General features: G+C 72.3%; 51 protein-coding genes (1 of these 51 running past the window's edge). 23 read left to right on the top strand and 28 right to left on the bottom strand.

Annotation, left to right across the window (positions count from 1 at the left end; all coding sequences use genetic code 11):
• The 4 genes from pepN to B4E97_RS06400 all read left to right on the top strand — a co-directional run.
• Window positions 1-290, top strand: the 3' end of a protein-coding gene (gene pepN, locus B4E97_RS06415) for an aminopeptidase N (protein WP_286959115.1). 2,341 nt of this gene lie to the left of the window's left edge; only the last 290 of its 2,631 coding nucleotides appear in the window; the start codon falls outside the window, past its left edge; the stop codon is at window positions 288-290.
• Window positions 291-350: 60 nt separating this feature from the next.
• Window positions 351-2,696, top strand: coding sequence for a TIM-barrel domain-containing protein (locus B4E97_RS06410; protein ID WP_029211515.1), 2,346 nt, complete (start codon window positions 351-353; stop codon window positions 2,694-2,696).
• Window positions 2,697-2,819: 123 nt separating this feature from the next.
• Window positions 2,820-4,754, top strand: a complete 1,935-nt coding sequence (locus tag B4E97_RS06405; RefSeq protein ID WP_286959114.1) for a penicillin-binding transpeptidase domain-containing protein — start codon at window positions 2,820-2,822, stop codon at window positions 4,752-4,754.
• A gap of 8 nt (window positions 4,755-4,762) precedes the next feature.
• On the top strand, window positions 4,763-5,539 hold the full coding sequence (locus B4E97_RS06400) for a Rossmann-like domain-containing protein (protein WP_286959113.1): 777 nt from the start codon (window positions 4,763-4,765) through the stop codon (window positions 5,537-5,539).
• 165 nt (window positions 5,540-5,704) lie between these two features.
• Here the strand turns inward: B4E97_RS06400 and B4E97_RS06395 are convergent, their stop codons facing one another.
• A complete protein-coding gene (locus B4E97_RS06395; RefSeq protein ID WP_286959112.1) occupies window positions 5,705-6,646 on the bottom strand; it encodes a beta-ketoacyl-ACP synthase III in 942 nt (313 codons plus the stop codon).
• 218 nt (window positions 6,647-6,864) lie between these two features.
• On the opposite strand from B4E97_RS06395, the gene B4E97_RS06390 reads away from it, so the two are divergent.
• On the top strand, window positions 6,865-9,864 hold the full coding sequence (locus tag B4E97_RS06390) for a S8 family peptidase (protein WP_286959110.1): 3,000 nt from the start codon (window positions 6,865-6,867) through the stop codon (window positions 9,862-9,864).
• A gap of 83 nt (window positions 9,865-9,947) precedes the next feature.
• Here B4E97_RS06390 and B4E97_RS06385 read toward each other — a convergent pair whose 3' ends face one another.
• From B4E97_RS06385 to B4E97_RS06370, 4 genes are read right to left on the bottom strand one after another with little or no spacing between them, the layout of a single operon-like run.
• Window positions 9,948-10,610: an HAD family hydrolase gene (locus tag B4E97_RS06385; protein ID WP_286959109.1), complete on the bottom strand. Its 663-nt coding sequence runs from the start codon at window positions 10,608-10,610 to the stop codon at window positions 9,948-9,950.
• Window positions 10,601-11,059 carry a PTS sugar transporter subunit IIA gene (locus tag B4E97_RS06380; RefSeq protein WP_286959108.1) on the bottom strand — a complete coding sequence of 153 codons (459 nt, stop codon included), beginning with the start codon at window positions 11,057-11,059 and terminating at the stop codon, window positions 10,601-10,603. The genes B4E97_RS06385 and B4E97_RS06380 overlap by 10 nt, the downstream gene beginning before the upstream one ends.
• A complete protein-coding gene (locus B4E97_RS06375) occupies window positions 11,056-11,286 on the bottom strand; it encodes a glucose PTS transporter subunit EIIB (protein WP_019285096.1) in 231 nt (76 codons plus the stop codon). Before B4E97_RS06375 ends, B4E97_RS06380 begins: the two co-directional genes overlap by 4 nt.
• A gap of 19 nt (window positions 11,287-11,305) precedes the next feature.
• Complete coding sequence (locus B4E97_RS06370) at window positions 11,306-12,376, bottom strand: SIS domain-containing protein (protein WP_286959107.1); 1,071 nt, start codon at window positions 12,374-12,376, stop codon at window positions 11,306-11,308.
• Between the two features lie 132 nt (window positions 12,377-12,508).
• Here B4E97_RS06370 and B4E97_RS06365 point away from each other — a divergent pair, with 132 nt between their 5' ends.
• Genes B4E97_RS06365 through nagA form a run of 3 tightly spaced genes read left to right on the top strand, consistent with a single transcriptional unit; the run spans window position 12,509 to window position 15,686 of the window.
• Entirely contained in the window at window positions 12,509-13,240 is a 732-nt protein-coding gene (locus B4E97_RS06365) for a GntR family transcriptional regulator (protein ID WP_029211508.1), read from the top strand.
• Window positions 13,241-13,284: 44 nt separating this feature from the next.
• Window positions 13,285-14,544, top strand: a complete 1,260-nt coding sequence (locus B4E97_RS06360; protein WP_019285093.1) for a PTS transporter subunit EIIC — start codon at window positions 13,285-13,287, stop codon at window positions 14,542-14,544.
• The gene (nagA, locus tag B4E97_RS06355) at window positions 14,541-15,686 is read left to right on the top strand and encodes an N-acetylglucosamine-6-phosphate deacetylase (RefSeq protein WP_029211506.1); all 1,146 of its coding nucleotides are present in this window, start codon (window positions 14,541-14,543) and stop codon (window positions 15,684-15,686) included. The genes B4E97_RS06360 and nagA overlap by 4 nt, the downstream gene beginning before the upstream one ends.
• Window positions 15,687-15,807: 121 nt before the next feature.
• Here nagA and B4E97_RS06350 read toward each other — a convergent pair whose 3' ends face one another.
• Both B4E97_RS06350 and B4E97_RS06345 read right to left on the bottom strand, forming a co-directional pair.
• Window positions 15,808-16,116, bottom strand: coding sequence for a hypothetical protein (locus B4E97_RS06350; RefSeq protein ID WP_019285091.1), 309 nt, complete (start codon window positions 16,114-16,116; stop codon window positions 15,808-15,810).
• 10 nt (window positions 16,117-16,126) lie between these two features.
• On the bottom strand, window positions 16,127-17,824 hold the full coding sequence (locus tag B4E97_RS06345; RefSeq protein WP_286959106.1) for a sodium:solute symporter family protein: 1,698 nt from the start codon (window positions 17,822-17,824) through the stop codon (window positions 16,127-16,129).
• Window positions 17,825-17,943: 119 nt separating this feature from the next.
• Here B4E97_RS06345 and B4E97_RS06340 point away from each other — a divergent pair, with 119 nt between their 5' ends.
• Complete coding sequence (locus B4E97_RS06340; protein WP_286959105.1) at window positions 17,944-19,146, top strand: MFS transporter; 1,203 nt, start codon at window positions 17,944-17,946, stop codon at window positions 19,144-19,146.
• A gap of 1,222 nt (window positions 19,147-20,368) precedes the next feature.
• Here the strand turns inward: B4E97_RS06340 and B4E97_RS06335 are convergent.
• Window positions 20,369-21,439 (bottom strand): glycerophosphodiester phosphodiesterase family protein, encoded by a 1,071-nt coding sequence (locus tag B4E97_RS06335; RefSeq protein ID WP_286959104.1) that lies wholly within the window; start codon window positions 21,437-21,439, stop codon window positions 20,369-20,371.
• Window positions 21,440-21,566: 127 nt separating this feature from the next.
• On the opposite strand from B4E97_RS06335, the gene B4E97_RS06330 reads away from it, so the two are divergent.
• The 5 genes from B4E97_RS06330 (at window position 21,567) to B4E97_RS06310 (ending at window position 28,787) form a co-directional block, all read left to right on the top strand.
• Window positions 21,567-22,373 (top strand): SIR2 family NAD-dependent protein deacylase, encoded by an 807-nt coding sequence (locus B4E97_RS06330; RefSeq protein ID WP_286959103.1) that lies wholly within the window; start codon window positions 21,567-21,569, stop codon window positions 22,371-22,373.
• A gap of 42 nt (window positions 22,374-22,415) precedes the next feature.
• Window positions 22,416-24,551 carry a calcineurin-like phosphoesterase family protein gene (locus B4E97_RS06325; protein WP_286959102.1) on the top strand — a complete coding sequence of 712 codons (2,136 nt, stop codon included), beginning with the start codon at window positions 22,416-22,418 and terminating at the stop codon, window positions 24,549-24,551.
• A 118-nt stretch (window positions 24,552-24,669) separates the two neighbouring features.
• The gene (gene gdhA / locus B4E97_RS06320) at window positions 24,670-26,022 is read left to right on the top strand and encodes an NADP-specific glutamate dehydrogenase (protein WP_019285082.1); all 1,353 of its coding nucleotides are present in this window, start codon (window positions 24,670-24,672) and stop codon (window positions 26,020-26,022) included.
• 79 nt (window positions 26,023-26,101) lie between these two features.
• Complete coding sequence (locus tag B4E97_RS06315) at window positions 26,102-27,937, top strand: AMP-dependent synthetase/ligase (protein ID WP_286959100.1); 1,836 nt, start codon at window positions 26,102-26,104, stop codon at window positions 27,935-27,937.
• Between the two features lie 181 nt (window positions 27,938-28,118).
• The gene (locus tag B4E97_RS06310) at window positions 28,119-28,787 is read left to right on the top strand and encodes a serine O-acetyltransferase (RefSeq protein WP_029211496.1); all 669 of its coding nucleotides are present in this window, start codon (window positions 28,119-28,121) and stop codon (window positions 28,785-28,787) included.
• Between the two features lie 30 nt (window positions 28,788-28,817).
• On the opposite strand, the gene B4E97_RS06305 is transcribed toward B4E97_RS06310, so the two are convergent.
• The 6 genes from B4E97_RS06305 to B4E97_RS06280 form a co-directional block, all read right to left on the bottom strand.
• Complete coding sequence (locus B4E97_RS06305; protein WP_286959099.1) at window positions 28,818-29,231, bottom strand: MerR family transcriptional regulator; 414 nt, start codon at window positions 29,229-29,231, stop codon at window positions 28,818-28,820.
• 54 nt (window positions 29,232-29,285) lie between these two features.
• Complete coding sequence (locus tag B4E97_RS06300; RefSeq protein ID WP_286959098.1) at window positions 29,286-29,876, bottom strand: DNA-3-methyladenine glycosylase I; 591 nt, start codon at window positions 29,874-29,876, stop codon at window positions 29,286-29,288.
• Window positions 29,877-29,885: 9 nt separating this feature from the next.
• Entirely contained in the window at window positions 29,886-30,536 is a 651-nt protein-coding gene (locus tag B4E97_RS06295; protein ID WP_286959097.1) for a methylated-DNA--[protein]-cysteine S-methyltransferase, read from the bottom strand.
• Window positions 30,533-31,036: an RNA polymerase sigma factor gene (locus B4E97_RS06290; protein ID WP_019285075.1), complete on the bottom strand. Its 504-nt coding sequence runs from the start codon at window positions 31,034-31,036 to the stop codon at window positions 30,533-30,535. Before B4E97_RS06290 ends, B4E97_RS06295 begins: the two co-directional genes overlap by 4 nt.
• Before the next feature lie 17 nt (window positions 31,037-31,053).
• Window positions 31,054-31,557: a methylated-DNA--[protein]-cysteine S-methyltransferase gene (locus B4E97_RS06285; RefSeq protein WP_239263759.1), complete on the bottom strand. Its 504-nt coding sequence runs from the start codon at window positions 31,555-31,557 to the stop codon at window positions 31,054-31,056.
• 64 nt (window positions 31,558-31,621) lie between these two features.
• On the bottom strand, window positions 31,622-32,266 hold the full coding sequence (locus B4E97_RS06280) for a TetR/AcrR family transcriptional regulator (RefSeq protein WP_286959096.1): 645 nt from the start codon (window positions 32,264-32,266) through the stop codon (window positions 31,622-31,624).
• Window positions 32,267-32,359: 93 nt separating this feature from the next.
• Between B4E97_RS06280 and B4E97_RS06275 the strand changes: the two genes are divergently transcribed.
• From B4E97_RS06275 to B4E97_RS06265, 3 genes are read left to right on the top strand one after another with little or no spacing between them, the layout of a single operon-like run.
• Complete coding sequence (locus tag B4E97_RS06275; protein WP_286959094.1) at window positions 32,360-33,637, top strand: acetyl-CoA C-acetyltransferase; 1,278 nt, start codon at window positions 32,360-32,362, stop codon at window positions 33,635-33,637.
• A gap of 1 nt (window position 33,638) precedes the next feature.
• Window positions 33,639-34,997, top strand: coding sequence for a 3-oxoacyl-ACP reductase (locus tag B4E97_RS06270; RefSeq protein ID WP_286959093.1), 1,359 nt, complete (start codon window positions 33,639-33,641; stop codon window positions 34,995-34,997).
• A 7-nt stretch (window positions 34,998-35,004) separates the two neighbouring features.
• A complete protein-coding gene (locus B4E97_RS06265; protein ID WP_286959092.1) occupies window positions 35,005-35,874 on the top strand; it encodes a MaoC family dehydratase in 870 nt (289 codons plus the stop codon).
• 12 nt (window positions 35,875-35,886) lie between these two features.
• On the opposite strand, the gene B4E97_RS06260 is transcribed toward B4E97_RS06265, so the two are convergent.
• On the bottom strand, window positions 35,887-36,516 hold the full coding sequence (locus B4E97_RS06260) for a flavin reductase family protein (RefSeq protein WP_239263747.1): 630 nt from the start codon (window positions 36,514-36,516) through the stop codon (window positions 35,887-35,889).
• 61 nt (window positions 36,517-36,577) lie between these two features.
• Here B4E97_RS06260 and B4E97_RS06255 point away from each other — a divergent pair, with 61 nt between their 5' ends.
• Window positions 36,578-37,066 carry a hypothetical protein gene (locus tag B4E97_RS06255; RefSeq protein ID WP_239263744.1) on the top strand — a complete coding sequence of 163 codons (489 nt, stop codon included), beginning with the start codon at window positions 36,578-36,580 and terminating at the stop codon, window positions 37,064-37,066.
• 66 nt (window positions 37,067-37,132) lie between these two features.
• Here B4E97_RS06255 and B4E97_RS06250 read toward each other — a convergent pair whose 3' ends face one another.
• The 3 genes from B4E97_RS06250 to B4E97_RS06240 all read right to left on the bottom strand — a co-directional run bounded on the left by B4E97_RS06250 (window position 37,133) and on the right by B4E97_RS06240 (window position 41,101).
• Window positions 37,133-37,825 (bottom strand): DNA alkylation repair protein, encoded by a 693-nt coding sequence (locus B4E97_RS06250; RefSeq protein WP_286959091.1) that lies wholly within the window; start codon window positions 37,823-37,825, stop codon window positions 37,133-37,135.
• Between the two features lie 64 nt (window positions 37,826-37,889).
• On the bottom strand, window positions 37,890-40,391 hold the full coding sequence (locus B4E97_RS06245) for a glycoside hydrolase family 65 protein (protein ID WP_286959090.1): 2,502 nt from the start codon (window positions 40,389-40,391) through the stop codon (window positions 37,890-37,892).
• Entirely contained in the window at window positions 40,388-41,101 is a 714-nt protein-coding gene (locus B4E97_RS06240; RefSeq protein WP_286959089.1) for an HAD family hydrolase, read from the bottom strand. Before B4E97_RS06240 ends, B4E97_RS06245 begins: the two co-directional genes overlap by 4 nt.
• Before the next feature lie 113 nt (window positions 41,102-41,214).
• On the opposite strand from B4E97_RS06240, the gene B4E97_RS06235 reads away from it, so the two are divergent.
• Together B4E97_RS06235 and B4E97_RS06230 are read left to right on the top strand one after the other, a co-directional pair.
• Window positions 41,215-42,135 carry an ROK family protein gene (locus tag B4E97_RS06235; protein WP_286959088.1) on the top strand — a complete coding sequence of 307 codons (921 nt, stop codon included), beginning with the start codon at window positions 41,215-41,217 and terminating at the stop codon, window positions 42,133-42,135.
• A gap of 97 nt (window positions 42,136-42,232) precedes the next feature.
• Window positions 42,233-42,691 carry a DUF3817 domain-containing protein gene (locus tag B4E97_RS06230; RefSeq protein ID WP_029211477.1) on the top strand — a complete coding sequence of 153 codons (459 nt, stop codon included), beginning with the start codon at window positions 42,233-42,235 and terminating at the stop codon, window positions 42,689-42,691.
• Window positions 42,692-42,695: 4 nt separating this feature from the next.
• Here the strand turns inward: B4E97_RS06230 and B4E97_RS06225 are convergent, their stop codons facing one another.
• Both B4E97_RS06225 and B4E97_RS06220 read right to left on the bottom strand, forming a co-directional pair.
• On the bottom strand, window positions 42,696-44,063 hold the full coding sequence (locus B4E97_RS06225; protein ID WP_286959087.1) for an MFS transporter: 1,368 nt from the start codon (window positions 44,061-44,063) through the stop codon (window positions 42,696-42,698).
• Between the two features lie 223 nt (window positions 44,064-44,286).
• A complete protein-coding gene (locus tag B4E97_RS06220) occupies window positions 44,287-45,336 on the bottom strand; it encodes an SGNH/GDSL hydrolase family protein (RefSeq protein ID WP_286959086.1) in 1,050 nt (349 codons plus the stop codon).
• Between the two features lie 90 nt (window positions 45,337-45,426).
• Here B4E97_RS06220 and B4E97_RS06215 point away from each other — a divergent pair, with 90 nt between their 5' ends.
• Window positions 45,427-46,065 (top strand): hypothetical protein, encoded by a 639-nt coding sequence (locus B4E97_RS06215; protein WP_286959085.1) that lies wholly within the window; start codon window positions 45,427-45,429, stop codon window positions 46,063-46,065.
• A 100-nt stretch (window positions 46,066-46,165) separates the two neighbouring features.
• Window positions 46,166-46,411 (top strand): hypothetical protein, encoded by a 246-nt coding sequence (locus B4E97_RS06210; protein ID WP_286959084.1) that lies wholly within the window; start codon window positions 46,166-46,168, stop codon window positions 46,409-46,411.
• Here B4E97_RS06210 and B4E97_RS06205 read toward each other — a convergent pair.
• A complete protein-coding gene (locus tag B4E97_RS06205; RefSeq protein ID WP_286959083.1) occupies window positions 46,402-46,563 on the bottom strand; it encodes a hypothetical protein in 162 nt (53 codons plus the stop codon). The genes B4E97_RS06210 and B4E97_RS06205 overlap by 10 nt on opposite strands.
• A 43-nt stretch (window positions 46,564-46,606) precedes the next feature.
• Window positions 46,607-49,270 carry an ATP-dependent helicase HrpB gene (gene hrpB, locus B4E97_RS06200; RefSeq protein ID WP_286959082.1) on the bottom strand — a complete coding sequence of 888 codons (2,664 nt, stop codon included), beginning with the start codon at window positions 49,268-49,270 and terminating at the stop codon, window positions 46,607-46,609.
• 85 nt (window positions 49,271-49,355) lie between these two features.
• On the opposite strand from hrpB, the gene B4E97_RS06195 reads away from it, so the two are divergent.
• Window positions 49,356-51,761 (top strand): nitric-oxide reductase large subunit, encoded by a 2,406-nt coding sequence (locus B4E97_RS06195; RefSeq protein WP_286959081.1) that lies wholly within the window; start codon window positions 49,356-49,358, stop codon window positions 51,759-51,761.
• A gap of 67 nt (window positions 51,762-51,828) precedes the next feature.
• On the opposite strand, the gene B4E97_RS06190 is transcribed toward B4E97_RS06195, so the two are convergent.
• The 6 genes from B4E97_RS06190 to B4E97_RS06165 all read right to left on the bottom strand — a co-directional run bounded on the left by B4E97_RS06190 (window position 51,829) and on the right by B4E97_RS06165 (window position 56,381).
• Window positions 51,829-52,893, bottom strand: coding sequence for a glutathione S-transferase family protein (locus B4E97_RS06190; protein ID WP_286959080.1), 1,065 nt, complete (start codon window positions 52,891-52,893; stop codon window positions 51,829-51,831).
• 49 nt (window positions 52,894-52,942) lie between these two features.
• Complete coding sequence (locus B4E97_RS06185) at window positions 52,943-53,824, bottom strand: dioxygenase (RefSeq protein WP_286959079.1); 882 nt, start codon at window positions 53,822-53,824, stop codon at window positions 52,943-52,945.
• Between the two features lie 25 nt (window positions 53,825-53,849).
• On the bottom strand, window positions 53,850-54,401 hold the full coding sequence (locus tag B4E97_RS06180; RefSeq protein WP_029211469.1) for a DUF4334 domain-containing protein: 552 nt from the start codon (window positions 54,399-54,401) through the stop codon (window positions 53,850-53,852).
• Window positions 54,398-54,628 carry a hypothetical protein gene (locus tag B4E97_RS06175; protein WP_286959076.1) on the bottom strand — a complete coding sequence of 77 codons (231 nt, stop codon included), beginning with the start codon at window positions 54,626-54,628 and terminating at the stop codon, window positions 54,398-54,400. Before B4E97_RS06175 ends, B4E97_RS06180 begins: the two co-directional genes overlap by 4 nt.
• Window positions 54,629-54,868: 240 nt before the next feature.
• Window positions 54,869-55,546 carry a hypothetical protein gene (locus B4E97_RS06170; RefSeq protein WP_286959074.1) on the bottom strand — a complete coding sequence of 226 codons (678 nt, stop codon included), beginning with the start codon at window positions 55,544-55,546 and terminating at the stop codon, window positions 54,869-54,871.
• Between the two features lie 124 nt (window positions 55,547-55,670).
• Window positions 55,671-56,381, bottom strand: coding sequence for a hypothetical protein (locus tag B4E97_RS06165; protein ID WP_286959073.1), 711 nt, complete (start codon window positions 56,379-56,381; stop codon window positions 55,671-55,673).
• Window positions 56,382-56,543: the final 162 nt, after the last annotated feature.

Raw genomic sequence — 56,543 nt, 5'->3', positions numbered from 1 at the left:
AGCCGGGCCAGGCGGCGCTGACGGCAGACCTCGTCCCCGCGTACTTCGCTGCGCTGGAGGGCATCTGGGACTCCCGCAGCCAGGAGCTCGCGTCCCGAGCCGTGCTCGGGCTGTTCCCACGTGGCGCCGACCTGGAGCCGGGGCAGGAGCCCGAGGCGCACCCCGTCCCGGTTGCCGCGCAGGCCTGGCTCGACGAGCACCCCTCGGCGCCGGGCGGGCTGCGGCGGCTGGTGATCGAGCAGCGCGACCACGTCCTGCGCGCGCTCCGCGCCCAGACCCGCCGGGGGTAGAGGCATCAGCCTGCGGTGCGAAGGCCGGTCGATGCCCTCGCCGCCGGTAGGTTCGAGGGCATGACGACCGTCACCGGCGACACCTACCGGATCACCGTCCTCACCCCGCAGCTCGTGCGTCTCGAGCAGTCCCTCGACGGGAGGTTCGAGGACCGCCCGACCCAGGTCGTGCTGCACCGTGATCTCGGAGAGGTGCAGACCGAGGTCACCCGCACCACCCAGGGGGTCGAGGTGGTCACCGACGGCTTCCACCTCAGCTACGACGAGGGGCCGTTCAGCCCCGAGGGGCTCTCGCTCCAGGTGCGCGGGGGCGTGTCCAGCTACCACTCCGTATGGCGGTTCGCCGAGCCCTTCGAGACGCTCGGGGGCACGGCGCGGACCCTCGACAAGGCCGACGGTGAGATCCCCTTGGAGCCAGGTGTCCTGTCCCGCAACGGTTTCGCCGTCCTCGACGACTCCCGGTCGCTCGTGCAGGGCGAGGACGGGCTCGAGCCCCGCCCTGCCGGCGCCATCGACCTCTACGTCTTCGCCCACGGCCGCGACTACCGCGCCGCGCTGCGCGACTACTACGCCCTCACCGGGCCGACGCCGCTCGTGCCGCGCTACGCCCTGGGCAACTGGTGGAGCCGCTACCACCGCTACTCCGACGACGAGTACCGCCGTCTGGTCGAGCGATTCGCGAGCGAGCGGCTGCCCTTCTCGGTCGCCGTCCTCGACATGGACTGGCATATCACGGACCCGGACCCGCGGTTCGGCAGCGGGTGGACGGGCTACACCTTCGACCGCGAGCTGTTCCCCGACCCGGCGGGCTTCCTTGACTGGCTTCATGATCGGGGGATGCGGGTCACGCTCAACGACCACCCGGCGGACGGGGTGCGGGCGTTCGAGGAGGCCTATCCGCGCATGGCGCGGTCGCTGGGCGTCGACCCCGCGACGGAGGCGCCGCTGTCCTTCGACGTCACCGACGAGCGTTATCTCGCAGCGTTCTTCGAGCACGTCGCGCACCCGCTGGAGCGTCTCGGCGTCGACTTCTGGTGGATCGACTGGCAGTCGGGGCCCTACTCGCGGCTCCCCGGCCTGGACCCGCTGTGGGCGCTCAACGACCGCCACTTCCACGAGCTGGCCTCGACGGGCGTGCGGCCCATGATCTTCAGCCGCTACGCCGGTCCGGGCTCGCACCGCTACCCGGTGGGATTCTCCGGCGACGCGGTCATCTCGTGGGCGTCGCTGGCCTTCCAGCCGTACTTCACCGCGACGGCGTCCAACATCGGCTACGGCTGGTGGAGCCACGACATCGGTGGCCACATGTGGGGCGTCAAGGACGACGAGCTGGCCGTGCGCTGGGTCCAGCTCGGGGTCATGTCGCCGATCACGCGCCTGCACAGCGCGGCGAACCCGTTCAGCGGCAAGGAGCCCTGGCGCTACGGCCCGCTCGCCGAGCGGGTCATGGGCGAGTGGCTTCGGTTCCGGCACCGCCTCGTGCCCTACCTCTACACGATGGCCGAGCGGGCGAGCGTCCAGGGCCGGCCGCTCGTGGAGCCGCTCTACCACGAGCTCCCTTGGCGCGAGGAGGCCTACGAGGCGCGCAACACCTACCTCTACGGCTCCGAGCTGCTCGTCGCGCCGATCACCGAGCCCGGCGACGCGCGCTGCGGTCTCGGGCGCGTCCAGACGTGGCTGCCGCCGGGTGACTGGTGGGACGTCACCACCGGCTGGAGGTATGCCGGCGACCGCCGCCTGGTCGCCTACCGCGACCTGTCGACGATCCCCGTGCTCGCGCGCGCCGGCGCCATCCTCCCGCTGGCCGCGGACGGCGGGGACGACTTCTCCGTCGACGAGGCCGACGACCTCGAGATCCGTTGCTACGCGGGCGCGGACGGCTCGTTCACGCTCTACGAGGACGACGGGGCACCCGAGGCGACGCTGCGGGCTGCGCGGACGCCGATCCGCCTCGGGTGGGAGGCGCGCACCGTCGTGGTCGGACCCACCGAGGGCGCGAGCGACGTCGTGCCCGCCTCGCGCACCTGGCGGCTCGCGGTGGTGGGGGTGCCCGCGGGCACCAGCCTCGCGATCACGGTGGACGGGGACCCGGTGGACTGCGACACGGTGCTCGACGAGGGACGGCATACGGTCGTCGCCGTCGTCACCGGGGTGACGCCTGCCCAGCGGGTCGAGGGTCGGATCCTTGGCGCAGATCGGCTGGCGGACAACGACATCCACGCCGCGGCCTATGCCGTCCTCGACGCCGCGCAGGTGGAGTTCGAGGCGAAGTCCGCTGCGCTGCAGGTGATCACGTCCGGTGCCGCCAGCGCGCACGTGGTCTCGCAGCTGATGGCCCTCTCCCTGGACGAGTCCCTGCTCGGTCGCCTGGTCGAGCTCGTCACGGCCTCGGAGCCCGTCACCTGACGGCAGCTCCTGCCCAAGCCCCCACTCACGATCCTGGAGGAGGGAGGTCCGTCCGGGCCGGAGATCGGCGGACCACGCGGGCCGACCCGCTAGGTTGGGTCCGACGAGCAGAGGGAGGGTGCCGTGCGCCGCACGACGACGAGCCTGGCCGGTGCGGGGGCGATCGCGCTCGCCCTAGCCCTGGGGGTGGCGGGCTGCACCTCGGACACCCCGGCCCCGCAGGACGTGGCCAGGCAGTATGCCGAGGGCCTGGCCCGCCTCGACCTGGCCGGGGTGCCCCTCGACGGCGTCGACGCCGCCACCGCCACGACCCGCCTGGCCGCCCTGGCCGGGCCCCTGGCCGGCACGAAGCCGCAGGTGAGCGTGCGGCAGGCCGGACCCGACGAGGGGGAGTCCACGACGGCCCGCCTCGCGGTGACCTGGCCCGGGACGGGGGCGAAGCCCTGGAGCTACGAGACGACCCTCCCCCTGGTCAAGCGGGACGGGACCTGGCGCGCGCAGTGGAGCCCCGCGACGGTCGTGGCGGGTGCGGCGGAGGGTGACACGATCCGCGCGGAGCGCACCGCCGCCCGCCGGGGTCGGGTCCTCGGTGCCGGCGGCGCAGCCATCGTCCAGCCCCGGCCGGTGCGTCGCGTCGGCGTCGACAAGGCGACCGTCACGCCCGAGCAGGCCCTGGCGGCAGCGCCCAAGGTCGCGGCCTTCGCCGGGCTCACCGACGCCGCTGCCTACGCCGCGCGGGTCAAGGCGGCCGGGCCCAAGGCCTTCGTCGAGGCGATCGTCCTGCGCCAGGGCGACCCCACCCTGGCCCGGCTCGACGCCCTCACCACCTCGACGCCGGGGGTGGGCGTCGTGGACGCCGAGCTCCCGCTCGCGCCCACCCGCACCTTCGCCAAGCCCATCCTCGGGACCGTGGGGGAGGCCACCGCCGAGATCGTCGAGCGGTCCAAGGGTGCGGTCGCGGCCGGCGACGTCGTCGGCCTCTCCGGCCTGCAGCAGGCTCAGGACGCGACGCTGCGCGGCACCCCCGGGCTCACGGTCTCGCTCGTGCACGCCGGCACGGCCAAGCCGGTGCACAGCACGGAGCCGGTCCCCGGCCGGGACGTCACGACGACGCTGGACGTCGCCCGGCAGACCCGCGCCGAGCAGCTGCTCGCGGGGATCAAGCCTGCTAGCGCCCTCGTGGCCGTCCGCCCCTCCACCGGTGAGGTCGTCGCTGCCGCGAGCGGCCCTGGGGGACAGGGATACTCGACCGCCACGCTCGGCAAGTACGCCCCCGGCTCGACCTTCAAGATCGTCAGTGCGCTGGCCCTCCTGCGCGGCGGCGTGACCCCCACGACGCCCGTGCCGTGCACCCCGACCCTCACGGTCGACGGCAAGCCCTTCGAGAACTACGACGCCTATCCCGCCGACGGCCTCGGCCAGGTGCCGCTGTCCACGGCCTTCGCCAAGTCCTGCAACACGGCGTTCATCGCCTCGCGCGACAAGGCGTCCGGCGACGCGCTGCCGCGGGCCGCCGCGTCGCTGGGCCTGACCGCGACCCCGTCCGCCGGCGTCCCCGCCTATCTCGGCGGCGTGCCGGCGCCGGGCAGTCAGGTCGAGGCCGGCTCCGAGATGATCGGCCAGGGCGAGATCACGGCGAGCCCGCTCGGGATGGCCACGGTGGTCGCCAGCGTGGTCAAGGGCGGCCCGGTGACCCCGCGGATCGTCATACCCACCAACGAGACCGGCGCCACGACGCCCTCTGCCAGCGCGACGCCCCCGACCACGGCGACGCCCTCGGCGGCGACGGCTCAGCCGGTCACGGCCGCCGAGGCCGCCACCCTGCGCACCCTCATGCGCGGGGTCGTCACGGGCGGCAGCGGCGCGTCGCTCGAGGACCTGCCCGGCGATGTGATCGCCAAGACGGGCACCGCGGAGTTCGGCACGACGACCCCGCCCAAGCTCCACGCCTGGATGGTCGCGGCCCGAGGCGATCTCGCCGTCGCGGTCTTCGTCGACGAGGGGGAGGGCGGGTCGCGCACGGCCGGCCCGATCCTCAGGGCCTACCTGCAGGGATGAGGAGCGAGATGACGACCACCTCTGGAGCGCGGTCACACACCTCCCCCTGGGAGCTGTATGACGGCCTGACGGCGCTGGTGCCTCGCGGCGTCACCGTCACCACCTGCGTGGTGTCGCGGTGGGCGCTCGTCGAGACCGACGCCGGCGGGGCGGGGCTGTCGAGCGTGCCCGACGACGGCCGCGACGACCCGCACGGGCCGCAGGACGTGGTCGGTCAGGACCTCGCCGACGTGGCCGCGCTGGTGCGCTCGTGGGACCGACGCCTCGCCGCGATCGGGCTCGCCGCCATCAACGCCTGGTGCAACACCCAGGAGCGGCTCGAGGCGCACGCCGGTGACGTGATCGACTGGGACGCCTCGGCGTTTGAGCGGTCGGGGGAGCTCGTGCAGGGGCGCCGGGTGGCCGTCGTGGGGCGCTTCCGCCACCTCGACCAGCTCGCGTCCCGCTGCGACCTGACGGTCCTCGAGCGCCGCCCCCAAGGTCGTGACCTGCCCGACGCCGCAGCGGAGTTCGTGCTGCCGGAGGTCGACCACGCGTTCATCACGAGCATGACGCTGGCCAACAAGACGCTGCCGCGGCTGCTCGAGCTGAGCGGCGGCGCCCGCACCACGCTGGTGGGGCCGAGCACGCCGCTGGCGCCCGAGGCGTTCGCGGGGCGGGTCGACGAGATCAGCGGGTCGCTGGTCTACGACGCGCCCTGGTGCCGCCGCGCCCTGATGCAGGGGCAGGGGATGGCCTCGATGCGGGGCGCCCTGACGCTCTTCAACCTCCGCGTCCCCGCCTGACCGCCCGCCCCAGACCACCCGCCATTGGTCACCAATGACGTGTCGAGGGGTGTTATGAACGATCCAAAACGTCATTGGTGACCAATGGCGCGAGCCGGGTGAGCCGCGCGAGCCGCGCGAACCACGCGAGCCGGGGGAGGACGCGGCAGGTCAGATCAGGTCAGGTCAGGGGCAGCGGACGACCTGGCCGGCATAGGCCAGCCCGCCGCCGAAGCCGAACAGAAGGATCGGGGCGCCGCTCGCGACCCGTCCGCTGCGCACGAGCTTGGACAGGGCGAGGGGCACGCTCGCCGCCGACGTGTTGCCGGACTCGACGACGTCGGTGGACACGACCGCGTCGGTGGCCCCGATCTTGGCCGCGAGCGGCTCGATGATCCGCAGGTTGGCCTGGTGCAGCACGATCCCGGCGAGGTCGCTCGGCGCGACGTCGGCCCGCTCGCAGATCTGTCGGGCGATGGCCGGCAGCTGCGTCGTCGTCCAGCGAAAGACGGCCTGGCCCTGCTGGCTGAACCCGTCGGGCAGCTCCTTGATGACGACGGCGTCGCCCATCTCCGGCGCCGACCCCCACACCACGGGGCTGACCCCCCGCTCCGACGATGCCTCGAGCACCACGGCACCGGCGCCGTCGCCCACGAGGATGCACGTCGTGCGGTCGTTCCAGTCGATGAAGTCCGTGAACTTGTCGACACCCACGACGACCGCGCGCGTGGCGCTGCCCGTGGCGATCGCCTGTTCCGCGAGCGCCAGCGCGTGGCAGAAGCCCGAGCAGACGGCATTGACGTCCATGACCGCGGGCGCCGAGCCGAGCCCGAGCCGGCGGGCCACCTGGGCGGCGGTGCTGGGGGAGCGGTCGTGGTTGGTGCAGGTCGCGACGATCACGAGGTCGATGCCCGCGGGGTCGATCCCCTTGTCCTGCAGGGCGTCCCGTGCGGCCTCGGTGGCCATGTCGGCGACCGTCTCGTCCGGGGCGGCCACCCGGCGCTGCGCGATGCCGACCCGGCGGGTGATCCACTCGTCGCTGGTGTCGACCAGGCGGGACAGCTCGTCGTTGTCCAGGATGCGCGCGGGCTGGTAGTGGCCCACGGACACGATGGTCGAACCGATCACGGGTGGGCTCCTCGGGCAACGGTGGACGGGATGCGTCGGTTCGCCCCAGCATGCGCGTTACCCCTGGGTACGCAGAATCGGCGTCGTCTCGCCGGAGGTTGACGGATTGTGGCGACGCGTGGTCACGGATGCCGCTCCCCCCTATGGCGTAACGGGCGGGGGCGTCATACGCTCGCGAAGCGACCAACGTCGGTCGCACGCCATCTCTGGGAGGAACCGTGCACAAGCACCCATGGACCGGTCGAGGGAGACCGGTCATCGTCTCGGCGGCTGCTGCAGCCGTCGCGTTCGGCCCGCTGGCGATCGCCGGCGCGCCGGCCAACGCCGCAGGCCAGGGTTCTGCAGAGCTCTACATCGTCCAGGTCGCGGGCGCGCCGCTCGCCACCTACACCGGTGGGGTCGAGGGGATCCCCGCCACCAAGCCCGGCAAGGGCAAGAAGGTCAAGGTCCGGTCCAGCGCGGGGCAGCGCTACGCTCAGCACCTCAAGGCCGACCACACCGACACGCTCAAGGCCGCGGGGGTCCCCGCCTCGGCCAAGACGCGCGACTACACCACGTCCTTCAACGGCATGGCCGTGCGCCTCACGCCGGCTCAGGCGGCCAAGCTGGAGAAGTCCGGCGACGTCGTGCGCGTGTGGAAGAACGAGATCCGCACGATGGACACCAACACCACGCCGCAGTTCCTGGGCCTCGACGGCCCGAACGGCGTGTGGCAGAAGCAGTTCGGCGGCAACGCCAACTCCGGCTCCGGCATGATCATCGGCGTCATCGACTCGGGCATCTGGCCCGAGAACCCGTCCTTCGCCCCGCTCGCCAACCCGACCGACCAGTGGCGCATCGACCAGAACTGGAACGGCGTCTGCGACGGCGGCACCGGACCCAACAAGGTCACCTGCAACAACAAGCTCATCGGCGCGCGTGCCTACTACAGCGCCTCGACGGTCGAGCCCTTCGAGTTCAAGACCCCGCGCGGCTACAACGACCACGGCACCCACACCGCGGGGACCGCCGCCGGCAACTACGGGGTCCCGGCCTCGATCAACGGCATCTCGGTCGGCAAGATCTCCGGTATGGCGCCCGCCGCCCGCATCGCGGCGTACAAGGCCCTGTGGGCGACCCCTGACGGCCGCGCGAGCGGCGCCACGGTCGACCTCGTGGCCGCCATCGACCAGGCGGTCGCGGACGGCGTCGACGTCATCAACTACTCGGTGTCGGGCTCCAGCGTCTACTCCGTGACGCCGGACGAGATCGCGTTCTTCAACGCCGCCGACGCCGGCGTCTTCGTCTCCGCGTCGGCCGGCAACTCCGGTGACACAGTGGGCGAGTCGTCGGTCGCGCACAACTCCCCGTGGGAGATGACGGTCGCCGCCAGCACGGCGCCCAAGGCCGTCAGCAAGAAGGTCACGCTCGGCAACGGCCAGACCTACACCGGTGTCGGCACCGGCGGCAAGATCGGCCCCGCGGCCGTCATCGACTCCGAGAAGGCCGGCCTGCCGGGCGCGGACGCGACCAAGGTCAAGTACTGCTACTCCGACGTCGACGACAACCACGGCAACGGCATCACGCCCGTCCTCGACCCCGCCAAGATCAAGGGCAAGATCGTCCTGTGCACGCGCGGCGGCAACGCCCGCGTCGACAAGGGTGAGGCGGTCAAGGCCGCCGGCGGCATCGGCATGATCCAGGTCAACACCGCGGACAACCAGTCGCTCAACGCCGACTTCACGCCGGTGCCGATGATCCACCTGTCGGCCACGGACGGCGCCAAGGTCAAGACCTACGTCAACGCCGACGCCAACCCCACCGCGACGCTGGGCGACCCCTACCTCGACCCCGCCGCGCGCAACCCCGAGATGGCGGGCTTCTCGTCATACGGCCCGTCCCTGGCCGGTGGTGGTGACTTGCTCAAGCCCGACATCACCGCCCCGGGCGTCGACATCATCGCCGCCGTCTCGCCCAAGGCCGACGGTCACAACAACTTCAACTCGATGTCCGGCACCTCGATGTCGGCCCCGCACATCGCCGGCATCGCCGCGCTCATCAAGCAGGCCCACCCCGAGTGGACCTGGTCCCCGATGGCCGTGAAGTCCGCGATGATGACGACCGCGTCCCCGCTCGACGACAAGGGTCAGCCGATCCAGCGCTCGGGCGAGAACGCCACCCCGCTCGACATGGGCTCCGGTCACGTCCGTCCGGCCCAGGCCCTCAACCCGGGCCTGGTCTACGACTCCTACTCGCCCGACTGGCTGATGTACCTCTGCGGGATCAAGCAGCTCGAGCTCGTGCAGGCGCCCGGCACCTGCGCCCGGGTCGGCACCATCGACCCGAGCGACCTCAACTACCCGAGCATCGCGGTCGGCGACCTCGCCGGCTCGCAGACGGTCACGCGCTACGTGCGCAACGTCGAGAGCAAGACCGCGACCTACAAGGCTCGCGTCCAGCAGCCGACCGGCGTCAAGGTCTCCGTCTCGCCGTCGACCATCACCGTCAAGCCGGGTGAGACCAAGAAGTTCACGGTCACCTTCACCCGCAGCGCGGCGCAGATGAACCAGTACGGCTTCGGCGCGCTGACCTGGCAGGGCAACCGCGGCCAGGTCGTCCGCAGCCCGCTCGCGATCCGCCCGGTGGCCCTGGCCGCCAGCACCAGCGAGATCAAGAGCGCGGCGACGTCCGGCTCCGAGGTCATCAAGGTCACGCCCGGCTACTCGGGCACCCTGACCGCCAAGCCCGCCGGCGCGATCCCGTCGCAGGTCAGCACCGGCACCGTCGCCAAGGGCGCCGTCCTCACGACGACCGTCCAGGTGCCGGCCGGCACCAAGGCCGCCCGCTTCGCGACCTTCGACGCCGACTACCCGCAGGGTGTCGACATCGACCTCGTGGTCAAGAAGGACGGCAAGGAGATCGGCAACAGCGGCGAGGCCACGGCCCAGGAGCAGGTCACGCTGATGAACCCCGCAGCCGGCACCTACACCGTCGAGGCCAAGCTCTTCGCCGGTGCGGACTCGCTCGCGATCAAGCAGCACTCGTTCGTGCTGGGCGACAAGGCCGAGGGCAACCTCACGGCGACCCCGGCCACCCAGTCCGTCACGATGGCCCGACCGACCACCGTCACGGCCGCCTGGAAGGGCCTGACCGCGGGGCAGCACTACTTCGGTGCGATCTCCCTCGGCAACGGCGCGGCCACGGTCAAGGACGTCCTGGTCAGCCTGGACCCCAAGTGACCTCAGCCCGCTGAGTCACCGACGAGGGCCCGTCACCTCCGTGAGGAGGGGGCGGGCCCTTCGGCATACCTGCTCTGCTCTGGTCAGGCCGGGGAGGTGAGACCGTGCAGGTCGGGGAGCACCAGGTCGGCGCCCGCGTCGCGGAGCGCCTCGGCCGAGAAGCTGGTGGTGACACCGACGACGGTCCCGACGCCGGCGGCTCGCCCGGCCCGGACGCCGGCGGGGGTGTCCTCGGCGACCAGGCAGTCCTCGGCGCGGACCCCGAGGGTGCGTATGGCGAGGAGGTAGCCGTCGGGGGCCGGCTTGCCCTCGGTGACGTCGTCGCGGGTCACCATCGCCGCGAACCGCTCGGAGCCGCCGAGGAGCTCGAGCGCGGTGACCGCCCAGCGCCGACCGGCCGAGGTGACGAGCACGCACGGGATGCCGCGGGCGCAGGCGTCGTCGACGAGCTCCCGTGCCCCGGCGACGGGCTCGGGGAGCAGGTCGCGCGGGTGGTGCGAGACGACCTCGTGGAAGAGCGCGGTCGGGTCCTCGCCGGACCAGGGACCCGGGGTGCTGGCAAAGACGTCGTCCGCGCGGCGACCGGTGAACAGCGCGAGCAGCGCGTCGTCGTGCTCCCACCCCCGGGCGCGGAAGAAGCGCCGGTAGGCCTCGCGGTGCACAGGCTCGGAGTCGACGAGCGTGCCGTCGAGGTCGAGCAGCAGCGCGGCGGGGCCGTGGACCACCGAGGATCGGCTCAGGGCCACGTCAGCAGCGTCTCGCCCACGGCGACCGGTGAGCCGGCGCGGTCGGTCGGCACGGCGCCGGCCGGCTGGTCCAGGACGCACACCATGACGATGGGGGAGCGGCCGCCCGCCTCGACGGCGGCGGGGTCCCAGCGGAGGACGGCGTCGCCGGCGTCGACGTGGGCGCCCTCGGTCGCGAGGACCTCGAAGCCCTCGCCGCCGAGCTGGACCGTGTCGATGCCCAGGTGGACGAGCACGGCGATGCCGTCGCCAGCGCCGTCGCCGGCGATGGCGAAGGCGTGGGGGTGCAGCTTGGCGATGGTGCCGGAGATCGGTGCGACGGCGGTCTGCGGCTCGCGCGCCGGGTCGACGGCCAGGCCGGGGCCGACCATCTCGGCGGCGAACACCGGGTCGGGGACCTCTGCCAGCGGCCGGATCGTGCCGGTCGCCGGGCTCAGGACGTCCGTCACAGCAGGTCCTCGATGTCCTCGGCGAGGTTGTCGGCCTCGGGGCCGACGACGACCTGCACGACCGTGCCGGCGGCGACGACGCCGTGCGCGCCGGCGGCCTTGAGGGCGGCCTGGTCGACCACGGAGGGGTCCTTGACCTCGGTGCGCAGGCGCGTGATGCACGGCTCGATCTCGACGATGTTGCCGGCGCCGCCGAGGGCGGCCAGGATCTGCTCGGCCTTGGTCATGTCAGGGGTCCTTTCGGGATCACGCGCGGTCGTCGGAGGACGAGTCTGCTTCGGTCTGGGTGACCTTGGCGAGCCCGCGCGGGCTGTCGGGGTCCAGGTCCAGCCGGGCGGCGAGGCGTTCGACGACGAGCTGGGCGGGGACGATGGTGCCGATGGGGGCCAGCGTCTCAGGTGCGGCGGGTGCCGGCACGTGCAACCCGCAGGCCCGGACGAACTCGTCGTCACCACCGATGCCGATCACGGTGGCGCCACGCTCGGCCAGCGCTCCGGCGAGCTCGGTCATCGGACCGGTGAGCGGGCCGTCCTGGGCGCAGACGAGCACCGCCACCGCGCCCGGACGGACGACGGCGATCGGCCCGTGCCGCAGGTCGGCGTAGGAGTAGCCGCGCACCGGGCGCAGGCAGGTCTCCTCGATCTTGAGCGCCGTCTCGAGCGCCGTGCCGAGCAGCAGGCCGCGTCCCGTGACGATCGTGGGGCCCATCGCCTGGGCCAGGGCGCACGCGGCCTCGTCGACTCCGGTGCCGGCCTCGATGACCTGCGCGATGCGCCGGGGGAGCTCGGCGAGCTCGGCGTCGAGCGCCGTCGGGGTGGGCGAGAGCGCGGTGGCGAGGACGGCCATGGCGATGGTCTGGCCGAGATAGGTCTTGGTCGCGGGGACGGCGAGCTCGGGACCGGCCTGGGTGACGAGGGCGAGGTCGGCCTCGGCCGCGAGGGGGGAGTCGGCGACGTTGGTGATGGCGGCCGTCGCAGCGCCCTGCGCACGCACCAGCGCCTGTGTCTCGACCAGCTCCTGGGTGCTGCCGGACTGGCTGACGGTGACGACGAGCGTGTCGGACAGGTCGACGGTCGCGTGATAGTGCGTGAACACGCTCGGTGCCAGCATCGCGGCGGGACGCCCGGCATACGTCTCGAGCAGGTAGCGGCCGTAGAGGCCGGCGTTGTCGCTGGAGCCGCGCGCTGCGAACAGGACGTGGCGCCGGCCCTCGGCGAGGGCGGCGATCTCGGGACGCATCGGCACCAGCGCCTCGATGGTGCGCGTGGCGGCGGCGGGCTGCTCGTGGATCTCGCGCAGCATCTGGCTCTCGATCATGACGTCTCCTTCGAGTCACGAGTCGGCATCGGCACGGTTGGGCGCGTTGACAGCGATGGCGACGAGGTGGATCCTACAGGTCCGTACTGGTACGGACCAGTATGCACCACACTGCCGGACGAGAGGACCCCGATGCCACCGCGCACCCGCCTCTCCGACGGCCCCGTCCCCAAGCACGTCCAGCTCCGCGAGGCCCTCGCGGGCCGGGTGCGCACCCTCGGGCCGGACGACGCCATCCCGTCCGAGCGGGAGCTCATGACGGCCTACGACGTCAGCCGGGCCACGGTGCGCCGGGCGATCGAGGGGCTCATCGCCGACGGCGTCCTGCACCGCATCCAGGGCAAGGGGACCTTCGTGACCCGGCCCCGCGTCCAGTCCCACCTGCACCTGGCGTCGTTCACCCAGGACATGCGCCGCCGGGGGCTGACCCCCTCGACCCGGCTCGTCGGGATCAGCCTCGAGGAGCTGCCCGGCGAGGTGGCCGGGGACCTGCGTCTCGAGGCGGGCGTGCCGGCCTGGCTCGTCCAGCGGGTGCGGCTCGCCGACGACGAACCCATGGCCTTCGAGCGGGCCTGGCACCCCGCGGACCTGCTCCCCGGCCTCGACCAGCACGACCTGACCGGCTCGCTCTACGACGTGTTCGCCCACGAGTACTCCCTGACCGTCGACACGGCCGAGCAGACCGCCTGGGCCGACCAGGCCCAGTCCGCCGCCCGCCACCTCGGGGTGTCCACCACCGCCCCCGTCATGATCTTCGACCGGCTCTCCCGCTCCGGGGACCGGCCGATCGAGCGCGTACGCAGCTGGTACCGCGGAGACCGCTACCAGGTGCACATGACGCTCGACCGCACGATGACGCCCTGACGCCGTCGCGCCGCACCACCCCGCACCCCCGAGAGGAACATCCGATGAGCACCACCAGCACGACGACGGCGTCGGCGCCCCGAGAGCGCAAGGGCCTGGCCGCCGCCCAGAAGCTCGGTCGCAGCCTCATGCTGCCGATCGCCGCCCTGCCCGCCGCGGCCATCCTGCTGCGCCTCGGCCAGCCCGACATGCTCGGGGCCGACGGCGCCGGGTGGACCCAGGTCGCCCCCGTCATCGCGGCGGCCGGTGACGCACTGTTCGCCAACCTCCCGCTGATCTTCGCCGTCGGCGTGGCCATCGGCTGGGCCAAGAAGGCCGACGGCTCGACGGCCCTCGCCGCCGTGATCGGCTACCTCGTCTTCAAGGGCGTGGGCGACGCCATGTCGCTCCTGGTCCTCGACCAGCCCACCAAGGCGGGCGAGAAGCCTGCGCTGATAAACTACGGCGTGCTCGGCGGCATCCTGATCGGTCTGCTCGCCGGCTGGCTGTGGCAGCGGTACTACCGCATCTCCCTGCCGCCCTACCTCGCGTTCTTCGGCGGCCGACGCTTCGTGCCGATCGTGACGGCCTTCGCCGCCCTGCTGCTGGCCGTGCTCACCGCGTTCATCTACCCCGCCTTCAACACCGGGCTCACCTCCGTCGGTGAGTGGGTCGCCAAGAACACGATCCTCGGCGGCTTCGTCTACGGCACGCTCAACCGCCTCCTGATCCCGCTTGGCCTGCACCACATCCTCAACTCCGTGCCGTGGTTCATCCTCGGCGACTACACCGCCGCCTCGGGCAAGGTCGTGCACGGCGACATCGCCCGCTTCCTGGCCGGCGACAAGACGGCCGGCGCCTTCATGACCGGCTTCTTCCCGATCATGATGTTCGCCCTGCCCGCAGCGGCGATCGCCATCTGGCAGGAGGCCAAGCCGGCCGCCAAGAAGGTCACCGGCGGCATCATGCTCTCGGCCGCGCTGACCGCCTTCCTCACCGGCGTGACCGAGCCGCTCGAGTTCGCCTTCATGTTCGTCGCCTGGCCGCTCTACGTGATCCACGCCGTTCTGACCGGCACCTCGCTGGCCCTGGTCAACGCCCTGGGCATCAAGGACGGGTTCGGCTTCTCCGCCGGCGCCATCGACTTCGGGCTCAACCTCGGCATCGCCACCAACCCCTGGTTGCTCGTGCCCATCGGGCTCGGCTACGCCGCGCTGTACTACGTCCTCTTCCGGTTCGTCATCCGCAAGTGGAACCTCAAGACCCCCGGCCGCGAGGACGAGGGCGAGGAGAGCGGCGTGCTCGACTCCGACGCCCGCCGATGATCCTCACCGCGCAGCGTCTGCTCACCACCCGGGGCATCACCGGCCCCGGGTGGGTGCGCGTCCAGGGGGACACGATCGTCGAGGTGTCGTATGCCGAACCGCCCGCACCCGGGGCCGGTCCCGACGCAGAGGACTGGCTGGACCTCGGGGACGTGCTCCTCGCGCCGGGCTTCGTCGACGCGCACAGCCACGGAGGCGGCGGTGCGGCATACACCGATGGCACCCAGGACGCCGCACGCCAGGTGATCGCCACGCACCTCGCGCACGGGACGACCACGATGATGGCGAGCCTGGTCACCGACACGATCGACGAGCTCGCCCGGCTGGTGGGGGTGCTCGCGCCGCTGGTGGCGGACGGCGAGCTGGTGGGCGTGCACCTCGAGGGGCCGTGGCTGAGCCGCTGCCACAAGGGCGCGCACGACCCCGACAAGCTCGTGCCCCCGACCCGGGCAGACCTCGACCGCCTGCTCGGCTCCCATCCCGGCACCGTCCGGATGGTCACGCTGGCACCCGAGCTGGAGGGCGGCCTCGACGCGGTCCGCACCGTCGTGGGGCGCGGCGTCGTGGCGGCGATCGGCCACTCGGACGCGACCTACGACATCGCGCTCGACGCGATGGATGCTGGGGCGACGGTGGCGACGCACCTGTTCAACGCGATGCGGCCGCTGCACCACCGCGAGCCCGGCATCATCGGCGCCTCGCTCACGGATCCCCGCGTGGCGGTCGAGGTGATCTGCGACGGCATCCACGTGCACCCGGCGATGGTGCGTCACGCCGCCGACACCTGCCCCGAGCGGCTCGTGCTCGTCACCGACGCGATGGCGGCGGCGGGGGCACCGGACGGTGAGTACCTGCTCGGGCCCCTCGGCGTCGAGGTCATCGACGGCGTCGCGCGGCTCGTCACCAACGGCGCCATCGCCGGCAGCACGCTCACGCTCGACCGGGCCGTCCGCTACGCGGTGCACGTCGCCGGCGTCCCGCTGGAGGTGGCGCTCGCCGCCGCGACGGCCAACCCGGCCCGGGTGCTGGGGCTGGACGACCGCGGCACGCTCGAGCCGGACAAGCGGGCCGACCTGGTGGCTCTCGACGCCGACCTGCAGGTCACCACCGTGGTCCGCGCCGGGATCCCGCTCGGGGACTGACCCCGGGCCGATGTTCCTACCCCAGGCGCGGGAAGGGCCGGTCACCGTGATGCGGTGACCGGCCCTTCGTCATACGGGCTCGAGCGTGAGACTGGGTGCAGGATCCGGTGTCAGCCCGGCGTCAGTGACCCGCCGGGCGACCGGTGTCCTCGGCGTCGTCGGTGTCGACGTGGTCCGGGACCACGATCGGCCGCAGCCGCGCCCACGCCATGAAGCAGCAGGCGACGACCAGCAGGGCAAGGCCCGTCCACAGGTTGGCGTTGACGCCACCGGTCTTGTCGAGCTCCTTGTCCCCGAAGAGTCCCATCAGGGTGAGGACCAGGCCGTAGAGGCCGAGCAGGTAGCCGATGAAGTTGCGGATGTCGAACGCGCCCGCCTTGTGCTTTCCCTTGCCCGGGCGAGCGGCTGAGGTGCTGGTGCTGGAGCTCATCGGTGCCTCCTCAGGCGAAGATCGTGTTGAGGATGATGACGAGGACGAGAGCCAGGCCGGCCAGCGGCACCGGGCGCGCCAGGAGCGGCAGCGACGCCGCGTCCGCGTCGGTCAGGCTCTCCTTCGGCGTCTCGGAGTAGACCAGGCCGACGAGGGACTCCCGCGGCTTGGGCTTGGTAAACATCGTGACGACGACGCTCACGACGATGTCGACGACGAACGCCGTCGAGGCCGCGAGGAAGGCCAGGCCCTGCCCCGCCATCTCGAAGGCACCACCGAACTTCGAGGCGTACCAGAGACCGATCGCCGAGACGGTGCCGGCCACGAGGCCCGCCCAGCCGGCGGTCGCGGACATGCGCTTCCAGAACATGCCGAGGATGAACGTCGCGAACAGCGGGGCGTTGAAGAAGCCGAACAGCGTCTGGAGGTACTCCATGACGTTGCCGAACTGGCCCGCGATGCTGGCGGTGAACACCGCGATGACGGTCGCCGCGACGGTGGCCAGACGGCCGACGCGCAGGTAGTACTCGTCCGGCTTGTCCTTGACGGCGTACTCCTGCCACAGGTCGTAGCTGAACACCGTGTTGAAGGCCGAGATGTTGGCGGCCATGCCGGCCATGAACGCCGCGAGCAGACCCGCGATCGCCAGGCCGAGCAGACCGTTGGGGAGCACGTCGCGCATCAGCAGGAGCAGCGCGTCGTTGTAGGTCGCCGTCGTCTCGCCGCCACCCTTGAGTGTCTTGATCTCGCCGACCAGGACCGCCGCCACCATGCCGGGCAGGATCACGATGAACGGGATGAACATCTTGGGGAAGGCGCCGATGATCGGCGTCTTGCGGGCCGCGGTGATGGAGTTGGACGCCATCGCGCGCTGCACCTCGACGAAGTTGGTCGTCCAGTAGCCGAAGGACAGCACGAAGCCGAGGCCGAAGATGATGCCGACGACCGACAGGATCGGGCTGTCGAAGCCCGACAGGGCCTGACCCGGCCAGGAGGACAGCTGCTCGCCGCCACCGGGCGAGGCCGTGACCTTCTCGGTGAAACCGTTCCACCCGCCGACGCGGTGCAGACCGATCAGCGTCAGCGGCAGCAGCGCCGCCACGATCACGAAGAACTGCAGCACCTCGTTGTAGATCGCGGCCGACAGGCCACCGAAGGTGATGTAGGACAGCACGATCACGGCGGCCACGATCAGGGACACCCACTGTGGCCAGCCCAGCAGCGCCTCGACGATGCGGGCGAGCAGGAGCAGGTTGACGCCCGCGATCAGCAGCTGCGCCAGCGCGAACGAGATCGCGTTGACCAGGTGCGCACCCGGGCCGAAGCGGCGGAGCATGAACTCCGGGACCGACCGCACCTTGGAGCCGTAGTAGAACGGCATCATCACGACGCCGAGGAACAGCATCGCCGGGATGGCACCGATCCAGAAGTAGTGGAAGGTCGGCATGCCCATCTCGGCGCCGGTGGCGCTCATGCCCATGATCTCGACGGCACCGAGGTTGGCCGAGATGAAGGCCAGGCCGGTCACCCACGCGGGGAGCGAACGGCCGGACAGGAAGAAGTCGATGGAGCTGGAGACCTGGCGCCGCGCAGCGAAGCCGATGCCCAGGACGAACAGGAAGTACAGCGCGATCAGGAGGTAGTCGACCCAGGTCGCATTGATCAGGGTCTCCTTGGCGACCATCGCTGCCGGTGCTAGTGCGGTCATGGGACCACCCTTACGTCGGTGGAAAGGTACGGCGGGACACTACTCCCGCCTCGCGGTGACCGCCCTCCGGGCCGATCGTGGCACTCGCACTGTGGCCGAACCGTCATACTGGGCAGGCCATGTCATCGCTCGCGCCGCCGCCCGCAGGGGCGCGCATCCCCCGTGAGATCTGGGTCCTCGTCGCGGCGGCCCTGGTCATCGCGCTCGGCTTCGGCCTGATCGCGCCCGTCCTCCCCGCCTATGCCCGGTCCTTCGACGTGGGCGTGACGGCCGCGTCGGTCGTCGTCAGCTCGTTCGCGCTGATGCGGCTGGTGTTCGCGCCCGTCGGTGGGCGCCTCGTCGGCCGGCTCGGGGAGCGCCCCGTCTACCTCATCGGCCTGCTCATCGTGGCGGTGTCGACGGGGGCGTGCGCCTTCGCGGGGACCTACTGGCAGCTGTTGGTCTTTCGCGCGCTCGGCGGCATCGGCTCGACGATGTTCACCGTGTCGGCGGCGGCGCTGATCGTGCGCCTCGCACCGCCGACGCTGCGCGGGCGGGTCTCGTCGGCCTACGCGTCGGCCTTCCTGACCGGCAACATCCTCGGCCCGGTCGTCGGTGGGGCGCTGGCCGGCCTGGGCTATCGCGTGCCGTTCATCGTGTATGCCGTCACCCTCGTCATCGCGTCGGGCGTCGTCGCGGTGTTCCTCTCCGGCGCATCGTTGCGGCCCGCGCCCGGCTCGGTGCCGCTGCCGCCGATGACGCTGCGCGAGGCCTGGGCGCACCCGACCTATCGCGCGATCCTCGGGACCGGCTTCGCCAACGGCTGGTCCAACTTCGGCATGCGCGTGGCGATCCTGCCGTTGTTCGCCGTCGCCGCGCTCGGCACCTCACCCGCGGTCGCGGGGCTCGCGCTCGCGGTGTTCGCGGCCGGCAACGCCGCCGCCCTCACCGTCGCCGGCCGTATGACGGACCTGCGGGGCCGCCGCCCCCTCGTGATCGCCGGGCTCGTGGTCAACGGGATCTTCACCATGGTCGTCGGGGTCACCGGCTCGCTGTGGTTGCTGTTCGCCGTGTCCCTGCTGGCGGGGGCCGGGGCCGGGCTGTTCAACCCCGCGCAGCAGGCCGCCGTCGCCGACGTGGTGGGCAACGAGCGCTCGGCGGGCGAGGCGCTCGCGAGCTTCCAGATGGTGCAGGACGCCGGCACGATCGTCGGGCCGGTCCTGGCGGGCCTGATCGTCGACCACTACGGCTACGGCTGGGCGTTCGCGATGGCGGGGGTGATCACCCTGCTGGCCGCCGTGCCGTGGGTGCGCGCCCCCGAGACCGCACCTGCCACCACCTGACCCACCCCCACCCCGCACCCCCCATCGCCCCCGCGCCCCCACACTCAAAGATCGGGGCTGCTTCTGGTGGCTATGACCACCAGGAGTGGCCCCGATCTTCGGTGAAAGCCTCATGCTGCCTCGTCGGCGGCCTCGCGACACCGAGAGCACCGGCCCGTCTCACCGGTCCAGCCGCGACGCTGGAGGGCTGTCGCCACTTGTGCGGCCACCGTGCACGGAACGGTCGCCACCTGGCGCCAGCCATAGCGGAGAGTCGCCTTGCCCAGCACCGTGTGAGCGTTGTCGCGATCCATGTCTCGGAAGCGCCCGTCCCCGACATGACCTTTGCGCCCGTCCAGCTCCACGAGGACGTCGAACCCGTCGTACTCGACATCGCAGATCGCACCGGTCCCGTCCTGCCTGGCCTGGCGCCGAGCCACGGGAAGGCCATGGGCAGACTCGACGTCTCGGGCGTATCGCAGCTCCAGGTGCGTCGTGGTCCCTGACGCCATGTCGTCCAGCAGCGCGTGAAGGAGCTGCCGATGGGGGTGTCGCGTCCGCAGCGTGAGTCGGTGACGGAGGAGGTCTGCCGTCGTCCTCCCTCGTTGGACCGCGTCGAGCAGAGGTGACATGCATCCGTCGACGGTCGTGGACGCCGCGGAGAGGTCGAGCACGGTGTCCTCCACGCGCTGCCGTGGTGGGTGTCCCGGGCGAGGGTCCAGCAGGACCCCCGGGCGCCGGCGCACGAAGCGCCACCCCGCTCGCGACCGCACTCGCCGGTTGCGGGGGACGGAGATGTCGATGACCCGGGGCTCCTCCCCGATCAACCCCTCCAGGCGTGCGGCCGCCCTGCCGGCGACCAGGGCGCCCTCGCCCGCATGGAGCAGGCCTGCCCAGACACGGCTCATGAGCGGCAGGTCCCGTGGGTCTGTGCCAGGAGCAGCGGAGACGGCGTAGATGCCGGCAAAGACGGTGACCCATTGCTGCCGCCGCCAACGGATCGCGTTGTCCGACAACCCTGCCGCGAGGAGCTCGGCACGCGTCACGATGCCCCCACGCCGTCTGACGAGGGTGGTGACCGACTGGGGGAGCTCGCGCATGAGCGCAGCCTGACCGACGCCGCCGGGCGGCGCACCTGGCCGGCCAGCACCTGTGGATCCCGCGGTCCGATCCGCGTCTCCCTGTGGACGCCGGGGCGCTGATGCACCCTTTTCACCCGATGTGCAGCGAGCGGTCGGCGAGGTCAGCGGGAGGGGTAGGGGCGCGGCAGGCGCAGCCCGTTCAGCGCCATCACGCGACGCCCCAGGTCGGGGTAGTTCGTGATGAAGCCGTCCACCCCGTTGTCGATCAGCGTCTGCATCGTCGCCGGGTCGTCGACGGTCCACGGCACAACCTTGAGCCCGCGCGCATGGGCCGCGTCCGTCATGGCGCGGTCGGCATACAGCCGGAAGCCGGGCTCGCCGACCTTGCCGTCCTGCGGGAAGCCGTAGGTGGGGGAGAGGGTCGTCACCCCCGGGATCGACGCAGCGGCCCCCACGAAGTCGCCACCGAAGTCGTCCGCGTCGATGCCGCCCAGCCACGGCGAGGCCCCCGGCTTCCCGACCTGCAGGAAGTCGTGGTTGGTCAGCGCCACGAGGGGCAGCCACCGGTCGAGGCTGTGCATGACCTTGAGCGCGCCCCAGTCGAAGCTCTGCACCGTGACCTGCTTCTTCAGGCCGGAGCGCCGGATCTCGGCATGCACCGCCCGGACGAAGAGGTTGCGCTCCATCGTCTGCTCGGGGGCGCCCGCCTCGACCTTGGTCTCGATGTTCATCATGACCTTCTTGGCCTTGTGCTCCCGCACCACGGTGAACACGTCGCGCAGCTCGGCGAGGCTGTTGCCCCAGACCACCTCCTGGCGGGGGTGGCCGGGCAGCTGCTGGTAGCCGCAGTTGAGCGTCTTGACCTGGGCCAGCGTCAGATCCTTGATGAACTTGCCGACGTACGGGAACTGCGGGTCGCCGGCCCGCACCGGTGCCGTGTCCGCACACTTCACGCCGGACACCTGGCGGTCGTGGGTGACGACGACCTTGAGGTCGCGGGTGACCTGGGTGTCGAGCTCGAGGGTGGTGACGCCCAGCTCGAGCGCCTTCGCGAAGGCCTCCGGCGACTCCTCGGTCGTGAGGCCGAGCCCGCCTCGGTGGGCCTGCAGGTCGAAGGTCTTGGCGGGCTTGGGCTTCGGCTTGGCGGACGGTTGGGCGGTGGCGGACGGCGCGACGAGGCCGGCCAGGGCGAGCGTGGCGAGGGTCGCCGCGGCGGTGCGGGTGAGGCTCACGAGGGCTCCTGCGAGGTATGGCGAGCGCGCTGCTCGCTCGACGGGTCCTGCCTGGTGCGCACGACGCTAGGTCTTGTCGATGACCTCCCGCCCATCACCGGTTGAACGTCAGGGGGAGGATGAGGCCATGGACCATCGACCGAAGCACGTCGACGCCGATCCTGACGAGGATGGGCTCGTGCATGTGCCAAAGGGGATCCTGCAGGCCGCCCGTGCCGCGAGGCGGGTCACGGTCCTGACGGGCGCGGGCATGAGCGCCGAGAGCGGCATCCCGACCTTCCGCGACGCGCAGTCGGGCCTGTGGGCACGGTTCGACCCGATGCAGCTGGCCACCCCCGAGGCGTGGGAGGCGGACCCGCCGCTCGTGTGGGCGTGGTATCGCTGGCGGGCCGCCCTCGTCCGTGGCGTCGAGCCCAACGCGGGGCACCGGGCGCTCGCGACCTGGGCCGACGAGACCGCCACGCAGGTCCGCGTCGTCACCCAGAACGTCGACGACCTGCACGAGCGCGCGGGCAGCGCCGTGCTCGCCCACGTGCACGGCAGCCTGCTCGCGACGCGGTGCGCGGACTGCGGGGAGGCGCCATACGAGGAACCGCCCGTGCCACCCGCCCCGGTGGAGCGACTCGACCCACCGACCTGCACCCGCTGCGGCGGGCTGCTGCGGCCCGGCGTCGTGTGGTTCGGCGAGATGCTGCCGACCGCGCCGATGTCGCGGGCGGAGGAGGCGGTCGAGGAGTGCGACCTGGTGCTGGTCGTCGGCACCTCGGGTCTCGTCCACCCCGCGGCCGGCCTGCCGCACCTGGCCCGCGCCCGCGGGATCCCCGTCGTCGAGATCAACCCCGCGCCCACCGAGCTGAGCGACGCCGTCGACGAGGTATGGCGGGAGACCGCCGCCCGCGCGCTCCCCGCAGTGGTGGCCGCCGTCCTCGCCTGACGTCCGCCAGGTCGTCATCGCACGGCCTCCTGAGGTTCACGTGTGACGGTGAACGTTGCTGTGGCGCACCAGCGCTCACCCCGCAGCAGCACCCTCCCCGAGGAGCTCGTGATGATGTCTCGCCGCACACCCATCGCTCTCGCCGTCGTCGTCGGCCTCGTGCCGGCCACCGCACTCGCCGTCAGCATCGCCGCTGACGAGCCGGCCGTCGCCCAGGCCCCGGCCGCTCCCCAGCCGAAGGCCGCGTTCGACCGGTTCGTCGGCAAGGTCCAGGTCGTCCGCGACGTCGGCGCCAGGACGCCCACCACCAACGCCGAGGGCGAGCCCGTCCTGCGCGGCGTCGTCTTCGAGGACAAGGACAAGGACAGCGCCTGGCAGGCCAAGGACAAGGGCGTCGCCGGGGTCAAGGTCAGCAACGGCATCGACGTCGTCCGGACCGACGCCCAGGGTCGCTACGAGCTCCCGGTCCGGGACAAGATGACCGTCTTCATCACCCAGCCGTCGGGCTACCAGGTCCCCGTCGACAGCAACAACGTGGCCCAGTTCGCCTACAACCACGCCCCCAAGGGGACCCAGCAGAAGCTGCGCTTCGGCGGGATCGAGCCCTCCGGCCCGCTGCCGTCGATGGTCAACTTCCCGCTCGCGCCGTCCAAGGCCACGGCCGCCGACACGCAGCGCTGCGTCGCCGCCGGGGACCTGCAGACCTACTCCGGCCGCGAGATCGGCTACGGCCGCGCCGGCGGCCTCAAGCACCTGGCCGACCGCGGTGACCTGGGCTCGTGCGGCGTCCTGTTCCTCGGCGACGTCGCCGGCGACGACCTCGGTCTTTACCCCCGCATCAAGGAGGCGGCCGGCCAGATCGACGCGCCCCTGCGCTTCGTGCCGGGCAACCACGACCTGGACTACGACGCGACGGACGACAAGGACTCCTTCGACACCTTCCGCCAGCAGATGGGTCCGGCCTACTTCTCCTACGACGTGGGCAAGACCCACTTCGTCGGGCTCGACAACGTGGTCTTCCCCTGCAAGAAGGCCACGGACAACGCTGACGGCAAGCGCCCCTCGTGCGACGACCCGGCCAAGCCCGTCTACAACGGCCGCCTCACCGACGAGCAGCTGCAGTGGCTCAAGAACGACCTGGCCAACACGCCCAAGGACTACCAGGTCGTCCTGGCCAGCCACATCCCGCTCGTGAGCTTCGCCGACATGACCAGCCCCATCCACAGCACCGACAACGTCAAGGAGATCTGGAAGCTCCTCGAGGGTCGCAAGGCGCTGTCGCTGTCGGGCCACACCCACTCGCTGGAGAACATGCGCGCGGGTGACTCCTACGGCCCCTGGCAGAAGGCCGCGGGCGTCTCCACGCTGCCGTTCCCGCACATCGTCGCCGGCGCGCTCTCGGGCGACTGGTACTCCGGCGACCTGGACGTCGACGGCCTGCCGATGGCGACCCAGCGTGACGGCGGCCGGCCCGGTCACCTGGTCCTGGACATGAAGGGCAACGAGTTCCGCGAGACCTTCGTGGTGACCGGCGAGCCGGAGCAGAAGCAGATGGCGCTCGGCATCAACTCGCCGCACTGGCGGAGCTGGTTCACGACGCTGTCCCAGTGGCGCCAGGCCAACCCGCCGTCGGCCAAGGACCTCGTCCCGCCCCTCAGCTACAACGACCTCGGCGACCCGCACCTGGTGACCCCGCAGGACCTGGCCGGTGGCAGCTACCTGACCGCCAACGTCTGGAACGGCACCACCGGCTCCAAGGTCGAGGTGTCGATCGACGGGGGCGCCAAGGCGCCAGCCCAGCGCACCCAGCAGGCCCGTGGGGAGGAGTACCGCGTCGGAGCCGAGTGGGCCGACCCCTACGCCGCGACCCGCCAGCTGAGCGTCAACCGCTACGCCCAGCAGAGCACCTCGGGTGACCCCCGTTCCCAGGGCTACGAGCTCTACCGCGGCTCGAAGTACGGTCCGGGTGCGGCCCGTCCCGGCAACAACATCGCGGACCGTATGTCGCACCTGTGGCGCCTCCCGCTGCCGGCCAACCTCTCGGTCGGCGTCCACCGGGCGGAGGTGACGGCGACCGACCGGCTCGGTCGTCGCTTCACCGAGACCATCAGCTTCGAGGTCGTCGAGAAGCGCCCCCAGATGGAGTTCCGCAAGGAGCTGTTCACCACCGGCGGCTGACGATCCCGCTGTGCCGCAACCGCGCCCGCCCGCCGTGACCCCGTCACGGCGGGCGGGCGGGCCGGCATACGGCACCTCTAGGATTGCGGGGACACCCGACGACCGAGAGGGACCCCAGATGACCGCGCCCCAGCTGCCCTCCCGCCTCGAGACCGTCCGCGAGACGATCCTGCGCCGCAACCCGGGCGAGGTCGAGTTCCACCAGGCCGTCGACGAGGTCCTCGTCAGCCTCGGGCCCGTGCTGGAGCGCCGTCCGGACTACGTCGACGCGAGCATCCTCGAGCGCCTCGCCGAGCCCGAGCGGCAGATCATCTTCCGCGTGCCGTGGGTCGACGACCACGGCCGCGTGCAGGTCAACCGCGGCTTCCGCGTCGAGTTCAACTCCGCGCTCGGCCCCTACAAGGGCGGGCTGCGCTTCCACCCCAGCGTCTACCTCGGGATCGTCAAGTTCCTGGGCTTCGAGCAGGTCTTCAAGAACTCCCTGACGGGGCTGCCGATCGGCGGCGGCAAGGGCGGCTCGGACTTCGACCCCAAGGGCCGCTCCGACGGCGAGGTCATGCGCTTCTGCCAGTCGTTCATGACCGAGCTCTACCGCCACATCGGGGAGTACACCGACGTCCCGGCGGGCGACATCGGGGTCGGTGGCCGCGAGATCGGCTACCTCTTCGGGCAGTACAAGCGGATCACCAACCGCTACGAGGCCGGGGTGCTGACCGGCAAGGGCCTCACCTGGGGCGGCGCGCAGACCCGCACCGAGGCCACGGGCTACGGCACCGTCTTCTTCGCCGAGCAGATGCTGGCGATGCGCAAGGCCGCCTTCGAGGGGATGCGGGTGGTCGTGTCCGGCTCGGGCAACGTCGCGATCTACGCCGCGCAGAAGGTCGAGCAGCTCGGCGGGGTCGTGGTCGCCATGAGCGACTCCGGCGGCTACGTCGTCGACGAGGACGGCATCGACATCGAGGTCATGAAGGACCTCAAGGAGGCCCGACGAGCACGGATCAGCGTGTATGCCGAGGGTCGGTCGAGCGCTCACCACGTCTCGGACGGCTCGATCTGGGACGTGCCCTGCGACGTGGCCCTGCCGTGCGCCACCCAGAACGAGCTGCCCCTCGCCGGCGCCAAGGCCCTGATCCGCAACCACTGCCGGGTCGTGGCGGAGGGCGCCAACATGCCGACGACGCCGGACGCGACCGCCGCCCTGCAGGAGGCGGGTGTGCTCTTCGCCCCCGGCAAGGCGTCCAACTGCGGCGGCGTCGCCGTCAGCGCGCTCGAGATGCAGCAGAACGCCTCCCGCGACTCGTGGACCTTCGAGCACACCGAGCAGCGGCTGCGGGACATCATGTCGGGCGTCTTCGGCACCTGCGCGATGACGGCCGAGGAGTATGGCGTCCCCGGCGACTTCGTCAAGGGCGCCAACATCGCCGGCTTCGTCAAGGTCGCGGACGCCATGCTGTCCCTCGGCGTCATCTGACCCGGCCATCAGGTCGCTGGGCCGCCCAGTCCTTCCCGCGGGCCCGCCGGGAGGCGGGCGAGCCGGTACGGTGGGCGCCGTGACCACCCCCACCACGCCCAGCCGCCCCGCTGCAGCACCGTCGTCCCACCGCTGGTGGCAGGCCTCCCCGCCCGCCAACCTCGCCGCCGTCGCGCCCGAGGTCGCCCGCCGCACCCCCGCCAAGGTGGTGGCCCGCAGGCGCCGGGGCAAGGAGTGGCACCCGGTCACGGCCACCCAGCTGGCGGCCGAGATCGCCCAGCTGGCCAAGGGATTCGTCGCCGCGGGGGTGCAGCCGGGGGACCGCGTCGCGATCATGAGCCGCACCCGCTACGAGTGGATGGTCGTCGACGTCGCGCTGTGGACCGCAGGGGCGATCCCGGTCGCGGTCTACGACTCGTCGTCGGCCCCGCAGCTGGAGTGGATCCTTGAGGACTCCGGCGCGGTGGGTGTCGTGGTCGAGGGTCGTGACGGGGTCGCGATGGTCGAGCAGATCGCGTCACGGCTGCCCGACCTGGTCCACCGCTGGAGCATCGACGACGCCGACGGCGCGACGAGCCTGGACTCCCTCGGGACCCGCGCGGCCGCGGTCGAGGACGCCGAGCTGGACCGTCGCCGCGAGGCGCTCACCCGCGACGACGTCGCCACCTTGATCTACACCTCCGGCACGACCGGGCGCCCCAAGGGGTGCGAGCTGACGCACGACAACCTCCTGCGCGAGGCGGAGCTGGCGGTCGGGCGGCTGCCCGAGCTGTTCGACGGCGAGGACGCCTGCTGCCTGTTCTTCCTGCCGATGGCGCACGTGCTGGGGCGGCTCATGGAGGTGGCCTTCCTGCTCGACGGCACCACCGTCGGCCACAGCGACCCCGGCCGCGTCACCCTCGACCTCGCCACGCTGCGCCCGACCTTCACGGTCGCCGTGCCGCGCATCTTCGAGCGCATCTACGACGGCGCGCAGCGCAAGGCCACCAAGGACGGCAAGGGCCGCATCTTCGACGCGGCCACCGCGACGGCGATCCGCTGGAGCAAGGCGCGCGAGGCCGGCCGCGTCGGCCCGATCCTGGCGGCGCAGCACGCAGTGTTCGACCGCCTCGTCTACGCCAAGATCCGCGAGCTCTTCGGCGGGCGGGTGCGGTATGTCGTGAGCGGGGGCGCGCCCCTGGGGGAGCGGCTCGGCCACTACTTCCACGGCATCGGCGTGACCGTGCTCGAGGGCTATGGCCTCACCGAGACGACGGGCGCGGCGACGGTCAACACCGCGGCCGAGATGCGCATCGGGTCCGTGGGGCGGCCGCTCCCCACCTACGACGCCCGGGTCGACGCCAAGGGCGAGCTCCTCGTCCGGGGCCGCCACGTCTTCCGCGGCTACTGGCACAACCCCGAGGCCACCGCCGACGTGCTCGACAGTGACGGATGGTTCCGCACCGGCGACCTCGCCCGCATCGACGAGGACGGCTACGTCCACATCACGGGTCGGGTCAAGGAGATCATCGTCACCGACTCCGGCAAGAACGTCTCGCCCGCACCCCTCGAGGACGTCATCCGCTCCCACCGGCTCGTGTCACAGGCCGTGGTGGTGGGCGACGCCCGGCCCGCGATCGGGGTGCTGATCACCCTCGACGAGGAGGCGGTCGCCGAGTGGCTGCGCGACCAGGGACGCCCCGAGGTGCCCGTCGCCGAGCTGGTGGACGACCCGGCCCTGCGGGCAGAGCTGCAGCGCGCGGTCGATGCCGCCAACGCGACGGTGTCCCACGCCGAGCGGATCGCCCGCTTCGGCATCCTGCCGGTTGAGCTGACCGAGGAGGGTGGGCACATCACCCCCACGATGAAGCTGCGCCGGGGTGCGGTCACCTCGCAGTTCGCCGACCAGATCGACGCGCTCTACCGCCGCGGCTGACGGCCCGCGCGGCGACACGCAGTGCCATGACGTATGCCGCAGGGTGATCGCGGCCCCCGTCTGGCGCTGCCAACCTGAGAGGTGTCTCCGCATCTGCGGCCTGACCCCAACCCTACCCTCACGTAAGGGTAGGGTTGGGGCTGTCGTCATGCCCGCCGTCCACCGCCTAGGAGCCACCGCCGTGACCCGGTCCAACGCCTTCCGGCCCCCGTGGGACGCACCCCAGCCCCAGCCGGCCGAGCCCATCGCCTCCGATGCCCGTGTCCCCGCCGAGCGCCGCTGGGTCGAGTGGCTCGCCCGCCGTCACCCGATCGTCGACGTCCTGCGCGAGGACCGACAGCGCAACGACGGCATCTCGTCGCCAGGATTCCAGGCCGTCGCGTCGCAGCGGCTGGCCCGGTGGGCGGCCTCCGCGGAGGCCCCGCGATGGGCGCGAGGACCGGTGGGTCGCGCCGCTCGTGCGGGGCAGTGGGTGGCCCGGTCCGTCTACGGCATCGAGATCCCGGCCGAGGTGAGCCTCGGTCGTCGCGTCCGGGTCGCCCACCAGAGCGGCATCGTCGTGCACCGCGACGCGGTGATCGGTGACGACGTCACGCTGCGGCAGAACGTCACGATCGGCCTGCACCGCGACGACGTCGAGGACCAGGCCCGCAACGTGCCGACGATCGGGGACGGCGTCTCCCTCGGCGCCGGCGCCGTGGTCGTCGGACCGGTCGACGTGGGTGCCGGTGCTCGGGTGGGCGCCAACGCCCTGGTCACCGAGGACGTGCCGGCCGGGGGCAAGGCCGTGCTGCCCAAGGGAGTCGTCACCGGCCCCGACCGGCTCGCCGCGACGCCCCGCGCCTCCTGATCCCGGGCCGTCCGCCCAGGCGCGATCCGGTCAGACGCGGACGCGGGCCGAGGCCTGTCCGAGGCGCTGACCCAGGTGCTTGGCCGCCGACAGCCGCTGCTCGATCTCGGCCAGCGCCGTCGTGACGTCCGACCGGCACTCGGCGACGGTGGCCACGTCGTCATCGGTGCCCTCGCCGTTCTCCAGCGCGAGGCAGGCGTCGACGATCGGGCGGATGCGCTCCAGCGGGAGGCCGATGATCTTGAGGTCCATCACCAGCCGCAGCCGCTCGACGGCCTCGGCGCCATAGATGCGGAAGCCGCCGTTGGTGCGTCCGCGGGGCGTCACGAGCCCCAGGTCCTCGTAGTGCCGGATGGACCGCAGGCTGAGCCCCGTGAGGTCGGCGACGTCCCCGATGTGCAGGGGACGGTCGGGGACAGGCCCGGACAGGGGCGAGATCAGCATCGAGGACTCCGGGACGTGGCTGGCAGGGTGGCTGGCTAGGAATCCTAGCCGTCGTCAGCCCCAGACCCCCGACGATCCCCGGCGGTGGCTGTCGACCAGGTGGGTGTCCACGATGCCGATGGCCTCCATCAGCGCGTGCATCGTCGTGGGTCCGACGAAGGTGAATCCCTTGCGCTTCAAGGCCTTCGACAGGGCCAGGGACTCCGGTGTCGTCGTGGGGAGCTCGGCCAGGGTGCGCGGGGCGGGGGTGGAGGCCGGCCGGTGGGCCCAGACGAGCTCGGCCAGCCCGCCCTCCGCGCGCAGGGTGACGGTGGCGCGGGCGTTGGTGATGGTCGCCTCGACCTTGCGGCGGTTGCGGACGATCCCGGCGTCGCCCATCAGCCGTTCGACGTCGCTCTCGCCGTAGGCCGCGACCGAGTCGGGGTCGAAGTCCGCGAAAGCGCTGCGGAACGCCGGTCGCTTGCGCAGGATCGTCGACCACGAGAGGCCGGACTGGAAGGCCTCGAGGCTCAGCCGCTCGAAGACCCCGCGCTCGTCGCGGACCGGCATCCCCCACTCGGTGTCGTAGTAGTCGCGCAGCAGCGGGTCGGTGGCCGCCCACGGCGGGCGCGCCAGGCCGTCCTCACCGATCACGATCTCGCTCAACGACTCTCCTCAGGGGCCGGTATGCCGGTCCGCCGGCGTGGCAGCGGCGGACTCCATCGCCAGCAGCCACTGCTTGGCCTCGGCCCCACCACGATAGGCGCCGCTCGTGCCGTCGCTGCGGACGACGCGGTGGCAGGGCACGAGGATGGGCACGGGGTTGGTGGCGCAGGCCGTGCCCACCGCCCGCACCGCCCCGGGGCTGCCGGCCGCGGCGGCGACCCCGGCGTAGGACCGCGTTGCGCCATATGGGATCTCGCGCAGCCGGTCGAGGACGTCGCGGCGAAATCCCTTGGCGAGCGCCAGGTCCGCGGCGACGTCGAAGTGGTCGCGGCGCCCGGCGAAGAAGTCGTCCAGCTCCCGGGCGACGTCGTCGAGCGTCGAGCCTGCCGGCAGCACGCGCGGGCCCAGGCGCCGGGCGAGGTCGTCGACCACCGCGTCGAACCCCTCGTGCGCGAAGGCGACCCGGGCGACCCCTCGCGGCGTCGCCGCCACCAGCAGCGGCCCGACCGGGCTGTCGATCGTGCGGTGACGCACGTCCAGGGTCCCCTCGAGCAGGGCCCGGGAGGACAGGGCCGCGGTGAGCCGGGCGAGGTCGGCCGTCTCGTCCGCCTGGCCCGGGGCGTCGGCTCCGGCCTCCAGCAGCGTTCGCAGGTCGGTCATCTCGGGTCCTCGTCTCGGTCGTCGTCCGCCAGCAGGGGATAGGTGCGCCGCAGCGCCGCGATGCCGTCGGCGCAGGCGCGGCGGGCGGCGGCCGGCGTGCTGCCGAGGATGATGGCGACCTCGGCGTGCGGGAGCCCGGCGAGGTGGTGGTAGGCCACCGCCTGGCGCTGCCGGTCCGTCAGGGTGGCCAGGGCGGCCCACAGGTCGGGGTCGTGGTCGTGCGGGTTCCCGTGGCGCGCAGGGCGGTCCGGGACGTGCTCGGTCGGGGTGCTACGAGCAGCCTTGCGCACCAGGTCGATCGCCTTGCGGTGCGCGATCGTGACGAGCCACGCCTCCACGTTGGCGTCCGCGTCCAGCCGCGGCCACGCGCGCAGGGCCGCGAGAAAGGTCTCGGACCAGGCGTCCTCGGCGTCGACCGGCCCCACCACGGCGCGGCAGACCCGCAGGACGGTGGCCCCGTGCGCGGTGACCACGTCCTCGAAGGGCTCGCTGCGCGGCATACGAGATCGGCTGTCGCTCAGAAGAGCCGACCGGTCACGGACGCCGCCGGCTCCTCGTGAGCGAGCAGCCAGCGCTTGCGCTCGAGCCCCCCGGCATAGCCGGTCAGGGAGCCGTCGGACCCGATGACGCGGTGGCACGGGACGACGATGGAGATCGGGTTGGCGCCGTTCGCGTTGCCGACCGCCTGGGCCGCGCCGGGCTGGCCGAGAGCCCGGGCGAGCTGCCCGTAGGACCGCGTCTCGCCGTAGGGGATCTCGCGCAGCTGCGCCCACACGCGCTGCTGGAAGCCGTCCCCGGGGGGATCCGTGGGGAGGTCGAAGGACCTCCGCTCGCCGCCGAAGTACTCACCCAGCTGGGTGCGGGCCCGGATGAGCAGCGGGTCCTCGTCCGCCCGCTCGCCGTGCTCGGTGACGGCCGGAGCGCGCCCGTGCCGCTCGAAGTAGAGGGCGATCAGGGCGTCGTCCTCGGCGACCGCGGTCAGCGGCCCGACCGGGCTGTCGATGATCGTGTGGCGACGCATGCTGCTCCTCGGGCTGGGGCTCTTCACACACGGTAGACGCCGCGACCCCCCGATCCGTGAGCCCTCACGCCCGATAGGTCTGGGCGACGCCGTGCCAGGCCAGCTCGGCCAGCTGGTGCGTGAGCTCGGCGCGCGTCAGGCGGGTCGCGGGATCGGCCGCGAGCCAGTCGTCCGCGCAGGCCTGCACCGATCCGACCAGCGCCACGGCCCAGACGTGGGACACCGCCGGGGTGGTCGCCTCGTCGAGGGTCGCGGCCACTGTGGCCGCCACCTGGCTGGTGATGCCGGGGACCGGGTCGTCGTCGAGGGGGCCGTCGACCAGCGGACGTCGTATGACGAAGCGGTACAGCTCGGGGTCGCGCTCCACCAGGCGCAGGTAGGCGTCGATCACGGACTCCAGCACCTCGCGCTGCGACGCGTCGGCGTCCAGCGACGAGCGGACCCGCCCCACGATCTGCCCCTCGACGCGCTGCGCCACGGCGCGGTACAGGCCGGTGCGGTCCTCGAAGTGCCGGTAGATCACGGTCTTGCTGGTCCCCGCCTGGGCGGCGATGTCGTCGAGCCCGACCCCCGCGCCGTGCTGCCGGATCGCGCGGACGGTGTGGTCCACGAGCTCGACCCGTCGCTGCCGGCGGTGCTCCTCCCACCGGGATGCCCGCCCGTCGACGCGTCCGACGCCGTCGCCAGGGTGGGGAGTGTCGCTCGTCATACGACAGAAATTATCAGGTGATCAAGGTATCGGGTACTCAAGGTATCGGTTAGATTGGCAACAGCGTCAGACCCATCTCGCACAGGAGCACCCATGACGACCACCCGTCGCGTCGCCGTCCTCGGCGGCAACCGCATCCCCTTCGCCCGGTCCAACGGCGCCTACGCCAAGGCCTCCAACCAGGACATGCTCACCGCCGCGCTGGACGGGCTCGTCGCCCGCTACGGCCTCTCGGGCGAGCGGCTCGGCGAGGTCGCCGCCGGCGCGGTCATCAAGCACTCGCGCGACTTCAACCTCACGCGTGAGTCCGTGCTCGGCACCCGGCTGTCGGCGCAGACCCCGGCCTACGACCTGCAGCAGGCCTGCGGCACCGGTCTCGAGGCCGCCATCCTGGTCAGCAACAAGATCGCCCTCGGGCAGATCGAGGTCGGCATCGCCGGCGGCGTCGACACCACCTCGGACGCGCCGATCGTCATCAGCGAGGGCCTGCGTCGCAGCCTGCTGTCCGCCATGCGCGCCAAGACCCCGATGGCCCGCGCCAAGGCCTTCGCCGGCCTGCGCCCCCAGCACCTGGCCCCCGTCGCCCCGCAGAACGACGAGCCCCGCACCGGCCTGTCGATGGGCGAGCACATGGCCCAGACCGCCAAGCGCTGGGGCATCACCCGCGAGGCGCAGGACGAGCTGGCCGCCGCCTCGCACCACAACCTCGCGGCGGCCTACGACCGCGGCTTCTTCGACGACCTGATGACGCCCTTCCTGGGCCTCACCAAGGACAACAACCTGCGGCCCGACTCCTCGGTCGACAAGCTCGCCACCCTCAAGCCGGTCTTCGGCAAGGGCGAGGGCGCCACCATGACCGCCGGCAACTCCACCCCGCTCACCGACGGCGCCTCGGCGGTGCTCCTCGCCAGCGAGGACTGGGCGCGCGAGCACCGCCTCGAGCCCCTCGCCTGGTTCGTCGACGGCGAGACGGCGGCCGTCGACTACGTGCACGGTGACGAGGGCCTGCTCATGGCCCCCGCGTATGCCGTGCCCCGCCTCCTGGCGCGAAACGGACTGAGCCTGCAGGACTTCGACTTCTACGAGATCCACGAGGCCTTCGCCTCCACGGTGCTGTCCACGCTCAAGGCCTGGGAGGACGAGGACTTCTGCCGGGAGCGGCTCGGCCTGGACGCGCCGCTCGGCTCGATCGACCGCAGCAGGCTCAACGTCAACGGCTCGTCGCTCGCGGCCGGCCACCCCTTCGCGGCCACCGGTGGTCGCATCCTCGCCAGCCTGGCCAAGATGCTGCACGAGCGGGGCTCGGGCCGCGGCCTGATCTCCATCTGCGCGGCCGGTGGCCAGGGCGTCGTCGCGATCGTGGAGGCCTGAGATGGCTGACCAGTACTCCGACTTCATCAACACGCCCTTCGGCAAGAACGTCGCCAAGCGGCTCGGCCTGCCCGCCCCCGTGCGCCTGCGGCGCTACGAGCCTGGCCAGATCCTCTGCGAGTCACCGGTGCTCGTGACGGGGACGGGCTCGTATGTCGCCAGCGTGCGCTCCCTGCTCACCAATGCCGCTGTGTCCGTGGTGGACTCGCTGGAGGAGCTGGGCGACGGCCGCCTCGGTGGCGTCGTGCTCGACCTGTCGGACGCGCGTCACCCCTCCGACCTCGCCGTGCTGCGCGAGCTGGGCGCCCCGGCCGTCAAGCGGCTCGGTCGCAACGCCCGCGTCGTCGTGATCGGCACGGACCACACGCAGCTCAGCGACCCCGTGCAGGTGGCGACCCAGCGCGCCCTCGACGGGTTCACCCGCTCCCTGGCCAAGGAGCTGCGCGCCGGCGCCACGGCCAACCTCGTCCTCGGGCCGGTCTCGGAGGGAGAGGTGTCCGAGCAGGCTCGCGCTAACGTCGGCGAGGCCGTGCGGTTCTTCCTCTCCGGCCGGTCGGCGTTCGTCGACGGGCAGCCCGTGCGGGTGAGCAGCGCTGCGGCGCAGGCCAACCCGTCCGTCGACCGTCCTCTCGACGGCCAGGTCGCCGTCGTGACCGGCGCGGCGCGAGGCATCGGCGCGGCCATCGCGCGCACCCTGCACCGCGACGGCGCCACGGTCGTGTGCGTCGACGTGCCCGCGGCCGGCGAGGCTCTCGCGCAGGTCGCCGGCGAGGTCGGTGGCACGGCGCTGCAGCTCGACGTCACGGCCGAGGACGCCGGCCGCCGCATCCTCGACCACGCTCGCGGCCGTCACGGCGGGCTCGACATCGTGGTGCACAACGCCGGCATCACCCGCGACAAGCTCTTCGTCAACATGGACGAGTCCCGGTGGGACAGCGTGATGGCCGTCAACCTCGCCTCGATCGTGCAGATGAACGAGACCCTCCTCGGCTCCGACGGCCTGGGTGACGGCGGCCGCATGGTGTGCCTGTCCTCGCAGTCCGGCTTCGCGGGCAACCGCGGCCAGACCAACTACTCGGCCACCAAGGCCGCGATCATCGGCCTCGTCGGCGCCCTCGCCCCACAGGTCGCCGAGCGCGGCATCACCGTCAACGGGGTCGCCCCCGGCCTCATCGAGACCGAGATGACGGGCAAGATGCCGTTCGCCACGCGCGAGGCGGCCCGCCGCCTGTCCTCGCTGCAGCAGGGCGGCCTGCCCGTCGACGTCGCCGACACGATCGCCTGGCTGGTCCAGCCCGCGTCGGCCGGGGTCACCGGCCAGGTCGTCCGCGTGTGCGGCCAGAACATGATCGGGGCGTGAGGGCCGGATGACGACCGACCAGCCCACCGTCGCCACCGAGGAGATCCGCGAGTCTCCCTCTCTGGTGCGCTCGCTCGTGCGCGGCGCCCTCACCGCCAAGGGGCGCGGCGGTGACCTGAGCACCCGACGCCTGGTGCGCCGCGGGGTGCAGGTCGACCGTGGTCACCTCGCGGACTACCAGCGGCTCGTGGGGGCGGCGGGCGGTGACGTCCTGCCGCACGCCTACCCGCACCTGCTGGGCTTCCCCCTGGCCGCAAAGATCATGTCCGACAAGGACTTCCCCCTGCCCATGCCGGGCCTCGTGCACGTCGAGAACGCCACGACCGTGCACCGCACCCTGACCGCCGACCAGGCCTACGACGTCACCGTGTGGGCCGAGTCGCTGCGCCCGCACACCAAGGGGCGGCTCGTCGACCTGGTGACGCTCGTGGAGGTCGACGGCGAGGCCGTCTGGCAGGAGACCAGCACCTATCTGCAGCGCGGGGCCGGCGAGGCCGATGCCCCGCGTGGCGCCGCGGCCCCCGGCATACCCGCTGGAGACCCGTGCGCCCGGTGGAGGCTGGCCGACGACCTGGGCCGCCGCTATGCCGCGGTGTCCGGGGACGTCAACCCGATCCACCTGCACCCGCTGACGGCCAGGGCGATGGGCTTCCCGAGGGCCATAGCCCACGGCATGTGGACCGGTGCGCGCACCATCGCCGCGCTCGGGCCGCAGAGCACGGGCCCGAGCCGGTCGCACGTGTGGTTCCGCAAGCCGGTGCTGCTGCCGACCACCGTGGACCTCGTCGTGGACCGGTCGGGCAGCGCGCAGGTCGCGGCGCTGCGTGCGACCAAGGATCCCGAGACTATTCACCTGGTGGCGACCCTCGAGGCCTGACGCCCGGCCGCGTCAACGACCGCTGATGCTGGAGTAGGGGATCCGCTTCATCTCGCGCACCTCCCCGACCGTGCCCCACTCGTCCCGGCCGAGGCGGGCGAGGGGCGCGAGGTCACGGATCCGGGCGTGCGGGCTGTCGGGGCGGCTGAGGTCGAGGACGTCCTCGTCGACGGCGACGTGCTGCACGGCGCCGATCACGACCGTCGAGTCGCCGAGCGTCACCGCGGCGTGCAGCCGACACTCGATGGCGACCGGCGACGCGGCCAGGCGGGGCACCGAGACGGTCGCGCTGGGCTCCCGCTCGAGCTCGAGCGCCTCGAGCTCGCTCACGTCCGCCGGGTAGTCCGTCCCCGACGCGTTGCCCGCCTCGACGTGCCGCTCCCCGAGCAGGTGGACGACGAACTCGCCTGTCTCACGGACGTTTCGCAGGGTGTCCTTGACCCCCACCGAGGTGAACTGCACCATCGCCGGGTCCACGCACGACACGGTGTAGAACGAGTGCGGCGCGAGGTTGTCGACGCCCGCGGCGGACCGTGAGGTGACCCAGGCGATCGGCCGCGGGACGATCACCGACGTCAGCAGGTGATAGAGGCCGCGGTTGGGGAGGGCACCCTCGCCATGGACCGGGAAGTCGTGACGCATGCCGCCACCCTAGGGCCGAGGTGCCGGACCACGCCCGTCCGCCCCGGCTAGAGTCGCCGCCATGGAGACCCTCGACCACGACGGCGGACCGGTCGTCACCTCGACCCCCGACCTCGTCCGGCGCCTGGCGGAGGCCATCGACGGACCCACCCGCCGTAGGGCGCGCGCCTTCGAGGTGGTGCTCGTCGTCCTCGCGGTCGTCGCGGCGGTGGTCGTGGCACTCTCGGGCGGGTCGATCTCCTGGTGGCTGGCCCTGACGCCCGTCATCCTGGCGCTGGTCCTCGTGGCGGCCGACGTCGGTCGGCGCCGACGGGTCACCTCGGCCCTCGGGGTGCAGGAGCGCTTCGCGCTGAGGTATGACGCCCCCGCCCGCCTCGTCCGGTTCCCCATCTCGGGGACGGAGCACCCGCTCGACCGCTTCCGCCGGGCGCGGGTCACCGACGACGGCGTGCTCGTCCTGGAGCGCCGCGACAACACCCGCACCCCGCTGCCCGTCGACGCGATCCCCGCCGACCAGCGCGATTCCCTCCTCGCCGACCTCGCCGGCTGACCCTCGCAGCACACTCAGCAGCCGGGTGTGCGCTTCCCGCGCTGGGAGCGCGAGGTTGGCACGGGGTCAGGCGTCGCCGAGGTGCTTGAGGGCCTCGCGGACCGAGAGAGGGGACAGGCGCGTGCGCCGGGTCGCGACATACATGCGCACCCAGGCGGGGTCGACCCGGGCGTGCTGGCGCAGCGCCCACCCGATGGCCTTGCGGATGAAGAACTCCCGGTCTCGCAGGTTGGCGTCCAGGCAGTCCTGGAGGAGCGCGACGTCGGTGCGACCCTTGCTGTCGAGCTGGCCGATGATCGAGGCGCGGCGCAGCCAGAGGTCGTCGGACGTCGACCAGGCGCGCAGCCGCGCCGCGAATGGCGGCTCGGCGCGCAGGACCTCGCCCACCACGGGCGTGGTCGCGTCGACGACGTCCCACCACGCGCCGGTCGTGATGAGGTGCTCGAGCAGGGGAGCCAGGCCGCTGTCGCGCCACTGGCCGTAGGCGCGGTGCCGGAGCAGCTCGATCGCGGTGTAGCGCTCCTCGCGGTGGCTCGCCTCGTCCCACAACCGGCGGACGGTCGCCACCCACTCCTCGCGCGTGGCCAGCCGGTGCGCAGCGAGGACGGGACGGGTCAGGAGCCGGCGCTGCGGCGAGGTCAGCCCGTGGAACGGCATCGCCGACCTCATGTAGCGCTGCTGCCCGGCCGCCCGCTCCGGGTCTGCGTGCGCGGCGAGGAGGGACCGGACCTCGAGGACCAGGGCGTCGGCGTCGCTCACGGTGCCAGCGTAGCCACCAGCGGCCGGACGTTGCTGCGCACAGAGACGACCACGGGTGCCGCGGTCAGTGGGGGCCGCCGGGCCGCCACTGGTCGGGGTCGGGCACGCCCGCCGAGATGATCGACCCGTCCGTGCGCAGGTCGCCGATCACCGGGTGCGTGCCCTGCAGGCTGGCTCGGTGCTCGCCGTGGCCGTCGAGGGGGACGGTGACGGGCGAGCCGGCGGTCACGGCATACGGCACACCCCGGACCGACAGGTCGACCTGGGTGCCCTCCTCGACCTCGAAGGCGATCGACTCCTGCCGCACGGTGACGCGGATCCTGGTGCCGCGCACCCGGATCGGGAAGGTTAGCTGGGGCCAGGCGTCGGGCATGCGGGGGTCGAAGGACAGCTCGCCGTGGTAGTCGCGCATGCCGGCGAAGCCGTAGACCAGGGCGTTCCAGACGCCGCCGGCGGACGCGATGTGCACGCCGTCGGAGGTGTTGCGGTGCAGGTCGGCGAGGTCGACGAACAACCCGGAGTAGAAATACTTGAGCGCCATGTCGGCGTACCCGACCTCGGCCGCGATGATCGACTGGACGACGGCGGACAGGGTCGAGTCACCGGTGGTGATCGGGTCGTAGTAGTCGAAGTCGCGGCGCTTCTCCTCGAGGGAGAAGCGGTCACCCTGCAGGAACAGCGCCAGCACGACGTCGGCCTGCTTGAGCACCTGGAAGCGGTAGATCACGAGCGGGTGGTAGTGCAGGAGCAGCGGCCGCCGGGCGGGGTCGGTGCGGGACAGGTCCCACACCTCGCGGTCGATGAAGTGGTCGTCCTGCGGGTGGATGCCCAGCTCGTCGTCGTAGGGGATCTCCATGTGCTTGGCGCAGGCCTCCCACTCGACGATCTCCTCGTCCTCCAGCCGGAGCCGACGCACGAGGCGGGCATGGCCGGAGGGGTCGTTCTCCTGCAGCTCACGGACCGCGCGGGCAGCCCGCTCCAGGTTGTCGCGTGCCATGACATTGGTGAAGAGGTTGTTGTTGACCACGGTGGTGTACTCGTCCGGGCCGGTGACCCCGTGGATCTCGAAGGTGCGCTTGCCGTTCTCGCGCCAGAAGCCCAGGTCGGCCCACATGCGGGCCGTCTCGACGAGCACGTCGATGCCGTCGCGCGCCATGAAGCCCACGTCGCCCGTGACGTCGTGGAACTTGCTGAACGCGAAGGCCACGTCGGCGTCGATGTGGTACTGCGCCGTGCCCGCGGCGTAGTAGGCCGAGGCCTCCTCGCCGTTGATCGTCCGCCAGGGGAACAGCGCTCCGCGCTGCGACAGGTCGCGGGCGCGCTCGCGGGCCTTGGGGAGCATCTGCACGCGAGCCCGCAGGGCGTTGCGCGCCACCTCGGGGGAGGTGTAGGTGAGGAACGGGACGACGTAGACCTCGGTGTCCCAGAAGTAGTGGCCCTCGTAGCCGGACCCGGTGACGCCCTTGGCGGCGATGCCCATCTGGTCGGCGCGGGCCGAGGCCTGGGCCAGCTGGTAGAGGCTCCACCGGATGGCCTGCTGCAGGGCCGGGTGACCCTCGATCTCGACGTCGGTGTTGGCCCAGTAGCGCTCCATCCACGCGCGCTGCTGCTCGACGTAGTGGTCGGTGCCGTTCTCGCGCACCCGGTCCAGCGTGCGGCGGCACCGGTCGACGAGCTCGCGCACGGGCACGCCGCGCGACGTGTGATAGCTGACGGCCTTGGTGATCGTGACCGCCTGTCCCTGCTTGGCGTCGACGCGATAGATCTTGCGGCCGCGGTCCTGGTCGCTGTCGATGAGCTCCTCGTATGCCGCCTCGGTCTCGATCGTATGGTCCGCACCGACGGCGAGGGTCATGCCGGACTGCGCGGTGCGGTAGCCGAGGATCATCCGGCGGTCGCTGTGCCAGTGCGACTGCGGCTCGAGCACCCGGTCCGCGAAGGCCGCCGCCTTGCGGGGGTCGTGGCCCTCGCCCATGGCGGCCGCGCGCACGTGGTACTCGTCCTTGCCGTCCTGCCGGTTGATGATCTGGCTGGACACGACGATGGGGGCGTCGCCCTCGAGCAGGGTCACCTCGAGGGACATGAGGGCGAGGTGGCGCTCGGTGAAGCTGACCATGCGGGTCGAGCAGATCCGCACCCGCTTGCCGGAGGCGGTGCGCACCTCGATGTCGCGGGTCTGCATCCCGGTCCGGAAGTCCAGGGTGCGCTCGTAGTGCACGAGGTCCGCGACGGCCAGCAGCAGCGGCTCGTCGTCGATGTAGAGCTTCATCAGCTTGGCGTCCGGGACGTTGACGATGGTCTGCCCGACCTTGGCGAAGCCGAAGGCCTGCTCGGCGTGCCGGATGTCCCACGTCTCGTGGAAGCCGTTGATGAAGGTGCCGTGCGTGTGCGCCTCGCGCCCCTCGGGCGGGTTGCCGCGCATGCCGAGATAGCCGTTGCCCACGGCGAACAACGTCTCGGTGGTGCCGAGGTCCTCGCCGGAGTACTCGGTCTCGACGAACCGCCACGGCTCGACGGGGAAGCGGGTGCGGTCCAGGGGGTCGGCCGTCAGGTGCAGGGGTGTCACTGCACCAGCTCCGCGAGGTCCGAGACGACGACGTCGGCCCCGCACTCGGTGAGCCGCTCGACGCCGGCGCCGCGGTCGACGCCCACGACCAGCCCGAAGTCGCCCGCGCGGCCGGCCGCCACCCCGGACTCCGCGTCCTCGAGCACCACGGCGCGCTCGCGGGGCACGCCGAGGCGCTCCGCGGCCGCGAGGAAGGTGTCGGGGGCGGGCTTGCCGGGCAGGCCGTCGGCCTTGGCGACGACGCCGTCCACGATCACGGGGAAGCGGTCCACGAGCCCGGCGGAGGTCAGGACGGGTCGGGCGTTTTGGGAGGAGGAGACGACGGCGACCTTGGTGCCGATGGCGGCGAGGTGGTCGAGCAGCTGCACCGATCCGGCATACGGCTCGACGCCGTCGCGCTCGAGGACGGTGCGGAAGGCGTCGTTCTTGCCGTTGCCGAGGCCGCAGACGGTCTCGGTGCCGGGCGCGTCGGTCGGCTCGCCCTCGGGCAGCGTGATGCCCCGCGAGGCGAGGAAGGTCCGCACGCCGTCGTAGCGCGGCTTGCCGTCGACGTGGGCGAAGTAGTCCTCGTCGGTGTAGGGCTCGGTGATCCCGCGCGAGGTCAGGTAGGCGTTGAACATCTCGCTCCACGCCCGCATGTGCACGATCGCGGTGGGCGTGATCACGCCGTCGAGGTCGAAGAGCGCAGCGTCATATCGGGTCCAGTCCACCCCTCGAGGGTAGCGAGGATCTGACGCCACTTGAACGATCTAGTCGTGATTGCCCCGCACGAGCGCCCGGGGTCGCTGAGCGTGACGGCCCGCGCGGCGTGCACAGTGGTCCCATGACGACGACGCAGCGCACCGGGGCGCGGACCGTGGCAGGGATCGAGATGGGCGGCACCAAGGTCGTGTGCGCCGTCGGGGCGGGACCGCATGACCTGCGCGAGCGCACGGTGATCCCCACGACGAGCCCCGACGAGACGCTCGGCGCCGTCGGCGACTGGGTCCAGGGGCGGCTCGACGCGGGGGAGGAGCCGGCCGCGCTCGGCGTCGCGTCGTTCGGGCCGGTGTGCCTGGACGAGGGGGACCCGGCATACGGCCGGATCACGACGACCCCCAAGCTGGGCTGGGGCGACACCGACGTGGTGGGACGTCTCCGGGAGCGGTTCGGGCTGCCCGTGGGCTGGGACACCGACGTCAACGGCGCCGCGCTGGCCGAGCAGCGCTGGGGCGCGGGGCAGGGGGTCGGCTCGGTCGTCTACCTCACCGTCGGCACCGGGATCGGCGGCGGTGCGGTCCTCGACGGCCGCCCCGTCCACGGCCTGCTCCACCCCGAGATGGGCCACGTCCTCGTCGAGCGGCACCCGGACGACGACTACGCGGGCCGCTGTCCCTACCACGGGCGGTGCGCCGAGGGCATGGCGAGCGGCCCGGCCTTCGCCGACCGGTACGGGACGCGCCTGGAGCTGCTGGACCCCGGCCGCCAGGCCGAGGCGGCGCAGCTCGCCGGCTACTACATCGGCCAGGTGACGGCGGCCCTGGTGCTGATGCTCTCGCCGCAGCGCATCGTCGTCGGCGGCGGCGTGCCGCACCTGACGGGGGCCTTGGAGGCGACGCGCGCGGCCATGGTGGGGAGGCTCGGCGGCTACATCAGCCGTCCCGAGGTCGTCGGTGGTGCAGCGGACTTCGTGGTGCCGCCGGGGCTGGGCGATGACGCCGGGGTGCTCGGCGCGATCGCCCTCGGCCTCGACGTCAACGGCTGAGGAACGGATCCACATCAGTGCTGCACGGGTCGATGACGTCGTCCAGGGAGACGTGGCACGATCTGCGTCGCTGTCGTCAACCGTGCCGAGGAGTCCCGTGAGCCCCCGTCTGCTGTACCGCCGTCTCGCCCAGGCCGAGGTGGTCACCTGGACCCTGCTGATCATCGGCATGGTCCTCAAGTACGTCACGCACACCACCGAGCTCGGGGTGCGCATCGGCGGGATGGTGCACGGGGTGGTCTTCCTCGCCTATGCCCTGGTGACCGTGGTGGTGGCGATCGACCGGCGCTGGCCGGTCGGCACGACCCTGACGGGGTTGGCGTCGGCCGTGGTGCCCTACGCGACGGTGCCGTTCGAGTCGTATGCCGAACGGCGCGGCCTGCTCGCCGACCGGTGGCGCCTGGGCGCCGGGGGAGAGGCTCCGCGGACGCTGCCGGAGCGGGTCGTCGCCACGGGTCTGGCCCGCCCGCTCCTGGCCGTCGTCGTCGCGGTGCTGGTGGTGGCCGTGGTGGCCGCCGTGCTGCTCTGGCTGGGCCCGCCCGTCCCCCGGCGCTGAGGCGTCAGCCGCGGGTGGCGTCGTGCAGCTCGAAGGGCAGCTCGTCGGTGTCCAGGTCGGGGTTGTCGTCCTGGGTGGCGACCAGCTCGCGCGCCTCCTCGGAGGACGCGACCGTCGGCATCGAGCCGGGCAGGGGACGGCGGGCGCTCTCCTTCATGCTGAGCAGAGCGATGCCGCCGAGCACCGCGAAGGCGATGGTGTAGAACGCCGGCGCGATCGAGATGCCGGTCACCTTGATGAGCAGCTCGCCGATCATCGGTGCCGTGCCGCCGAAGAGTGACACCGACAGGTTGTAGGCGATCCCCATCGCGCCGTAGCGCGAGGCGGTCGGGAACAGCGCGGGCAGCGCCGACGCCGAGATCGCGATGTAGAAGAGCACCGAGAAGGCGAGCATCCCCATGGCCACCATGACCAGCGAGGGGTTGGCCATCATCAGGTAGGCCGGGACCGTGAGGACGATCGCGGACCCGATCGCGATGGCGTAGACGGGCTTGCGGCCGATCCGGTCGGACAGCCGGCCGACGAAGGGCACGGCGATCGACAGGGCCACGAGCGCCGGGATGGTGGCCAGGGAGGCCTGCACGGCGGTGTAGCCGTGGGTCTCCTCGAGGTAGGCCGGCATGTAGCTCGTCAGGGAGTAGCCGGCCGTGTTGGTGGCACCGACCAGGGCGATCGCGATGAGGATGGGCCGCCAGTGGTGGCGCACGATCCCCAGCGCCCCGAGGCGCTTCTCGGAGTCGGGGACGTCCAGCTCGCTCGTGTCGACGTCGTGCGTCTGCTCGAAGGTCGGCGACTCCTCGATCTTGAGGCGGAAGTACAGCGCGACGGCGCCGAGCGGCAGGGCCAGCAGGAACGGCACCCGCCAGCCCCAGTCGAGCATGGTCTGCTGCCCGAGCGTCACCTGCAGCAGCGCGACCACCGCGGCGCCGACGGCGAAGCCCAGGTAGGACCCGACGTCGAGGATGCTGGCGAAGAATCCGCGCCGGCCGTCGGGGGCGTACTCCGACACGAAGGTCGTGGCGCCGGCGTACTCGCCGCCGGTGGAGAAGCCCTGCACGACCCGGCAGGCGATCAGCCCGGCCAGCGCCCAGGTGCCCACCTGCGCACTGGTCGGCAGCAGGCCGATCGCGGCCGTGGCGACGGCCATCATGATCATCGTCAGCGCGAGGGTGCGCTGCCGTCCGATGCGGTAGCCCAGCGGACCGAGGACCAGCCCGCCGACGGGCCGCACGAGGAAGCTGACGGCGAAGCCCGCGAGCACGACCACCAGCTGCCACTCCTTGGGCACGTCCGGCACGAAGACCGTGGTCATCGTGGCCGTCAGGTAGCCGTAGATCCCGAAGTCGTACCACTCCATGCCGTTGCCGACCATGGCGCCGACGATGCCCGTCGCACGGAGCGCGGCTCCACGACGGTGACGTGCTCGACCTCGAGCCTCCGCTCGGCCGGGCGGTCCGGTTGGGCGTGCGACATGCACCCTCCTGAGGGGGTTCGTGGGGGTCCGACCTGGTCGGACGCGGGTGAACAGTCGTCTACCCAAGCCCATGACCAGCCCGTATGTCGAACCCGCCGCACGCCGCGGCCGCCTCAGGCGATCATCGGATCCTGGCGTCGAACGCCCGGGCGTAGGCGTCCTGGCCCTCGGCGGTCGGGTGCATCGACGAGGAGTCGATCGAGACGGATCCGGTGGTCGCCGAGACGGTGCCCTTGACCGGCGTGATCCACGACGCGGTGCCGCTGCACAGCGAGTGGTCGCCGTAGTACGGGCGCACGTCGGCCACCTGCGCGGGGCGGCCGCGGACGGACCGTGGCGCGTCGAGGATCACCTGGTCGAGGCGGTCGACCGTCTCGGTGAACCACGTGGCGTCGGCCTTGGAGACGTAGAGCGGGACGGTCTGCGTCGGCGCCTCCCGCACGGTCAGCCCACCGACCCGGCACTCGGTGCCGGCGAAGGTCGAGGACACGAGCTGCGGGTAGGTGCCGAGCACGACCTGGGCGTGCGGGGAGCGCAGGCGGATGTCGGCGATGACCTCGTGCAGGGGCGTGATCGGCAGACCGCCCGGGGTGGTGGCGGTGCCGCGGCCGGCCAGGGCGTCGATGCGGGCGGCCACCGCGCCGGTCAGCGCGGCGTCGGCCGAGCAGTCCTTGCGGGTGGCGCGCTGCTGGTCGCTATACAGGCATGCCGCGAGGACCGAGCCGAAGCCGACGTCGTTGCCACCGATGGTGAGGGTCACGACGTCGGTGCGGCGGTCGACCCGGCTGAGCTGGGCGGGCTCGAGGGCGTCCACGGTGACGCGGTTGCCGTTGTGGTCGGGGGCGTAGAGGTCCTGGGTGACCGCGCCCGCGCAGGCGCCGAAGTCGAAGCTGGTGGCGCCCAGGGTCGCGGCGAGCTGCGGGGGATAGGCCCGCCGGGAGCGGTGGCAGCGGTTGGTGGTGGTGTCGGAGCCGGGGAGGTAGGGCCTGACCGCCTCGCCGGAGGAGTAGGAGTCGCCGAGGGCGACGTAGTCGCGCGGGCGCTCGGCCTGGGCCGGGGACGCCGCGACCGCCGTGACGAGGGTCGTGGTGACCGCGGTCGCGGCCGCCAGGGCTGCGAGGCGCGCCGGTCGGGTCGTTCGGCGTGCGGTGGAGTGACGGTGCTGACCCATGGGGGCTCCTCGGGGCGGTCTGGTGGTGGCTGACCGTGACGATAGCGGTCCGTGGTCGGGGGCGGGCCCGTTGCCTGGGATGATGGGGCCATGGGCGATCCCCGACTGATGAGCATGCAGCAGCGCTACGAGACCTGGGCGGACCACGCGAGCGTCCTGCTCCTGGAGACCGCGGCGGTGCACCAGACCGCGGTGACCTACGCCGACCTGGCGGCTCGCGTCCAGGAGCGCTCGGGGGTGAGCACCGAGGTGCCGTTCCGCAGCTGGCTGGGCAAGGTCCTCACCATCGTGGCCGGCCGCACCCGGGAGGCCGGCGAGCCGGAGCTCGTGTCGCTGGTCGTGCAGGCCGACGGGGCGGTGGGCCCGACGTATGACGCGGTCCTGACCGCCTGCGGGGACCAGGCCCCCGGACCGGAGCTGCGCGAGCAGGCCGCCGCCGAGGCGCGGCTGGAGTGCAACCGTCGCTATGCGCCGGGCGTGCCCGAGGACGCCCAGCCGTTCCTGCACCCGGTCACCACCGTCGACACGTCCCCGGTCGCGGACCGTGCGGTGCGTGCTGTGCGGACACCTCGGACACTCAAAGAGCCCAAGGCGCCTCGCGAGCCGCGGGTCCCCAAGGCGCAGCCGGCCCGCCGGGTCAGCAAGGTCGACTCCGAGCCCGCGCCGGTGATCTGCCCGCGCTGCTTCCTGCAGGTGCCGCTCAACGGGATCTGCCCCAACTGCGACTGACCTGACCGCAGCTCCGCTCCTCCTCGAGGGGGAGGCGCGGTGGCCGGATCTCCGCCCTCGGGCCGAGGTGCGGGGCCGTCATCGCTGGTGTGATGGATCCATGGAGACGACGCAGAAGGCCCAGCAGACCCAGAAGCCCCGACAGTCCGAGAAGGCCCGCATGCAGGGCGCCATCGCCGCCTTCACGGCCCCGATCGCGATCCTGATGACCTGCCTCATCACGCTGGTGGCCAAGGGTGAGGGATCGCCCGTGGAGTATGCCGTCCTGGCCCTGGCGCTCGCGGGGCTCGTGGGCACCATGTCCTGGATGCTGAGCCGCCAGCGGGCCGTGCAGTCTCAGCGCTGAGGGTCGGGGCGGCGCGCCGCCGTCACGGGGTCGCGGTCGCGGCCCCGGGTGACGGCCCAGCCGAGCCCGACCACGGCCAGCAGGCCGAGGAAGGACCCGAAGACCCGGGCGAAGCCCGACGGCTCGTGCTCGCGCGGGATGTCATCAGTCATCGCCCCACCGTAGCCCCGCACCGCGTCCTGCTGGCCGGATCGGTCAGCGGCGGCGGTTGGTGCGCGCCGTCGCCTGGGCCGTCCACGGGTCCTCGGGCCACGGGTGCCTCGGGTAGCGGCCCCGCATCTCGGCGCGCACCTGCTGGTAGGGCCCGCTCCAGAAGGACGCCAGGTCGTCGGTGATCGCGAGCGGCCGCTGCGCCGGCGACAGCAGGTGGAAGGTGAGGGGGACCCTCCCGTCCGCGACGGTGGGCGTCGCCGCCCAGCCGAAGCACTCCTGCAGCTTGACCCGCACCGTCGGCCGCGCCGTCGGGTCGTCGTGCGGGGGATAGGTGATCCGGACGTGCGAGCCGCTCGCGACGACGAGTCGCTCCGGGGCCAGCTCGTCGAGGCGGGCCGCCTCCGGCCAGGGCAGCAGTCGGCGCAGCGGATCGGTCAGGTCGAGGTGGCTCGCGGCGGACCCTCGGGCCAGGGCGTCGATCTCGGGCCCGAGCCACGCGTCCAGCCGGTCGAGCAGCGCCTCGTCCGAGACGTCAGGCCAGGGTCCGCCGAGATGAGCGTGCAGCAGCGCCAGGCGATCTCGCAGCACGGTCGCCGACGGTGACCACGTGAAGACGTCGAGTCCCTTGTCCTGCACGGCTTCTCGGACGGCCTCCCGCAGGGCCGACCGGACGTCGCCCCGGACCCCGGCGCCGGAGGTGGCGACCGGCGTCGAGGTCAGCTCGATGGCGCCGATCGCCCGCACCTGCCGAGCTCGCACGCGTCCGCCGACCAGCTCGGCCCGCACCTCGTCGACCAGCAGGTGGGCGGCGACGAGCTCCGCCGTCGCCTGGCCGATCGGCGCGGCCAGCCGGACGACGGCGCCGGTCCCCGCAGCGGCCCTCCCCGAGGCCCTCGTGACGTCGGCGATCGCCAACCACTCCTGGTGCGCGAGCGGGCTGCCTTGTGGCAGAGCGGCTCTCGTCCCGCTGGCCAGCAGATAGGTGTCGCCGGACCGGCGAGCCACGCGCTCGGGGTGCGTCAGCCCGACGACGAGCCCCTCGACCACCCCGTCGTATGCCGTCCCGCCCACCCGCTCGGCGGCCAGGGGCTCCAGGCGGCGGGTCTCGCGGCGCCACCGGTCCGAGGCCGGGTGCCCGGAGCGCAGGTCGCGCAGCAGGCCCGTGAGATCCCCGGTGGGAGAGCGGATGTCGTCGGAGAGAGCGGCCACCACCTCGGCTGCGCGGCGCGGTCCGACCAGCTGGCTGCCGTCGATCAGGCCACGAGCGAGCCTGGCGGACACCGGGATCCGCGCGAGCCGGTGGCCCTCGGCGGTCGCCGACCCGACGGCGTCCACGGCGCCCAGCCGCCGCAGGGTCGTCTCCGCGTCGCGCATCGCCGCAGCTGGAGGGACGGTGGGCAGGTGCAGGCCCTGCCCCCGCGGAGTGCCCCAGCAGGCGAGCAGCAGCGCCGCGTCGGTGAGGTCGCTCGTCGCGATGGCGGGGGTCACGTGCTCGGGCATCCCGGCATACGTGCTCTCGTCGTAGCACCGCACCACCACGCCCGGCCCGAGGCGGGCCGCGCGACCGGCGCGCTGGTCGGCGGAGGCGCGCGAGCAGGTGACCGTGACCAGGCCTGACATGTCCCGGGCGGCGTCCCTGCGTGGCTCCCTGGCGAGGCCGGAGTCGACGACCAGGCGGACCCCGGGGACGGTCAGCGAGGACTCGGCCAGCGAGGTCGAGACGACGATCCGCGGTGGCCCCCCGGCCGGTCGGCCACCCACGGCACGGTCCTGCTCGCGCGGTCCGACCTGGCCGTGCAGCTCGAGCACCTCGGTGCCGCCAGGGCCACCGGTGCGGCCGGTGCCCGTGAGCTCGCGCAGGCGCGACGCGACCTGGCCGACCTCCCAGGCGCCAGGCACGAAGACCAGCGCGTCCACGCCCGGGTCGGTGGCGAGGGCGTCCCGGTGGGCCTCGGCCGCGACGTCCGCCACGTGACGCAGGAAGGCGCGGGCGACGCCACGGTCGTCGGTCCGCGGTCCGGCCCCGGGCCGCCAGGACACCGTCAGCCGGTGCAGGGCCGACGGGCAGTCGACGACCGGGGCGGCTCCCGACCCACCCCCGAGCAGCCGGGCGAACATCTCCGCACCGACCGTCGCCGACATCGCCACCAGCACCAGGTCGTCCCGCAGCTCGCGCAGGTCGGTGAGCAGCCCGACGAGCAGGTCGGTCTCCAGCCCGCGCTCGTGCACCTCGTCCAGCACCACGGCACCCACGCCGTCGAGCGAGGCGTCGCCGAGCAGGCGTCGCAGGAGTATGCCGGGGGTCACGACCTCGATCAGGGCGCCCCGGTCCAGCCGTCGCTCGCCCCGCACGGTCCATCCCACGACCTCGCCGACGCGCGTGCCCGTCAGCGCCGCCAGCCGGGTGGCCGCAGCCCGCGCGGCGACGCGACGCGGCTGCACCACGACGACGCGACCCGCAGCGACAGCACCATCCCCGCCGCCGTCCCCGCCGCCGTCCCCGCCACCACGGCTGCGGCTCGCCAGCACCCTGGCGACCACGGGTGGCACGAGCGTCGTCTTGCCCGTCCCCGGTGGCGCCTGCACCACCGCGACACCTGCGGCCAGCGCCTGCTGCAAGGCCGGCACCGAGGCCGCGAACGGCAACCCTGCACCGATCCGGCCGAGGTCCAGCCGGTCGAGACCTGGCAGGCGCAGGGCAGTCATGCCCAGAGAGTAGCCCCCGGTTGTCAGAGTGCTCTCAGGTCGTGCAATATTAAGCACGACATATCCCGTTATTAATGGAGGGGCGATGAGCCTCAAGGACTCTCAAGACACCGGAGCGCTCGTCGAGCACCACCGGATCTCCCGGCGAGACAAGCGATGGTGGATCGCGCTGGCCTGCGTGGTCGTCGGCTCGTTCGCCGTGCTGCTGTGGATGGGGCAGCAGATCAACACCCACAAGCCGCCGATCCCCGCCCACGTCGTCTCCACCGACGGGCAGGAGCTGTTCACCGGCCACGACATCGTCCAGGGACAGCAGGTCTGGGCGTCCCTCGGCGGGCAGGAGATCGGGTCCGTCTGGGGCCACGGGGCCTACGTCGCTCCGGACTGGACGGCCGACTGGCTCCACCGCGAGTCCACGCTGCTGCTCGAGACCTGGACCAAGGCGGAGGGCATGTCGTCCTACGACCAGCTGCCCGTCGAGCGCCAGGCCGCGCTCAAGGCGCGCCTCAAGCAGGCCATGCGCACCAACACCTTCGACGCCCGCACCGAGACCATCTCGCTGTCCCCGGAGCGGGTCCGGGCGTTCGAGTCCAACGCCCAGTACTACGGCTCGATGTTCGCCGGCGGCCACGAGCACTACGCCATCCCGCGCGGCACGCTCAAGGACCCCGCGGCGGCCCGGCAGATGGCGGCCTTCTTCTGGTGGACCAGCTGGTCGTCGTCCACCGACGCCCCCGGCACGGACGTGACCTACACGCAGAACTGGCCGCACGAGCCGCTGATCGACAACGTCCCGCCGCCGGGCAACATCCTGTGGAGCATCATCAGCTTCATCCTGCTCCTGGGCGGCATCGCCGGGCTCGTGTGGTACCACACGTCCCACGCCGAGGAGGACGTGCAGACCCCGGAACTGGCACCCGGCCGCGACCCGCTCCTCGGCTACGCCCCGACCCCGAGCCAGCGCGCGACGCTCAAGTACTTCTTCGTCGTCGGCTTCCTGCTGGTCCTGCAGATCGCCTGCGGCATCGTCAGCGCCCACTACGGCGTCGAGGGCGGTGCTCTCTTCGGGATCCCGATCGACCAGGTCCTGCCGTATGCCGTCGTGCGCACGTGGCACACCCAGCTCGGCATCTTCTGGATCGCGACCGCGTGGCTCGCCACCGGCCTCTACGTCGGTCCCGCCGTCGGCGGTCGTGAGCCCAGGCTGCAGCGGCTCGGCGTCAACGTGCTGTTCGTCGCCCTGCTGATCGTCGTGCTGGGCTCGATGGCCGGCGAGTGGCTGTCGATCAAGGGCAAGATGGGCTACGGCACCGAGCTCACCTTCTGGCTCGGGACCCAGGGCTACGAGTACGTCGACCTGGGCCGCGTCTTCCAGATCGGCCTGTTCATCGGCCTGTTCCTGTGGTTCTTCCTCATGTGGCGCGCCATGGCCCCGGCCCTGCGCCGGGCCAAGGCGACGGGCTCGTCGATCAGCCCCACCGAGGACGCGCCCCTGGCCTCGGGCAGCATGCGCTCCCTCGTGGCGATGCTGCTCATGAGCTGCCTGGCCATCGCCGGGTTCTACGGCGCCGCCTTCGGCATGGGCCACTCCACCCACCTGTCGATCGCGGAGTACTGGCGCTGGTGGGTCGTGCACCTGTGGGTCGAGGGCTTCTTCGAGGTCTTCGCCACGACGGTCATCGCGTTCCTGTTCGCCCGCCTCGGCCTGATCAAGGCGACCACCGGCACCACGGCGGTCATCTCCGCGACGACGATCTTCCTCGCCGGCGGCATCATCGGGACGGCCCACCACCTGTACTTCACCGGCGCCCCGGCCCCGGTCATGGCACTCGGCGCCGTCTTCAGCGCGCTGGAGGTCGTCCCGCTCGCCCTCGTCGGCTTCGAGGCCTTCCGCAACCTGCGCATCCTCAAGGTCAAGGAGTGGGTCTCGGGCTACAAGTGGGCGATCTACTTCTTCGTCTCGGTCTCCTTCTGGAACATGTTGGGCGCCGGGGTCTTCGGCTTCCTGATCAACCCGCCGATCTCGCTGTTCTACGTCCAGGGCCTCAACCTGACTCCGCTGCACGCCCACACCGCCCTGTTCGGCGTCTACGGGATGCTCGGCATCGGTCTCATGCTGTTCTGCGTGCGCTCGCTGATGCCGGGCCACGAGTGGAACGACCGGTGGATCAAGTGGGGCTTCTGGGGCCTGAACGGCGGCCTGCTCACGATGGCCCTGGTCTCGCTGCTGCCGCTGGGCCTGGCCCAGGCCTGGGCGTCGATCGACTCCGGCCTGTGGTACGCCCGCAGCGAGGAGTTCCTCTACACCCCCACGCTGACCTTCGTGCGGTGGCTGCGCGTCCCCGGGGACATCATCTTTGCCCTGGGTGCGCTCGCGATCGGCGTGTTCATGGTCGGCCTGCTCACCGGGAGGTCGCTGCGCGGCCGCTCGGACGAGGTCGAGGCCGGCGACCTGCGCACGACCGACACGGAGCCCGCGCTCCACGAGTGATCAGGGCGGGCCCCGGCGACCACGCGGGTCGCCGGGGCTCCGTCATACCTGAGCGCGCTGAGCCCGCTCACTGCCAGGCGCGCTCTCCCAGAGGGGTGTGGTCCGCCGGCACGCGCTCGCCCTCGGGGACCGGGCCGGGAGCCGTGCCCTTGCCCCACGGCGACCCGCCGAGCTGCTCGCGGCCGCTGGGCTCGAGCAGCCCGGCCAGGTCGGGGCCGAGCGGGACGATGCGCGTGGGGTTCACGTCCGAGTGCACCCAGTAGTAGTGCTCCTTGATCTGCGGGAAGTCCGTCGTGTCGCCGAACCCGGGCGTCTGGAACAGGTCGCGCAGGTAGGCGTGGAGGACCGGCATCTCGGACAGCGTGCTCCGGTTGCACTTGAAGTGGCCGTGGTAGACGGCGTCGAAGCGCACCAGCGTGGTGAACAGCCGCACGTCGGCCTCGGTGATGTGGTCGCCGACGAGGTAGCGCCGGTCGGCGAGGTAGCCCTCGAGCCAGTCCAGCGCGGTCCACAGGCGCTCGTACGCCGCGTCGTACGACGCTTGGTCCGAGGCGAAGCCGCAGCGGTAGACCCCGTTGTTGACCTCGGTGTAGATCCGCTTCATCAGGGGCTCCATCTCGGCCCGGAGCGCCTCCGGCCACAGGTCGGGCGCCCCCTCGCGGTGGTGCTCGCGCCACTCGGTCGACAGGTCGAGCGTGATCTGCGGGAAGTTGTTGGTCACCAGCCGCCCGGTCGGGACGTCCACGATCGCCGGGACCGTGACCCCCTTGGGGTAGTCGGGGATGCGCTCGTCGTAGGCCTCGCGGAGCAGGTGGATCCCCAGGACCGGGTCCCGCCCGTCCGGGTCGAGGTCGAAGTTCCACGACTCCTCGCCGTGGGTGGGGGACACGAGCCCCAGCGAGATGACGTCCTCGAGGCCCAGCAGCCGGCGGACGATGACGCTGCGGTGCGCCCAGGGGCAGGCCCGGGCCGCGACCAGGCGATAGCGACCCGGCTCCACCGGCCAGCGCATGGCGCCGACCCGGTCGCCCGTGGGCTCGCCGGCGGGGGCGTCCGCGACGATGCGGTCGTTGACATAGGACTCGTCCCGCTCGAACGGGCCGTCGACGGAGGCGTTGCGTGCGTCAGGCATGAGCTCACCATGCCCCGGCGGTCGCGAGGTTAGCCACGGGTCGCACGGCTCAGGCCACCTGGAAGGACCGCTTGGACAAGCCCGTCCAGTAGCCCTCGACGACGCCCTGCACGGGAGCGGTCGGATCGGCTGCCGCCCCCAGCGTGACGAACAGCGGCGTGAAGTGCTCGACGGTCGGGTGCGCGAAGCCCACACCGGGAGCGCGCTCGGCGAACCGCGCCAGCTCCTCGACGTCCCCGCGCCCGAGCGCCTCCGCCGCCCAGGCGTCGAACTCCGAGGACCAGGTCGGCACGACGTCCGGCTGGGACCACTGGATGAAGGGCAGCCCGTGCGTCATGAAGCCCGAGCCGAGGACCAGCACGCCCTCGTCGCGCAGGGGGCGCAGGGCCGCCCCGAGGCGCAGGAGCCGCTCGGGGTCCGCGGTCGGCAGGCTGAGCTGGAGCACCGGGACGTCCGCCTCGGGATACATCGCCTTGAGGGGCACCCAGGCGCCGTGGTCGAGTCCGCGAGCGGTCTGCTCGTGGACGTGCACCCCGTCCGGCATGACCTCGCGCACGCGTCGGGAGAGCCACGAGGCGCCGGGGACGTCATACCGCATCTGCTCGTAGACGGGGTCGAACCCCCAGAAGTCGTAGACCAGCTCGCGCGGGTGGGGGTTGGTGATGGCGATGGCGTCGGACTCCCAGTGGGCGCTCACGACGAGGACGGCGCGCGGGCGGGGCAGGTCGTTGGCCCAGGTGTGGAGCTGCGCCATCCACCCCGCGTCGGCGAGCAGCGGCGGTGCGCCGTGGGAGAGGTACATCGCGGGGAGGGCCCCGTCGTCCGGCGTCCACGAGGGGTGCCGCTCCGCCGCCGCGGCGCGGTGCAGGTGGCCGGCGAAGGGGTGGGTCGCGGGCACGAGCGCGTCGGCTGCGGCGGTGGTGGTGGTCACGGGCTGGCTCCTGGCTGGCAGTCTGCTAGATAGTTGAGGATTCAACCATAGCAGTGCTGCGCCTGAGGGAGAAGAGGTATGGCGGTATCCCGCGCAGGTCCATCACCCCGACGAGGGTGTCCGGGTCGACCGCCCGGAAGGTGTCGACGATCGGCTGGTGGTCGTAGACGAGGGCTGCCGACACCACGCCACGATGCTCGAGCATCCGCAGCCGGCCCCGAGGACGACGGGTCTGCAGCGCCGGGCGCAGCGCGCGAAAGGCATTGGCCGTCATGCGAGCTCGCAGCAGGGGCGGCACCCGCAGGCCGACGCCCAGGGGGAGCCGGGCGGGGTCGACCTCGTAGGTCCCGCCGCCCTGCGCCCGGAACACCAGCGGGTGCGCGTCCTCCGGTCCCGCGAACCACTTGCCCCACCAGCCGTATGCCGTCAGCGCGCCGTCGAGGGGATGCCCCGTCGGGATCTCGGTGCCGCGCCACCATCCCCGCAGCTGCGCCACCGTCACGGGCGCGAGCCGGTCGTAGGTCTCGAGCGCCGTCCCGAGGTCGGTGCCGTGCTCGAGGTCGTGAAGGTCGGTCATGCCCCCACTGTCTCGCGCCGTCGGGTGGTCCGCACCGCCCAACCGGCCAGGGCGGCCGCCGCTGGCAGCTCCACGGAGGCCATCAGCACCGCGCCGACGAGGTCTGCGGATCCTGCTGTGCTGCAGTCGAACCACGCGTCCGCCAGCAGGGCCGTCGCGGTGGCCAGCGCGAGTCCCGGGGCGAGGGGGTCCTGCCGCCGGACGAGCCAGCCGGTCGTGGCGAACAACCCGGCGAGGGCCAGGTCGAGGCCCGCCCAGGCGAGGCCCCACCGCTCGGCGGCGTAGGTCGCCGGCAGCGTGCGGTCGAGCCCGTCCCGGCGGGGACGGCGAGGCGGGGGAGGGAGGCGGCAGGCGTGCTCATGTCTCCAGGGTGGGTGCGCAGCCTGCCGTGGCGCTGTCGTGCGCCTGTGCCGACGCTGTGGAGCCCGGCGACCGCGTGGGTCGCCGGGCTCCGGTGGGCGAGCTGGTCAGGCGCTGGTGGGGGCAGAGGTCGAGCTGGAGCTGGGCGCCTGCTCGCCTCCCTGTGCCCCGCCGTGCCCGCCCTGGCCGCCGGTGCTCTGGGTGATCGTCGCCAGGTCCTTGGACACGTCGTAGAACACCTGCTGGCCGGCCTTGGTGCCGAGCGCGTCGTAGGACCCGTCGGGGTCCTTGCGGACCTCCGTGATGGTGACCGAGGAGTCCTTGGCCTTGACGGCGTCCTTGACCTTGGTCGCCTCGGTGCCGGTCACGGCAGTGTCCGTGCTCCCCCCGCCGCGCCCGCCGCCGTGGCCCCCGCCGGTGCCGACCGTGACCGTCTTGTAGTCCGCGGAGACGTCGACGCGGACCTGCTGGCCTGCCTTGGTGCCGAGCGCGTCGAAGGATCCGTCCGGGTCCTTCTGCACGGTGGTGACCGTGATGGTGGAGTCCTTGGCCGTCACAGCGGCCTTGACCTTGGCGGTCTGGTCGGCCGTGGCGGCGGTGTGCTCGTGCGGGGCCCGCTGCCCGCCGTGCCCGGCGTCGCCGTAGCCCTGTGCGGCGTAGCCGTAGCCCGTCGTCGCCTGCCCGGACCCGGTGGTCGCGGCGTTGGCGGCCGCGGCGCCGCCGGCGATCATCAGACCGGCAGCGGCCACCGCGGCAGCCGTGAGAGTGCGGTTGTTGGGGGACATCGTTGCTCCTGGTGGATCGTCATGAGGTCGGTGCGGGTGCACCGGCGGGCCCTTCACCCGCCACCTCTACGATCACGACCAGGGCTGTCGCGACGCTGTCAACGCCGTGGGGCCGACCTAGGAATCAGACGGCGTAGCCGGCGGGGGAGGCCGCTCCGCTCGTGCTGGGGGCCGGCGTCTGACCGGGCTGGCCGGCGTGACGCCCATGGCCGCCGCGGCCACCGGTGCGCACGTCGACCGTCTTGAGGTCCTTGCTGACCTCGGCCATCACGCGCTGGCCGGCCTTGGTCCCCATGGCGTCGAAGGAGCCGTCCTCGTCCTTCATGACCTGCTCGACCGTGATGGTCGAGTCCTTGGCCTTGACCGCAGCCTTGACCTGCGTGGTCTCCGAGGCCGTGGCCGCGGTGTGGTTGCCGCCGCGCGGGCCCTTGCCGCCGCGCCCGCCGGGTCCTCCTCGTCCACCGGTGCGCACCTCGACCGTCTTGAGGTCCTTGCTGACCTCGACCATCACGCGCTGGCCGGCCTTGGTGCCGATGACGTCGTAGGACCCGTCCGGGTCCTTGAGGACCTGCTCGACGGTGACCGCCGAGTCCTTGGCCTTGACGGCGTCCTTGACCTTGGTGGCCTCGTCCCCGGTGACGGTGGCGTGCTCGTGGCCGCCGCGACCCCGCCCGTCGCCGTAGCCGGGCGGGGTGCCGTAGCCGGGCGTCGAGCCGTAGCCCGTCGCTGCGGGGGTGGTCGAGGTGGCCGCCTGCGCTGCCGCCGCGCCACCGGCGATCATGAGCCCGGCGGCGACGACGGCGCCGGCGGTGAGGATGCGGTTGTTGTCGGACATCGTGACTCCCGTGTCGGTGTGGTGGCGTCGGCGCCCGAGGGGACAGGCGCCGACGCCGACGCCGTCTGCTGCGTCGCGGACGAGCCTGGTGCCCCGTCCTGTCGCGAGCCTGTCGTGAGGTTATGAGTTGCCTAGGAATTCGGGCTCTCCTGACTGATCCGT

It is taken from the genome of Arsenicicoccus sp. UBA7492 (assembly GCF_002479615.1).
GTDB lineage: Bacteria > Actinomycetota > Actinomycetes > Actinomycetales > Dermatophilaceae > Arsenicicoccus > Arsenicicoccus bolidensis.
This window is presented reverse-complemented; position numbering and strand designations above follow the sequence as displayed.

Bases quoted from the DNA above. Each gene is read 5' to 3' on its own strand.
- B4E97_RS06410 (WP_029211515.1), top strand. From the start codon at position 351: ATGACGACCGTCACCGGCGACACCTACCGGATCACCGTCCTCACCCCG.
- B4E97_RS06220 (WP_286959086.1), bottom strand. From the start codon at position 45,336: ATGGGTCAGCACCGTCACTCCACCGCACGCCGAACGACCCGACCGGCG.
- B4E97_RS06195 (WP_286959081.1), top strand. From the start codon at position 49,356: ATGAGCCTCAAGGACTCTCAAGACACCGGAGCGCTCGTCGAGCACCAC.
- B4E97_RS06170 (WP_286959074.1), bottom strand. From the start codon at position 55,546: ATGTCCCCCAACAACCGCACTCTCACGGCTGCCGCGGTGGCCGCTGCC.
- B4E97_RS06190 (WP_286959080.1), bottom strand. From the start codon at position 52,893: ATGCCTGACGCACGCAACGCCTCCGTCGACGGCCCGTTCGAGCGGGAC.
- B4E97_RS06370 (WP_286959107.1), bottom strand. From the start codon at position 12,376: ATGATCGAGAGCCAGATGCTGCGCGAGATCCACGAGCAGCCCGCCGCC.
- hrpB (WP_286959082.1), bottom strand. From the start codon at position 49,270: ATGACTGCCCTGCGCCTGCCAGGTCTCGACCGGCTGGACCTCGGCCGG.
- B4E97_RS06375 (WP_019285096.1), bottom strand. From the start codon at position 11,286: ATGACCAAGGCCGAGCAGATCCTGGCCGCCCTCGGCGGCGCCGGCAAC.
- B4E97_RS06345 (WP_286959106.1), bottom strand. From the start codon at position 17,824: ATGACCGCACTAGCACCGGCAGCGATGGTCGCCAAGGAGACCCTGATC.
- B4E97_RS06210 (WP_286959084.1), top strand. From the start codon at position 46,166: ATGGAGACGACGCAGAAGGCCCAGCAGACCCAGAAGCCCCGACAGTCC.
- B4E97_RS06275 (WP_286959094.1), top strand. From the start codon at position 32,360: ATGACGACCACCCGTCGCGTCGCCGTCCTCGGCGGCAACCGCATCCCC.
- B4E97_RS06270 (WP_286959093.1), top strand. From the start codon at position 33,639: ATGGCTGACCAGTACTCCGACTTCATCAACACGCCCTTCGGCAAGAAC.
- B4E97_RS06295 (WP_286959097.1), bottom strand. From the start codon at position 30,536: ATGACCGACCTGCGAACGCTGCTGGAGGCCGGAGCCGACGCCCCGGGC.
- B4E97_RS06280 (WP_286959096.1), bottom strand. From the start codon at position 32,266: ATGACGAGCGACACTCCCCACCCTGGCGACGGCGTCGGACGCGTCGAC.
- B4E97_RS06340 (WP_286959105.1), top strand. From the start codon at position 17,944: ATGTCATCGCTCGCGCCGCCGCCCGCAGGGGCGCGCATCCCCCGTGAG.
- B4E97_RS06305 (WP_286959099.1), bottom strand. From the start codon at position 29,231: ATGCTGATCTCGCCCCTGTCCGGGCCTGTCCCCGACCGTCCCCTGCAC.
- B4E97_RS06360 (WP_019285093.1), top strand. From the start codon at position 13,285: ATGAGCACCACCAGCACGACGACGGCGTCGGCGCCCCGAGAGCGCAAG.
- B4E97_RS06235 (WP_286959088.1), top strand. From the start codon at position 41,215: ATGACGACGACGCAGCGCACCGGGGCGCGGACCGTGGCAGGGATCGAG.
- B4E97_RS06290 (WP_019285075.1), bottom strand. From the start codon at position 31,036: ATGCCGCGCAGCGAGCCCTTCGAGGACGTGGTCACCGCGCACGGGGCC.
- B4E97_RS06180 (WP_029211469.1), bottom strand. From the start codon at position 54,401: ATGACCGACCTTCACGACCTCGAGCACGGCACCGACCTCGGGACGGCG.
- B4E97_RS06255 (WP_239263744.1), top strand. From the start codon at position 36,578: ATGGAGACCCTCGACCACGACGGCGGACCGGTCGTCACCTCGACCCCC.
- B4E97_RS06215 (WP_286959085.1), top strand. From the start codon at position 45,427: ATGGGCGATCCCCGACTGATGAGCATGCAGCAGCGCTACGAGACCTGG.
- B4E97_RS06225 (WP_286959087.1), bottom strand. From the start codon at position 44,063: ATGGTCGGCAACGGCATGGAGTGGTACGACTTCGGGATCTACGGCTAC.
- B4E97_RS06265 (WP_286959092.1), top strand. From the start codon at position 35,005: ATGACGACCGACCAGCCCACCGTCGCCACCGAGGAGATCCGCGAGTCT.
- B4E97_RS06205 (WP_286959083.1), bottom strand. From the start codon at position 46,563: ATGACTGATGACATCCCGCGCGAGCACGAGCCGTCGGGCTTCGCCCGG.
- gdhA (WP_019285082.1), top strand. From the start codon at position 24,670: ATGACCGCGCCCCAGCTGCCCTCCCGCCTCGAGACCGTCCGCGAGACG.
- B4E97_RS06400 (WP_286959113.1), top strand. From the start codon at position 4,763: ATGACGACCACCTCTGGAGCGCGGTCACACACCTCCCCCTGGGAGCTG.
- B4E97_RS06350 (WP_019285091.1), bottom strand. From the start codon at position 16,116: ATGAGCTCCAGCACCAGCACCTCAGCCGCTCGCCCGGGCAAGGGAAAG.
- B4E97_RS06285 (WP_239263759.1), bottom strand. From the start codon at position 31,557: ATGCGTCGCCACACGATCATCGACAGCCCGGTCGGGCCGCTGACCGCG.
- B4E97_RS06165 (WP_286959073.1), bottom strand. From the start codon at position 56,381: ATGTCCGACAACAACCGCATCCTCACCGCCGGCGCCGTCGTCGCCGCC.
- B4E97_RS06330 (WP_286959103.1), top strand. From the start codon at position 21,567: ATGGACCATCGACCGAAGCACGTCGACGCCGATCCTGACGAGGATGGG.
- B4E97_RS06260 (WP_239263747.1), bottom strand. From the start codon at position 36,516: ATGCGTCACGACTTCCCGGTCCATGGCGAGGGTGCCCTCCCCAACCGC.
- nagA (WP_029211506.1), top strand. From the start codon at position 14,541: ATGATCCTCACCGCGCAGCGTCTGCTCACCACCCGGGGCATCACCGGC.
- B4E97_RS06365 (WP_029211508.1), top strand. From the start codon at position 12,509: ATGCCACCGCGCACCCGCCTCTCCGACGGCCCCGTCCCCAAGCACGTC.